This is a genomic window from Solwaraspora sp. WMMD791, assembly GCF_029581195.1.
In the GTDB taxonomy this organism is placed as follows: domain Bacteria; phylum Actinomycetota; class Actinomycetes; order Mycobacteriales; family Micromonosporaceae; genus Micromonospora_E.
Map to the genome: position 1 here is coordinate 2,652,437 of NZ_CP120737.1, position 47,564 is coordinate 2,700,000.

Genomic DNA, 47,564 nt, shown 5'->3' on the forward strand with positions numbered 1-47,564 from the left:
CTGCTGCGCCGCGCGGTGCCGGACGACTTCCGCGACGACGTCGCCGCGTTGCGGGAGATCTCCACCGACTACTTTCTGTCCGACGAGGGCCGCGAGGGCGTCCGGGCCTTCCGGGAAAAGCGTGACCCGTGGTGGGTACCGGGCAGCGTGACGTGGTAACCGCGTAATGCCGTTGGCGCCGGCTCCGCCGTGGCTGGACGGCACATTGCTAACTGGTGTACCAAAGGTCCCAGCAATTCCAACTGGGGGTGACGGTGCGGGCTCGGACGTTGCTGGTCGTGGCCGCGGTGCTGGCGGTGGTCGTTCTGCTCGGTGGCGTGGGTCTGGGCCGGTGGATCGGTGACCTGTCGCTTCCCGGGACGGCGCGGGGTTGCGTCGTCGAACTGCCCGATTCCATGCCGGGGGCCGGTGCGGAGCAGTTGCGCCGGGTGACGCTGGACCCGGAGCAGATGGCGCACGCGGCGACGATCGCGGCGATCGGCGTCCAGCGGGGGTTGCCGCCGCGAGCGGTGGTCGTCGCACTGGCGACCGGGTTCCAGGAGTCGAAGCTGCGCAATCTGACCGGCGGCGACCGGGATTCGGTGGGGCTGTTCCAGCAGCGTCCCAGCCAGGGCTGGGGCACCGTGGAGCAGATCATGGACACCCGGTACGCCACGAACGCCTTCTACGCGGGTCTGGAGCGGGTCCGTGGCTGGCAGGACATGCGGGTGACCGACGCGGCGCAGGCGGTCCAGCGGTCGGCGTTCCCCGAGGCGTACGAGAAGTGGGCCGACGAGTCGCAGGTGCTGACCGCCGCGTTGCTGGGTGAGGCGACGGGGGCGGTGTCCTGCTCGGTCGACCGGGACCCGGTGCTGCGTGGCGTCGCGGCCACGGCGGCGCTCACCGACGGCCTGCGGCTGGACTGGGGCGACCTGGAAACCGTCCTGTCCGCGCTGGAGGCCCCGGGGCTGAGCGTCACGGCGGACGACCAGCAGGCCGGTTGGCGGTACGCCCATTGGCTCGTTTCGCACGCCACTGATCACGGTGTCAAAAGGGTCACCTTCGCTGATCAGGAATGGACTGCCGAAGAGGGTGGTTGGTCGTCGATTTCCGACGGCGGCGGTCAGACGGGACAGGTCGTGGCGGAGGTCTTCGCCTGACGGGCCGACCCGCGAACAGGTTGCATCCCTTAACAGACGGTTAGCGCAAAATCCGGCGTAACACCCATACAGCCACATTATCTAGGCAGAACTTCACTATAAGTAATAACAAAATCACCATTGGTTCATGTCCCGTTCGACAATGGCGCAGCCCGCAGATTCGCCGGCAAGCAGCGCACACAGCACGGAGGTCAGCGGGCTACGATCACCGTTCGCCGGGCCCAATATGGGCTGAATCAACTCGACGGGACGGGACAGCTGTGTTCGATTACGGTGGGCGAACCGGTTACGAAGCAATCAGTGACATCGACCGGAAAGAATTCCACGAGCAAGGTTTCCTGCTGCTGCGCAACGTGCTCACCGAGGACCACCGGGCGGCGCTCGAGGCGGCGGTGGACCGGGTGTACGCCGAGGAGAAGGCGGCCGGTAACACCACCGCCGACGGCACCCTGCACCTGCTCGGCTTCCTGGAGCGCGACGAGCTCTTCGGCGACCTGCTCACCCACCCGATCGCCTTCCCCTACATGTGGGGGCTGGCCGGCTGGAACATCTACACCCACCACAACCACCTGGACGTGACGCCGCCGGCGCTGGAGCCGGAGAAGCCCTACTGGGGGTGGCACCAGGACGGCTACCGGCAGAACTCGGATCCCGAGACCATGGACCCGAACCTGCCCCGGCCGATGTTCTCGCTGAAGGTGGCCTACGTCCTGTCCGACCTGTCGGAGAACGGCCGGGGCGCCACCAAGGTCATCCCCGGCAGCCACCTGTGGAACTCGCTGCCCCGGCCGGACGACCTGACGGTGCAGAACCCGGACCCGGAAGGGACCGTGGAGATCACCGCGAACCCGGGTGACGCGTTCATCTTCGACCGCCGCCAGTGGCACTCCCGGTCGACGAACCTGTCGACGGTCACCCGGAAGATGCTCTTCATCGGGTACACGTACCGCTGGATCCGGCCGCTGGACGACATGCCGCTGGACAAGGACGGACCCTGGTGGGCCAACCGCACCCCGGTGCAGCGCCAACTGCTCGGCGAGGGCACCCACACCGCCAACTACTGGGGCATCAACTGGAACGGCTACATCGACGACGAGATCCCGCTGCGCAAGGAGCTCAAGGAGCGCGGTCTGCTCGACCGCAGCATCCCCTGGCTGCGCTGACCGCCACTACTGATCGCTGACGGCCACCACTGATCGCGCCGGACGCTGATCGGACCAGACGAGAGCGGGCCTGTCGGCGGCGACCGTACCGGAAGATCCGGTTCGGGTGCCGCCGACAGGCCCGCTGCCGGTCCGTCCGACGGTTCGTCGGTGTCTCCGGTCGGTACCGCCCGGTCAGTACCGGCTCACGCTGCGCCGGCCGCTGACGCCGACCACCAGCGCGACACCGACTGCGGCGAGCACCACCTGCAGGAAGAACTCCCGCCAGTCGAACCCGGAGGTGGTGGCGAACCCGGCGGCCCGGGCGATCACGGTGCCCAGCAGCGCGGCGCCGACACCGATCAGCATGGTCAGCCAGATCGGGATGTTCTGCTTGCCGGGGACCACCAGACGGCCGAGCGCGCCGATGATCAGGCCGATGATGAGCGCGGAGAGAATGCCGGCAACGGTCATTTTCCTGCCTCCTTGTCGGAGATGTCGTGTTGTCCTTGGTGACCGTCAAGTTCCCAGCCATCCCGACGGCCAAACCGGTTCATCGTCCGCAGGTGTGCATCTTCGCGCCCATCGGTGCGCCACCGGCCTCATCGCCGCAGCGACGCCGCCACGTCCCGGACCGCCGCGTCCATGGTGGCGAAGGCCAACGGTGGCGGCGCGTCCAGCGGGAACCAGGCGGTGGCGCTCGCCTCGGCGGCGTCCGGCCGTAGCGGTCCGCCGGTGAGCGTGGCGAGGTAGAAGCATTCGAGCACGGTCAGCACCTCGTCCTGGAACTCGTACTCCCCGAGGTAGAGGCCGACCAGGTCGCCGAGCGCGATCTCGGCGCCGAGCTCCTCACGACACTCCCGTACGGCCGCCGCCGCCGGGTGCTCCGCGCCGTCGCAGAACCCACCCGGAGTCTCCCACCAGCCCGCTCGCGGCGGCCGGGCCCGCCGGATGGCCAGAAACCGGCTGCCCGTCGCGTCCAGCACGATCACGTTGGTCGCCGGCCGCGCGTTACGAAACAACTGGTACGCGCAGCGCCCGCAGCGCGTCGGTGGCGGGCCCGCCAGCCGGTTGCCGCACCTCGGGCAGTAGGCGGCGGCCGGACCGTACCCCCGGGCGTCGCCGGAATCGGCCACTGCCGGCGAGGGCACCGGCCGGCTCACCGCTTACCGCCGGACTTCCCGTCCGCGGTGGCACCGTCGGAGGTCGACAGCGCGGCGATGAAGGCCTCCTGCGGCACCTCCACCCGACCGACCATCTTCATCCGCTTCTTGCCTTCCTTCTGCTTCTCCAGCAGCTTGCGCTTGCGGCTGATGTCACCGCCGTAGCACTTGGCGAGCACGTCCTTGCGGATCGCCCGGATCGTCTCGCGGGCGATCACCCGGCTGCCGATCGCCGCCTGGATCGGCACCTCGAACTGCTGGCGCGGGATCAGGCTCCGCAGCTTGGCCGCGATGGTCGTGCCGTACCCGTAGGCCTTGTCCTTGTGCACGATGGCGCTGAAGGCGTCCACCGGTTCGCCGTGCAGCAGGATGTCCACCTTGACCAGGTCGGCCGGCTGCTCCCCGGACGGCTCGTAGTCCAGCGAGGCGTAGCCCTTGGTCCGGCTCTTGAGCTGGTCGAAGAAGTCGAAGATGATCTCGGCGAGCGGCAGCGTGTAGCGCAGTTCCACCCGGTCGGCGGAGAGGTAGTCCATGCCCTGCAGCGAGCCACGTCGCCCCTGGCACAGCTCCATCACCGCGCCGACGAAGTCGTTCGGGGTCAGTACGGTGGCCCGGACCACCGGTTCGTGCACCTCCGCGATCTTGCCGACCGGGTATTCGCTGGGGTTGGTGACGGTGATCGTCGTACCGTCCTCCATCACCACCCGGTAGACCACGTTCGGCGCGGTGGAGATCAGGTCGAGGTTGAACTCGCGCTCCAGCCTCTCCCGGATGATCTCCAGATGCAGCAGCCCGAGGAAGCCACAGCGGAAACCGAAGCCGAGCGCACCGGAGGTCTCCGGCTCGTAGGCCAGCGCCGCGTCGTTGAGCTTGAGCTTGTCCAGTGCCTCCCGCAGCGCCGGATAGTCCGACCCGTCGATCGGGTACAGGCCGGAGTAGACCATCGGCTTGGGGTCCTTGTAACCGCCGAGCGCCTCGCTGGCCGGCCGGCTGTTGATGGTGACCGTGTCGCCGACCCGGGACTGCCGGACGTCCTTGACGCCGGTGATCAGGTACCCGACCTCGCCGACGCCGAGCGCCTGTGCCTTGATCATCTCAGGCGAGATGACCCCGATCTCCAGCAGCTCGTGCACTGCTGCGGTGGACATCATCTTGATCCGGTCCCGGGCCTCGATCCGCCCGTCTATCACCCGGACGTAGGTGACCACGCCCCGGTAGACGTCGTACACCGAGTCGAAGATCATCGCGCGGGCCGGCGCGTCCGCGTCGCCGACCGGCGGAGTGAACTGGCGGACGATCTCGTCGAGCAGGTGCGCGACACCCTCACCGGTCTTGCCGGAGACCCGGATGCAGTCGGCCGGATCCCCGCCGATCAGGTGGGCCAACTCTTCGGCGTACTTGTCCGGCTGCGCCGCCGGCAGGTCGATCTTGTTGAGCACCGGGATGACGTGCAGGTCGTTCTCGAGCGCGAGGTAGAGGTTGGCCAGCGTCTGCGCCTCGATGCCCTGCGCCGCGTCGACCAGCAGCACCGCGCCTTCGCAGGCAGCCAACGACCGGGACACCTCGTAGGTGAAGTCCACGTGACCCGGGGTGTCGATCATGTTCAACACCGCCGACTCGCCCTGGCGCTCACCGGCGCGGACGGTCCACGGCATCCGTACCGCCTGGCTCTTGATCGTGATGCCGCGTTCCCGCTCGATGTCCATCCGGTCCAGATACTGCGCGCGCATCTGCCGGGGATCGACGACCTCGGTGAGCTGCAGCATCCGGTCGGCCAGCGTCGACTTGCCGTGGTCGATGTGCGCGATGATGCAGAAGTTGCGGATACGGCCGGGATCGGTGGCGCCGGGGGCGTTCACGCCGGAGTCGGGCGTCGGTGGCACGGTGGTCCGTTCTGCTCGGCTGAAGAATACGTCGTCTGCACCGACGTCACCGCCGGTCGACTCCTATGTTCCCACGCCCCGATCGACCCGGTGGCGGCCATGCCCACCAGTGGTCCGTGCGCCGCTGCCGGGCCGATGCCGGGCGAGGAGGCAGGATAAAGGGGTGGCTACAGTGCGGTTGCCCGCGATCAACTACGACGCGACAGCGGTCCGACCCACCTGGGCGGACCTACCCGCCGACCTACGGGCGGCGATCTCCGGCCGGCTCGGCAGCCCGGTGGCCTGGGCCACCAGCGCCGGCGGCGGATTCACCCGCGGCTTCGCCGCGGTCTGCACCACGGCGGCCGGCGAGCGGGTGTTCGTCAAGGCGGCGTCGCTGGTGCAGCAGCGCCATCTGAGCGACTGGTACGCCCGCGAGGCGGCGCTGACCGCCGAACTGCCGCCGGCCGTACCCGCTGCCCGGCCCCGGTGGACGTTGACCACCGCCGGCCACTTCGTGCTCTGCCTCGACGCGGTCGACGGGCGGATGCCCGCGCTGCCGTGGGTGCCCGAGGAACTCAACGCCGCGCTGAGCGCCTGGGCGGGTGCCGCCGCAGCGCTACGGCACCCCCCGGAGGGACTCGTCCGGGTCGGCCTGCCCCGGCTGGCCGATCTTGCCCGCGCCGACCTGGCCTGGTGGCAGGAGATCGCGGCAGGCCGGGAAGCGGTCCCGTTGCCGGCCGACGGCGGCGACGCCCACCGGCTGGTCCGGCGGTACCTGGCGGAGCTGGCCGCGATCGAGGCACGCCTGCCCGATCTGGTGGTCGACGACGCGGTGATCCACGGCGACCTGCGGCTGGACAACATCCTGATCGACCGGGCCGGGACGGCCTGGATCTGTGACTGGACGTGGCTGTGCCACGGCCCGGCCTGGTTCGACACGGCGAGTCTGCTGGTCACCGCGTACGCCAGCGGCCTGGACGCGGACGCGGTCTTCGCCGCGCATCCCACCTCGGCCGACGCGCCACCGGGCGGCCTGGACGCCGCGTTGGCCGCGCTGGCCGGCTACTGGCTGACCCGCTCCGCCGCCGGGCCGACCGGCGCGTCGCCGCACGCGCGCACCCATCAGCGGTTCAGCGGCGAGACCGCGCTCAACTGGTTGGCGCACCGGCAGGGCTGGTCGGCCCCCTGACCGTGGGGCGTTTTGGCCGCCGGCCAGGTCAACTGGTAGCCTGACTTTTCGCGCGTGGCGACACGCGCCGCCAGTATGCATCGCCGTCGTTCGCGGCAGGGCCCAGTCGCCCTCCCCCACGCCAGCGGGTGCGTCGGCGGCGACGTACGCCACAGGCGGATTGTCATTTGGTCGTTTTCGATTTCGGATGAGCAGGGCGAGGCTGTCGCGTGGCGAACATCAAGTCCCAGATCAAGCGCAACCGGCAGAACGAGAAGCGTCGGCTGCGCAACAAGTCGGTCAAGTCGGCGCTGAAGACCGCCGTCCGCAAGTTCAACGAGGCCAGCACGAACGGTGACCCCGAGCAGGCCGCGGCGCTGATGCGGGAAGCGAGCCGCAAGCTCGACAAGGCGGTCAGCAAGGGTGTGATCCACAAGAACCAGGCGGCGAACCGCAAGTCGGCGATCGCCAAGCGCCTGCAGTCGCTCGCCTCCTGACGGGCGCGGACACTCCGACATTTCCGCAGCGCGCGGTGTCGATCAGCTGATCGACACCGCGCGCTGTCGTCATGGACGCGCGCTGTCGTCAGCGACGCGCTTATGTCTGGGCGAGCGTGCCGGTTGCCCCGCCACCGCCGCCCAGGTCGAACCCGGAAGGGCTGTCGCGCCGCGCGGCTGTGGTCGCGACCTGACATCGCTCTCGGTCAGTCGCTGCCCTGGGCGCCGGACCGTGGCGTACCTGCGGCCCCCGGCACGACGTCGAGCAGGACCGTCGGTCCGGCCAGCGCCGCACACGCCGCCGGGTCGACGGTCGGCACCGTCTCCAGGTAGACAGTGGGTGCTGCCAGCGCGGCACGGGTAGATGCCGACATCGACCCGGGGTGGGCGCCGGCGAGCCGCCGGATCCGGATCCCCGGTCCGACGACCGGCCGCACCCCGTCGTCGTGCCCAGGCAGGACGGGCCGACCGCCGACCACCGGCCGGGGCGTACGGCCGACCGCCGGTGTCATGTCCCAGCGGAACCGCTCCTGCTCACGCTCGGGGACCAGTTCGGCACTGCGGTGGACGGCGGCGGCGACCACGTCGTTGACCTTGACCATGACCGCCACTGCCACTGCCAGCACGAACATGCCCCACCATGGGATCAGTTCGGCCAGGGCCAGCAGACCGCCGGCGACCAGGCTGCCTTCGAAGAACAGCAGGCAGGTCAGGCCGTTGGGACGAAGGTGACGCAGCCGCAGCACCCGGGCGTAGAGCGGCGGGAAGTCGTCGACATCGTCAAGGTCCGCATCGATCTCAGCGAGATCCGAGCTGGTGTCGGCGAGGTCCGCGTCGATGCTGCCGTCGTCGGCCGGGGTCCGCACGAGCGCCGATGGTCCGGGGTGCGCCAACCGTTGCTGGATTCGGGCCGGCCTCATCGGCGGTCACCGCCGCGCCGCGCCTGCGCGACCGCGACCACGGCCCGTTCCAGGGCGTACCCGCGGTCGTCGGAGCCGCCTTTGACGTCGGCGTTGCACCGGGCTGCTGCGTGCATCGCGTCGACCAACGCCTCCGGGCTCCACCCTCGGCTCTGTCGCTGCGCCCGCTCGATCTTCCAGGCGGGCATACCGAGGCTGCTCGCCAGTTGGTACGAACTCCCCCGGCCGGCCGAGGCGACCCGGGCGACGGTACGGATACCGTCGGCCAGCGCGTCGGCGATCGGCACCGGATCTACTCCGACGTGCAGCGCCCACCGCAGGGCCTCCAACGCGCCGGGTACGTCCCCGATGATCGCCGCGTCCGCGACGGTGAAGCCGCTGACCTCGGCCCGCCCCCGGTAGTACCGGCCCACTGTCGACGCGTCGATCCGCCCGCTGGTGTCCGCCATCAGTTGGGCGCATGCCGCCGACAGTTCCCGCAGGTCGTTGCCGACGGCGGCGAGCAGCGCCTCGGCGGCGTCGTCGGTGCACCGGCCACCGGCACGTCGGAACTCGTCGCGGACGAAGGCGACCCGTTCGCGGTGGCCTTTGAGTTTGGCCGCTGGCACCACGGTGGCCCCGGCGGCACGAAGTCCGTCGGCGAACGCCTTTCCCTTGGCTCCGCCAGCGTGGGTGACCACCAGCGTCACCTCGGGGTCGGGCTGCTTCGCGTATGCCAGCAGGGCGGCGACGAGGTCCTTGCGGGCGTCCTGCCCGCTGCGCAGAACGAGCAGCCGACGTCCGCCGAACAGTGACGGGCTGAGCATCTCGGCGACCTCACCGGCGGCCACCGTACCGGCCTCGTACTCGCGCACGTCGGCGTCGGGGTCAGCTGTGCGGGCGGCCTGGACGGCGTCGGACACCGCCCGGGTGGACAGCAGTTCCTCGTCGCCCAGTACGAGCATGACGGCAGGCGGTGCGGCAAGATTCACGCCCGCCATGTTCGCACGGCCCGTAGCGGCCACAACAACCCCCACTTTGGCTCTGCGTAGCGGTTCGATCACTCTTCGATAATAGGGACATTTATCATCGAGTTACGACCAACTGCCACGGACCGATCGGCGAGTCGGACCCTGGTGCCGTCCACGGGCATCGTGGCTAGCGGCCCGGACTGCCGTCGGTGGCGTCCAGGGACCGGGTCGACACCGCGAGCTGGCCGTCGCGGCGGATCACCGCGAGATCACCGTCCAGATCGGTCCGCAGCACCCGCGCGCCACCGGCCGCCAGCCGGGTGAGCACCCCAGGATCCGGATGGCCGTACCGGTTGCCCACCCCGACCGGCACCACCGCGACGGCCGGATCGACGGCGTCCAGGAAGGCCACCTCCTGCAGCGCCGAGCCGTGATGGGCCACCTTGAGTACGTCGGCCCGCAGCCCCGCCGGACCGAACCGCTCCAGCAACGCGCGCTGCGACTCGTGCTCGGCGTCCCCGGTGAGCATGACCCGCACTCCGCGTACCGTGGCGAGGAGCATCAACGAGTTGTTGTTCGGATCGGACCTGGTCCCGACGAACGGCTCGACCGGCCCGAGGACCACCAGCTCGACCGGCCCGTACCGGTAGGTCCAGCCGGCCGGCACCGCACCGACCGCGACCCCGGCACGTGCCGCCGCAAGTCGCACGGCGTCCCGCCCGGCTGACGGCTCCGGCCAGCCGGTCGTGGCCACCGCACCCACCTGCCGGTGCCGCAGGACACCCGCGACACCGGCCACATGATCGGCGTGGAAGTGGCTGACGACCAGCAACGACACTGACCGGATGCGCAGTCGGCGCAGGCACCGGTCGGCCGCCGCCGGGTCCGGACCGGCGTCGACCACGACGGCGGTACGCGGACCCGCCGGCAGCACCACCACATCGCCCTGACCGACCGCGCAGACCGCCACCACCCAGCCAGCAGGCGGCCAGCCCGGAGCGACGAGCCGCACCGGCAACGCCCCGATCACCGCGCCGACGGCGACGACCGCCAGCAACCGACGGGTGAGTCCGTGCCGTGCCAGCAGCAGTACGGCGACCGACAGCGCCGCCAGCGACAAGGCTCCGGCCGCCCCGTCGGGCCACGGCAACGCGCCCGCTGGTGTGGCCGCGCCGTGCCGGGCCACCAGCACCAACCACCACGCCGGCCAGTGACCCGCCCAGGCCACGAACTCGGCTCCGGCCGGCCAGACGACGGAGAGGACAGCGGCGGCGACACCACAGACCGTCGCCGGCGCGATCGCCGGCACCGCCAACAGATTCGCCGGTACGGCGACGAGGCTCACCGTGCCGGAGAGTCCCGCCACCACCGGTGTGCAGGCGAACTGGGCGGCGGCCGGGATCACCAGGGCGTCGGCCACGCCCTGCGGCACGCCACGTGCCACCAGCGCTTCCCGCCACCGGGGGGCGAGCAGCAACAACCCTCCGGTCGCCAGGACGGACAGGGCGAAGCCCGCGTCGACCGCCAACTGTGGATCGATCATGACCAGCACCGCTACGGTGGTCGCCAGTGCGGGCAGTGCCGCCCGTTGGCGACCGGTCGCCAACGCGAGCAGCGCTATGGCACCCATCAGGCCGGCGCGCACGACGCTCGGCGACGGGCGGGCCAGGATCACGAAGCCGACCAGCGCGACGGTGCAGGCCGCAGCCGCCAGCCCGGGACCGGCCCGGCACCATCTCACCAGCAGCAGCACGAACCCGACGATGATCGCGACGTTGGAGCCGCTCACCGCCACCAGGTGGGTCAGCCCGGTGGCCCGGAAGTCCTCCTCGACGCCGGGGTCGAGTCGGCTGGTGTCCCCGACCACGAGGCCCGGCAGCAGGCCACCCGGCTCGTCGGCCAACTCGGCGCAGGCGCGTTGCAGGCCGGCCCGAAGCGCTCCGGCGGCCCGTTGCGCCAGACTCGGCCGGCCGTGTGGCACCGGCTCCGCATCGGTGGAGAGTACCGCCGCCGTGAGGTCTCCGCCGCGGGGTGGCATCAACCGGCCGTCGACCCGGATCTGCTGACCGGGCAGCAGGCCGGCCCAGCCTCCGCTGGTGCCCAGCACCAACAGCCGGACCCCGATGCCGAACCGGCCAGTGGCGGCGGCCCCCTTCGCCGCGTCGTTTCCCTGGTCCGGCGCGGTCGCCGGCTGCCGCGACCCGGCGTCGGCCGGTCGCACCACGACCAGCCGGGTCGCGACGAGCCAGAGTGCCGGGCCGGCGACCGCGGACCGGATCTGCCGTGGGTCGTCGCGGACGACCAGGTCGACGGTGACCGCAGCGTGCGTGTCGACCAGGCCGGCGAGTGCGCGAGCATCCCGGACCGCGACCTGGGCGGTCGCCGCCGCACTCCCGCAGACGACGCCGATCGCCAGAGCCACCGCGATCCAGCCGAACCTACGGGTCCGGCGCCACCACGCCCGACCGGACCAGCGGCCGTCCGCCCCACCGGGTGGGTCCCCGTACGACCAGCGGCCGTCCGCCCCACCGGGTGGGCGGCGCCGCGCCCGGCTGATGATCGACATCCCGACGACCAGCCCGACCGCGACCGTCACACCGCCGACGATCAGTGCCACGCCACGGCTGACGGATCCGTACACGACCGCGAGCGCGGCCAGCCAGCAGGCCGTGGCGAAACCGGCCAACCGCAGGTCAGGCAGATCGGTCGGGCCGCCCTGGCCGGTGCTCACACGATCACCAGGTCACGCAACTGCTCGAACCGGGCATCGCCGATCCCACTGACCTCGCGCAGATCCGCGACCGTCCCGAACCCGCCGACCCGCTCGCGGTGGTCGACGATGCGCTGGGCGAGCACCGGCCCGACTCCGGGCAGGGTCTCCAACTGCTGCAGGGTGGCGCTGTTCAGGTTGACCTTGCCCCCACCGGCGGAACTGCCCGTGCCACTGTGCCCGCCGCCACCGGGTACGCCGGGGTCGAGGACCACACCGGGCGGTGGGGTCGCGCCGACCGCGACCAGTTCACCGTCGGTGACCTGTCTGGCCAGGTTGAGCCAGGCGAGGTCGGTGCCGGGCAGCGCGCCGCCCGCTGCAGCCAGCGCGTCGGCGACCCGCGCCCCGGCGGGCAGGGTCACCAGGCCGGGCCGGTGGACCCGACCAGTCACGGCGACGACCACCTCGGCCGACACGGTGCCTGTGGCGGGGTCGGTTGTCGCCGCCCCGGTCGGCGGGCCGCCGCTGACCGGATCGTCGCTGATCGGGGCGGTGCTGCCGACCGCCGTCGACAAGGCCGGCGTCACCGGGTCGACCGGTGGCCGGGACCGCCAGGCCAGGAACGCGGCGACGGCCACCACCACGACGGCGACGGCCGCGAGTGCCTTGACTCCCCGGTGACCGGGATCGAAGGCCGCCAGCCGACCCGGCCCGCCCGTCGCAAGCCCGTCGGCGGGAGGCTGCTCCCACTCGGCGGGATCGTCGTCGGCCTCCCCGTCGACACCGTCGACGGGGCCGAGGGAGCCCGTTGGGTCGGTCGACCCGCCGGGACCACCCAGGATCGTGGAGGGCGATGGGGACGGTGAGCGGCTCGCCGGCTGGCGGAGCCGGGCCAGCCGCCGTCGGACTGTGTCGTGGTCGGTCACGCCCCGAAGCTAGGCATCCCGCCCGGCGTGCGGTCGTCGACCGGACGCCACCTGTGGACAACCGCTGCCGCTGTGGACGGGGCGACACGTCGAGCCGCCGTGTGCTACAGCGCGGCCCGCCGTCCCGGCCTGACCAGGCTGCCTAACCAGCGCGCCGGTGCACCACGATCGACATCAGACCGGGTCCGGCGTGCGCGGTCACCACCGCCCCGATCGGCGCCACGTAGCTGTCCCGCAATCGGTCGCCCAGCCGGTCGGTCAACTGGGCGAGCAGCATCGTGGCGCGGTCCGGATCGGCCAGATGGTGTACGGCGACGTCGACCGCCGCCGCGTCCCCGGCTTCCGCCCAGGCCAGATCCACCAACTTCGCCAGCGCCCGGGTGGCGGTACGGACCTTGTCCCGTAGCACGATCCGCCCGTCCTGCATGTGCAGGATCGGCTTCACCGACAGCGCGGTACCCAGTATTGCGGAGGCAGCGGTGATCCGCCCGCCCCGGCGCAGGTGCTCCAGCGTGTCGACGTAGAACAAGGTCCGGGTCCGGGCCGCCGTCTCGACCGCCGTCGACCGTACCGCGTGCAGGTCGCCACCGGCGGCCGCGACGGCGGCCGCGGCCAGGGCGGGAAAGCCCAGCCCCATCCCGGTCGAGCCGCTGTCCACCACGGCCACCCGGTCCGCTCCGACCTCGCGGGCCGCCAGTTCGGCGGCTTCCACGGTGCCGGAGAGTCCGGCGGACAGGTGCACCGACACGATCGCCGACGCCCGACCCGCCGGGCCGTCCGAGCCCGCCGGGGTACGCGGGCCTTCCGGGTCGTCCAGGCCGTCGGTGGCCTGTGGGCCGTCCGGGGCGAGCAGGCGCCGGTACGTCTCGACGAACTGCTCCGGTGCGGGTCGGGAGGTGCTGACCGCCGGTCGACGGACCGACAGCGCCCGGGCCACGTCGGCCGGGGTGAGGTCGAGGCCTTCCTGGTGAGCGACGCCGTCGACGACCACGGTCAACGGCACCACCGTGAGGCTGGGCCGGTCTGCCAGCGTAGCGGGCAGGTAGGCGGTGGAGTCGGTGACGACCGCGATGGGCATTCCGGCACGGTAGCCGATGATCACACTGACCGGCGGGACTGACCGACGCGCGGTCCGCGCCCGGTCACACTGGTGCCGGGATGTCCCGGGTGCTGGTGACCCCGACGTTGTGTGCCCGTAGCTGCCAGCCACGCGCCGGATCGTGCCGCAACTCGGTCCAGTGGCAGTTCTGCAGCGGGGCGACCGTGCGTAACACGTCGGTGCCCCAGCCGAGCAGGTGGCCGCAGCCCTGCCGGGCGGCTCCGCCGTGGGTGGCGACGACGACCGTGCCACCGGGGGCAGCGTCAGCGGCGTCCTGCAACGCTTCGCCGACTCGTTTGCCGAGGTCGTCGAGGCTTTCCACCTCGCAACCGGGTGCCTGGTCGCCGGAGCGCCAGCGGGCGTGCTCGGCGGGGAACCGTTCGGCGATGGTCGCCATGGTGAGCCCTTGCCAGAGACCGTAGTAGCGTTCGCGTAGCCGGCGGTCGGTCCGCACCGGAAGGCCGGTGAGGGCCACCAGCGCCGCCGCGGTGTCGGCGGCGCGCTGCAGGTCACTGGCGACGATCACGTCCGGCCGCAGCGCGGCCAGCAGCGGCGCGGCGGCGACGGCCTGCGCCCGACCGAGGTCGTTGAGGGCGGTGTCGGTCTGGCCCTGCACCCGGTCGCCGGCGTTCCAGTCGGTGTTGCCGTGCCGCCAGACGATCAGCCGGGTCATTCGGCGGCGCCGGCCTCGGCGTCGACCAGGTCCCGGTCGACGAACGGAATCACCGGGCAGTCCTTCCAGAGCCGGTCGAGCGCGTAGAACTCGCGCTCCTCGGAGTGCTGGACGTGCACGACGATGTCGTTGAAGTCGAGCAGGACCCACCGGCCGGCGCGGTCACCTTCGCGGCGGATCGGCTTGGCCTTCTCGGGCAGCCCGACCAGGCTCTCCTCGATGGCGTCGACGATCGCCAGCACCTGGCGCTCGTTGGGCGCCGAGGCGAGCACGAAGGCGTCGGTGATCGCCATCCGGTCGGCCACGTCGATGACGACGATGTCCTGCGCCTTCTTGTCGGCAGCGGCCTGGGCGGCCGTGAGGGCCAGCTCCCGCGCGCGCTCTGAGGCGCTCATCGGATCACCTCGACAACACTCCTTCAGCTAGGCGGCTTTCGCTGCTCTAGCCTCTCACACTCGGCCGAGACGGTAATCGGGATAAAGCGCTCAAACCCACAACAATCCGTATCATTCACTCGAAGATTCCGGTTCGTACAGCCGGCGTTTGGCGATGTACTGCACCACACCGTCCGGCACCAGGTACCACAACGGCTTGCCGGCGGCGACCCGTGCCCGGCACTCGGTCGACGAGATCGCCATCGCCGGCACCTCGACCAGGGTCACCGTGTCGGCCGGCAGATGCGCGTCGGACAACTCGAAGCCCGGCCGGGTCACCCCGATGAAGTGCGCCAGCTCGAACATCGCGTCGGTGTCTTTCCAGGACAGGATCTTCTCCAGGGCGTCCGCCCCGGTGATGAAGAACAGCTGCGCCTTCGGTCCGTACACCGCCTGCAGGTCACGCAGCGTGTCGACGGTGTACGTCGGCCCCGGCCGGTCGATGTCCGCCCGGCTGACCTGGAAACGCGGGTTGGAGGCCGTCGCGATCACCGTCATCAGGTACCGGTCCTCGGCCGGGCTGACCGTCAACCCGGCCTTCTCCCACGGATCCCCGGTCGGAACGAAGACCACCTCGTCGAGCGCGAACCGCTCCGCCACCTCGCTGGCCGCCACCAGATGCCCCTGGTGGATCGGATCGAAGGTGCCGCCCATGATGCCGACCCGACGGGTGCCAACGTCCATCGACGAATCGTATGCCGATGATCTCCACGAACGAGCGGTCGCGTGGCGTAGGCAACACTATCGGGTGCCTGCTCCCGCTTTGTACCGACGGCGGGCGGCCAGCGCGCGGTCCAGGTCGTCGGCCGAGTCGGTCACCACCCGGCGCAGCCCAGGGGTCAGATCGTCGCGGGCGAGCAGTGCGGCGGCCGCCGTACGGGTCCGCTCACTCACCGCGTAGCGGGGGAAGGCCAGCTGCGCCACCCGGTCCGCCACCCACGCCGAACGCGGCCGGCTCGCGGCCGGCATGTCCGCGACGTACCGATCGACGTACGGGGCGGTCAACTCGGCCTGCTCCGGCTGCCAGAACCCTTCGGCGTACGCCTCGACGATCCGGTTCGACAGGCTGACGTCAGCGACGATCGCCTGCCAGACGCGCTCCTTGCCCGCGACGTCCGGCAGCGCCGCCCGGCATTTCGCCGCCCACTGCTCACCGGCCGCGCTGCGGTCGCGCCCCAGCTCGGCGTCGATGTCGGCCATCTCGATCCCGCCGAGCACCGCCAACCGGTACAGCAGCAGCCAGCGCAGTTCGGCGTCGACGGCGATCCCGGCCGGCACGTCGCGCCCCGCCAGCCACCCCCGCAACAGCTCGACGTCCGCGCTCGCGGTGATCGCGCCGCGCGCGGCCGCCAACCGCACCGAACCGTCCTGCGGCGCGGCGGCCAGCAGTCGCAGGCAGGCGGCGGCGAGCCGGGACCGCAGCGCCGGCCGGTCCGCCGGGTGCGCGTACCGGTCGATCAGCGCGCCGCTGAGCCGCAGCACGTCCTCGACGACGACCACCGCGGTCTCCGCCGGCAGGGCCTGCGCGATCAGCTCGGCCAGCGCCGCCACCGGATGCTGCGCGTCGCGGACCGCGTCGAGGACGGCGCTCCACGACACCGCTCGGGCCAGCGGGTCGGCCAGCCCGGGAAGCAGCTCCGGCAGGGCGGCGGCCGAGCGAGGATCGAACCGGACCTTGGCGTACGTCAGATCGCCGTCGTTGGGCAGCAGCAGGTCGGCCGCCGGCTCGCCGACCAGCGCCGGCACCAGGGTCCGGCCCCCGTCGACGTCCGGATCCAGATCGACCATCAGCTGGGCCCGCCGCGTCACCGGCTGGCCGGCGGTCGCACCGGCGTCGAACAGGCCCAGACCGATCCGGTGCGGCCGCAGCACCGGATGGCTGTCCGGCGCGGTCTGCACCAGAGCGACCTCCTGGTAGTTGCCGGACCCGTCGACGATCACCTCCGCCCGGATCGTGTTCACCTGCGCCTGGCGTAGCCACCGTGCCGCCCAGCCGGACAGATCCCGACCACTGGCCCTGGTCAGCGCATCGAGCAGGTCGGCGAGCGTGGCGTTGCCGAACCGGTGCGCGGTGAAATGGGCCCGCAACCCGGTCAGGAACGGCTCGTCGCCCAGCCAGGCCACCAGTTGGCGCAGCACCGAGGCACCCTTGGCGTACGAGATGCCGTCGAAGTTCAGCAGCGCCTGGGCCGCGTCGGCGACCTCGGCAGGTGCCACCGGGTGCGTAGACGGCCGCTGGTCGGCCGCACAACCCCAGGCCTTGCGCACGATGCCGAACGTCGTCCAGGCGTCGGTGAACCGGGTCGCCTCGGCGGTCACCCGCACCCCGAGGTACTCGGCGAACGACTCGTTCAGCCACAGGTCGTCCCACCAACGCATGGTGACCAGGTCGCCGAACCACATGTGGGCCATCTCGTGGGCGATGGTGGTGGCCCGGGTCTCCCGCTGGCTGTCGGTGACCGCCGACCGGAAGACGTAGTCGTCGCGGAAGGTGACCAGCCCCGGGTTCTCCATCGCACCGGCGTTGAACTCGGGCAGGAACGCCTGCCCGTACCCGCCGAACGGGTAGCGCACGTCGAACAGCTCGTGGAACCGGTCCAGGCACTGCCGGGTGACGGTGAAGATCTCCTCGACGTCGGCGTCCAGATGCTCGGCGAGGGAACGCCGGCAGTAGACGGCCAGCGGGATGCCGTCGTGCTCGGCGTGGCGGGCATGGTACGGCCCGGCGATCAGGGTAACGAAGTACGTCGCCAGCGGTGCCGTCGGCGCGAACTCCCAGCGACCGTCGACCGGTTGCCCGGTCGGTTGGCCGTTGGCCGCCACCGTCCACTGCGGCGGCGCGGCGACCCGCAGCCGTACCGGCGCCTTCAGATCGGGCTGGTCGAAGCAGGCGAAGATGCGCGGCGCGTCGTCCAGGAACGACATGGCGTACAGGTACGTCTCGCCGTCGGCGGGGTCCACGAAGCGGTGCAGCCCCTGCCCCGAGTTCGAGTACGCCATCCGGGACTCGACAATCAGCGTGTTGCGCCCGGCCAGCCCGGTCAGCGGAAACCGCTTGTCGTCAAGCGTCGCAGGGTCAAGATCGACGTCGTTGAGCCGTACCCGGGTCAGCGTCACGGGGGCGACCTCGACGAAGGTCGCCGCTCCCGGCGTGGCCTGGAACTCGATCACGCTGGTCGACCCGAACTCGGTGTCGCCGGTGGTCAGATCGAGGTCGATGGTGTACGACTCGACGGTGATCGTCGCGGCGCGTTCGACGGCCTCGGCGCGGGTCAGGCTCGGCATCCGACCATCCTGCCGCACACCCGGGCAACGGCGGCGGCTAGCCTGTGCCGGTAACCGGGCGTGTACCGCCTGACATTTCCGCGTGTTTTTCCGTGCAGAAGGAGTCGAGGATGGCGCAGCACCCCAAGGGCGATTTCGACCTGTCCCGTGCGGTGTGGCAGCGGGCCGAAGGTGACGACTCCGAGGGCGCGGTCGAGATCGCGTTCGTCGACGACCTGATCGGGATGCGCAACTCGGCCGAGCCGGACGGGCCGATCCTGGTCTTCACTCAGGCCGAGTGGGACGCGTTCGTCGCCGGTGCCCAGGACGGCGAGTTCGACCTGGACTGATCGTGCGGTCGCGGCGACCCGGGGCGCACGGTCCACCCCGGGTCGCCGCCACCCCAGCTCAGCGCGTTGATCCCGGCCGCGCGGTGGAAGCCGGGATGTTCGAGTACGTCGGCACTGGTCTCGCCGTGCGGCCCGACCGCCCCGCAGAACAGCGGCTCGACGCTGCCGCTGGCGCCGTTGGTCGAGGCGGCGGTCGGGGTCGACGCGGATGCCGGCATGCTCGCCGAGGCGGCCCGCCGCGCCGACCGGGTGGGCGCGACCAACATCGAGTGGCGTCGGCTACGGGCCGAGGAGTTGCCGGCCGGTCTGGGCACCTTCCGGGCGGCCTGGGTCCACGTCCATGCCACCACGCATCGCGGCGCGGACGGCGACGATCCGCACCCGCGACCGCCGTGGGACCACATCGACGAGCGGGTCGCCGACTACCTCGGGCCGGTGCGCCGGGCCGGGCAGGGGCTGCTCCCTGCGGGGACCCGATCCGGCGAGGAGGACGTCATGCGCCGGCGTGTCGTCCGGTCCCACATCAACTGATCATGGGGTTCACCGACAGCGTGGCGAGTCAGATGTGGCACCAGCCCACCCGGACAGGATTCGCGCTCGCCAGCCGCCCACCGCTGTGCACGTACGTGCACAGCAGGAGAGATGAGCACGTACGTGCGCACCGAGGCGAGTGCGGTGGTCAGTCTGCGCAGCGCAGGACGGCCTGGCCGCGTACCTCGCCGGCGGTGACGTAGCGGATCGCCTCGGCCGCCCGCGCCAGCGGGAACGTGCGGTCCAGCACCGGTCGGACCGCCCCTGACTCGATCATCCCGGTGATGGTGACCAGGTCGTCGCGGCTGTCGGTGTGGATCACCGGTCGGGTGCGGAGCCGGCGCAGCGGCGCCAGCGCCATGCCGCGCAGCCACCGGTCGACGCCCATGAACCACCGGCCGCCGGTGCCGCCGACGTAGACGATGGTGCCGCCGGGGAGCAGTACGCGGGCGCAGTCGGCCAGCGACGGGTTGCCGTACAGGTTGATCAGCACGTCGAAACGGCGGCCGAGGTCGCGCAGCGGTGTGGTGGTGTAGTCGACGACCTCGTCGGCGCCGAGCCCGGCGACCAGGTCCATCTTGCTGGTCCGGCACATGCCGGTGACGTGGGCGCCGGACGCCTTGGCGAACTGGACCGCGTAGGTCCCGACGCCGCCGGACGCTCCGGTGATCAGCACCCGACGGCCCGTGTCACCGGCGGCAGACGGCGAGTCCCCGGTGCCGGCGGGCCGCAGACCGGCGCCGTCGCGGACCGCCTGCAGCGCGGTGAAGGCCGCGATCGGCACCGCCGCCGCCTGTTCCAGGGTGAGGGTGGTCGGAACCGGCACCAGTTGCTTCTCCGGCACCGAGGTGTACTCGGCGAAGGTGCCGGCGGCCCAGCCGTACACCTGGTCGCCGGGCCGCAGGGTGGTCACCGCCGTACCGGTCTCGACGACGGTGCCGGCCAGATCGTAGCCAGGGATCCGGGTCTTCGGTCGCCGCCAGCCGGTGATCGGCCGGGCGACGTACGGCAGCCCTCGGGCCAGGTGCCAGTCGGTGCCGCTGACCGGCGTGGCGTGCACGCGGACCAGCACGTCACGCTCGCCCGGCACCGGCCGGGGAACGTCGCGCAGGACCATCACGTCCTGCGGCGGGCCGTACGCGTCCTGGGTGATCGCTTGCATGGCGGGTCCTCCGAACGGGGTGGCGGACGGGGTGGCCGAGCGGGTGGTCGGTCAGGCGGTTTCGTCGTCGGCGTACTGGAAGACGGCGTCGAGCGGGACCGTGAAGACGCGGGCGATCTGGAACGCCATCTCCAGCGACGGCGAGTACCTGCCCTGCTCGATGGCGATCACCGTCTGCCGGGTGACGCCGAGTCGTTTGGCCAGCTCGGCCTGGGTCATCTCGCCGTTGGCGAAGCGCAGGGCCCGGATCGAGTTGGTCACCCTGGTCGGTTTGCCCACGCGTCACCACCCCCGCCGGTACGCGACGATCTTGACGATCGCGCCGATGGAGGTGGAGACCACGAAGACCGCGTAAATGGCGTTGGCGATCCAGAAGTGGTCCAGCTCGGCCAGGGTGAGCCCGAGCGGCAGCACCATCCCGACCGACAGGATCAGCCCGGAGACGTAGTCACCTTGCCGGTTGATGTCCTTGTCGCGCACGTCGATCTGGTAGGTCTCGCTGGGCGCGGCCATCTCGACCACGATCCGCACGACCATCGCGCCGACGACGGCGATGCCGATCGCCCACAGCATCGTCGACACGTACGGTGCCTCGGTCAGCGGCTGATCACCGGCGCGGCGCACGACAGCGACGACGTAGCCCACGAACGTGCCCAGGGTGGTCACCAGGAACACCCAGGTGCCCTTCTCCTCGTACGACACCGCACGCTCCTCGTGTAAAGGAAGTTTGACATCCCCAAGGTAAAGAAGACCCGACAGGATGTCAATAATCTTTTACACTGCCGGTCTGGCCCAGAGGGCGTCGTCGAGCAGGATGGGCCGCCGGTCCGTCGGCGTCACCAGGTGGACCCCGAGCAGCCGTACCCCGACCCTGCCGCATGTGTCGTACGCGGCGTGGAACCAGACCCGGTCCGGGTCAGTGACCGTGCTCGACCCGGGTCGGGTCAGCACCACCAGCATCGAACCGTCCCCCGCCCGCTGGGCGAGCGCGGTCGCGAAGATCTCGACCGCCTGGCGACAGGCAGCCGGATCCGGGTTCGCCGGCAGATCGTCCACCGGGCAGTGGATCTGCACCCGGTCCGCACCGTCGCAGAGCACGAACCGGACCCCTCGGCGTTTTCGTTCCCATCGCTCGATGGCGGCCGCCAGATGCGCGTCAATGGCCTCGATGCTATCCAGAACCGGCGAATCGCTCATGGCCCGACATCGTCCACCATTGCCCCGACATCGGCCACCCCGTCGCCGGGACGTGCCGTCATGCGGCGGCGGCGGGGAGCCGCTTTTCGAAACAGACGCGGTACGGGCCGGCGGGGTCGTCGCCGCAGGCCGGAATCTGTGCGTACCCCGCCGAGGCGTACAGACGCAGCGCGACCGTGAGGTTGCTCCCCGTCTCCAGTCGGAACACCGTGTGGCCCAGGGCGTACGCCGACTCCTCCAGCGCGGTCAGCAGATGCCGGGCGATCCCCCGGCCCCGGTACGCCGGCCGCACGTACATCCGGGTGATCTCGGCGGTCTGCCCGTCCACCGACCGGACGGCCCCGCAGGCCACCGCGCGCCCGTCCACCACGCAGACCAGGTACCGGGCGTCGTCGTGACCCGGTCGGCCGATCGCCACGACCGGCCGACCGGCATCGGCCGCCTCGGCCAGCTCGCGCTGCTGGGTCGCGACCAGCGCGGCGACCTCCGGGTCGATGGACGGGCGACGCTCGATTAACACTCTGTCACGATAGGCGCGACGCGTTTCCTGGAGGTTTCGTCCAGTTGGCCAGGATCAGGCCCGACTCCGACAACTCGCCGATCAACCGGCCATACAGATACCGTAACGTTCAGTTACTTTCGGGTATGTTCGCTCGCGGACCTGCCGGGTCGCCGGTCACGGCCCCGGCGGTCTCGCCAGCGCCACCGGCCGACGCGCCCGCGACGTCCTCGAAGCGCTGCCGCCGTGCCTTGCGGTCGGCGAGCCGCTGGGCGGCGCCCACCCGCGTCGACGGCTCCTCCAGCCGCACGTCGGTGCCCCGCGAACCCGGTACGTACTCCACCTCGGCGAAGTGCTCAGGCCGCCAGTCGAACTCCCACGAGCCGATCCGGACCAGCGCACCCGGCTCCGCTCCCGCCTTGGCCAACGCCTCCTCCACCCCGAGGCGCGCCAGCCGGTCGGCCAGGTAACCGACGGCCTCGTCGTTGTCGAAGTTGGTCTGCCGTACCCACCGCTCCGGCCGGGTGCCGCGGATCCGGAACTCGCCGTCGGCCAGCGGCTCCACGGTGAATCCGGCGTCGTCGACCGCGGCGGGGCGCAGCACGATCCTCGTCGGCTCCAGCTCCGGCGCGTTCGCCCGGGCGTGCGCGACCATGTCGGCCAGGGCGTAGGTCAGCTCCCGCAGCCCTTCCCGGGTGGCCGTGGAGACCTCGAAGACCGGCAACCCCCGGGCGGCCAGGTCGGCGCGGACCAGCTCGGCCATCGCGCGACCGTCCGGCACGTCGATCTTGTTCAGGATCACCAACCGGGGGCGGTCGGCCAGGCCGCCGTACGCCGCCAGCTCGGCCTCGATCGCGTCGATGTCGGCCATCGGGTCCCGCCCCGGCTCGAGCGTGGCGGTGTCCACCACGTGCGCCAGCACCGCGCACCGCTCGATGTGGCGCAGGAACTCCAGACCGAGTCCCTTGCCCGTCGCCGCGCCGGGGATCAGGCCGGGCACGTCGGCGACGGTGAAGGTGTGTTCGTCGGCGCGGACCACGCCGAGGTTCGGCACCAGGGTGGTGAACGGATAGTCCGCGATCTTGGGTTTGGCCGCCGAGATCACCGAGATCAGCGACGACTTGCCGGCCGAGGGGAACCCGACCAGTCCGACGTCGGCGACGCTCTTGAGCTCCAGTACGACGTCGAGCTGTTCGCCCGGCTCACCGAGCTCGGCGAAGCCGGGGGCCTTGCGTCGGGCGCTGGCCAGTGCGGCGTTGCCCCGACCACCCCGGCCACCCCGGGCGATCTCCAGACTGGTGCCCACGCCGACGAGGTCGGCCAGCACCTCACCGTCGAGGGTCAGCACGCTCGTCCCGTTCGGCACCTTGAGCACCAGGTCGGCACCCTTGGCGCCGTCGCGGTTGCCGCCAGCGCCGCCCTTGCCGTTCTCGGCCTTGGCGTGCTGCCGGAAATGGAAGTCCAGCAAGGTGTGCACCTGCGGATCGACGACGAGGGTGACGCTACCGCCATGCCCGCCGTTACCGCCGTCCGGGCCACCGAACGGCTTGAACTTCTCCCGGTGGATCGAGACGCAGCCGTGCCCGCCGTTGCCGGCCAGTACGTGCAGCACAACCCGGTCGACGAAGGTCGTCACAGCCCTATCCTCTCCTCGATCACGCGGTCTGCGGGAGCAGATCCGCCACCCGCCCCACGCGTCAGCATGACCGGACGTCGTCGCCGACGGCGACGCACACGACAAAGCGGGCCGGGACACCAGGTCCGCAGCCCGCTCGTCGCGTTCTACTCGACACGTCGCCGTCGCGACGCCAGCGGCCGCCGTAGCGGCGCTGTCGGCAGTCGCTACTGCGCCGCCGGCACGATGTTGACCGTCTTGCGGCCACGCTTCGTGCCGAACTGCACCGACCCGGCGGCCAGCGCGAAAAGCGTGTCGTCGCCGCCCCGGCCGACCAGGTCGCCGGGGTGGAACTTGGTGCCACGCTGGCGGATCAGGATCTCACCGGCGCTGACGACCTGACCGCCGAAGCGCTTGACACCGAGGCGCTTGGCTTCCGAGTCGCGACCGTTGCGCGAGCTGGATGCACCCTTTTTGTGTGCCATGTCTGGTGCCTACTTCCCGTTCGAGATGCCGGTCACCTTGACCTGGGTCAGCGGCTGGCGGTGACCCTGGCGCTTGTGGTAGCCGGTCTTGTTCTTGAACTTGTGGATCCGGATCTTCGGACCCTTGGTGTGCGCGGCGATCTCGCCGGTCACCGCGACCTGGGCAAGCGCGGTCGCGTCGGTCACCAGGTCGTCGCCATCGACGAGGAGCACTGCGGGAAGCGCCACCGCGTCGCCGGGGGCACCGGTGAGCTTCTCGACCTCGATCACGTCGCCCTCGGCGACCTTGTACTGCTTGCCGCCGGTCTTGACGATCGCGTACATCGGACGCGGACTCCTGTCGTTTGTCGCTGGCGGATGGTGTTCGTGACGGTTCGTCACCCTCGCGGCGATCCGTACGGACACGGCACCGAGAGTGGCGGACCTTGAGGTCACGGGCACACGGGAACCTGGCGCACCGGGTACGCCACCGGCAAGACTACGCCATGCCGGTGGCGTCCCTCAAATCGGTGCCCCGCTCAGGGGCGGGTACGACGTCGGGTACCGGTTCGGCGCACCCGGCGCCGGCCTCCGGAGGCGTGCTCCCCGGCCGAGACGTCCGATTCCGGGTCGTCCTCGTCCGGATCGCCGGCGAGATCCGGGTCGCCATCCCCAGCGAGGCGGGTCGACGCCGCCCCGTTGCTGACCGGCTCCGCCTCGTCCACCTCGTACCGGGACAGGTCGTAGCCCATGGTCTCGTCCTCGTCCTCCGTCGCGGCCAGGACCGGCTGCGGGCTGACGACACCAGAACCGCCGATGACCCCGGTGATCACCCCGGAGATGACCGGCCCGGTCGACGGGCCGGCCGGTGCGGCGGCAGCCGGCGGCTCCGGCGCCACGGCCTGCTCCGGCGCCACGTTGGTCTGCGGCACCACGGGCGACTGCGGCCCGGTACCCACTGGCGCGGCGGCACCGGGCAACTCGGTCACGTCAGCCGCAGCCTCGGCCACCTCCGGGGCGACCTCGACCACGTCCTCGATGATGTCAGCCGCCGCCTCGGCGACCTCAGGTACGACCTCGGCGGCCTTGCGGGCCCGGCGTCGACCGGCAGCCGTCGTCGGCGCGGCCGGGGCAGCTGGGGCGGCCGGGGCCGCAGCGGCGACCGCCTTGACCTTCTCCCCCGCGCCGCCGCCGGCCGAGCGGGCCTTCTCCGGCACCGGCTCGGTGTGGATGATCAGCCCGCGGCCCTTGCAGCAGTCACAGGTCTCACTGAACGCCTCCAGCAGCCCGGCACCGATGCGCTTGCGGGTCATCTGCACCAACCCGAGTGAGGTGATCTCGGTCACCTGGTGTTTGGTCCGGTCCCGGCCCAGGCATTCGGTCAGCCGGCGCAGCACCAGTTCACGGTTGGACTCCAGCACCATGTCGATGAAGTCGATCACCACGATGCCACCGATGTCGCGCAGCCGCAGCTGACGGACGATCTCCTCGGCGGCTTCCAGGTTGTTACGGGTGACCGTCTCCTCCAGGTTGCCGCCGGCACCGGTGTACTTGCCGGTGTTGACGTCGATCACGGTCATCGCCTCGGTCCGGTCGATCACCAGGTGACCGCCGGAAGGCAGGAAGACCTTGCGGTCCAGACCCTTGAGGATCTGCTCGTCGATCCGCCGGTCGGCGAACACGTCGGCCACCCCGGCGTGCCGGCGCAACCGGGGCAGCAGGTCCGGCGACACGTGCGCGAGATACGACTCGACCATCCCGTACGCGGTGTCGCCCTGTACGACCAGTTCGCGGAAATCCTCGTTGAACAGGTCCCGGACCACCCGGATGACCAGATCCGGCTCCTCGTACAGCAGCGTCGGCGCACCACCGGAGCCGGCCTTGGCCTGGATGTCGTCCCACTGCGCCTGCAACCGCTTGACGTCGCGGGCCAGCTCGTCCTCGCTGGCACCCTCAGCCGCGGTCCGCACGATCACGCCGGCGCCGTCGGGCACCAGCTTCTTCAGGATGTCCCGCAGCCGCTTGCGCTCGGTGTCCGGCAGCTTACGGCTGATTCCCGAGGCGTTGCCGTTCGGTACGTACACCAGGTGCCGCCCGGACAGCGCGATGTGGCTGGTGAGCCGGGCCCCCTTGTGGCCGATCGGGTCCTTGGTGACCTGCACGAGCACCGAGTCACCGGAGCGCAGCGCCTGCTCGATCGAGCGGGCCCGCCCTTCCAGCCCGGTGGCGTCCCAGTTGACCTCGCCGGCGTACAGCACGGCGTTGCGGCCCCGCCCCACGTCGACGAAGGCGGCCTCCATGCTCGGCAGCACGTTCTGCACCCTGCCGAGATACACGTTGCCGGCCATCGTGCCGGACGAGGCCCGGGTCACGTAGTGCTCGACGAGGATGCCGTCCTCCAGCACCGCGATCTGGGTCCGGTCCCCACGCTGGCGGACCACCATGTCCCGGTCGACCGCCTCCCGGCGGGCCAGGAACTCCGACTCGCTCAGGATCGGTGGCCGGGTCCGCCGCTGCTCGCGGCCGTCCCGGCGGCGCTGCCGCTTGGCCTCCAGCCGCGTCGACCCGGTGACGCCCTGCACCTCGTCGACGTTCTTCCGAGGCTCACGGATCTTCACCACCGTCGGTACGCCGTCCTCGGCGCCCGACTCCGCGTCGCCCGATCCGCGACGACGCCGACGGCGCCGCCGACGGGTCAGCGAGTCACCGTCGGCGGTGTCGCTGTCGTCGGCCGCCTCCGCGTCTGCATCCGCCGACGCCGACTCCTCCTCGACGTCGGCGTCATCGTCCGTACCGCCCTTGCCCCGCCCACGGCCCCGCCGGCCCCGGCGACGGCGCCGACGCCCCGCCGGGGTGTCGTCGTCGTCGCCGTCGTCGTCGGTCGCGTCATCAGTTTCGTCGACCGCCACGGCGGCGGCCTCGTCGGGCACCGGCTGCGGCACCGCTTCCTCGCTGTCGGCACCACGGCGGCCACGCCGACGGCGCCGTACCGGCTCGTCGGCCTCGGTGTCGGTGTCGACCGGGACGGCGCTGGCCGTCGTCCCGGCGGCGGCCGGTGCCGGCGCAGTGGTCGCCACCACGGCGGCCCGCCCGACCACAGGCGGTGCGGTCTGCGGGTCCGGGGCCATGAACAGCACCGCGGGCGGGGTGGCGGCGCCGCGCCGCCGGCCACGGGTGGCCGGGGCGGCAACCTCCTCGGCAACCGCCTCGTCGTCGCTCGCCTCCGTCGCCGGGCCGGTCGCCAACGGCTCGGTGGCTGGCGTGGGCGGCCCGGCCGGCTCCACCACCGGCGGTGCCGTCATCCGGGGAGCGGCCGCCGCGCCGGGGGCCGGCTCGCTGGCCTCGACCGCCACCGCCGGCTCAGCGGCCTTCTTGCGCCGGGCCCGGGTCGCCTTCTTCACCGGCTCCACCGGCTCGGCCGGCGCGGGCGTGACGACCTCCCCGGTCGGTTCCGCCGCGACGACCTCACCGACCGGCTCGGCCGCGACCGCCCGGCGACGGCGGGTCCGTGGTGCCGCGGCCGGTTCCGGCGGTGCCTGCCCGCCAGCGTCGGCGGGCGCGTCCGGAGCCGGATCCTCGCCGCCGGCCGCCGGCCCGGCCCCTGTCGGAGCGGCCGGAGCGGCCGGCTCGGCCGCTGCGGCGGCCTTGCTGGTCCGCCGCCGGGTGGTGCGGGCGGGTGCGGATCGGGTCACATCGGCGGTGTCGTCGCCCGGTTCCCCACCGGTACGCTTCCCGCCCTCGGGCTCGTTGTCGAGCATTGGACGTTCTCCAGTTCTGGCCGCCCCGGGCGCGGGTGAGCGCTGCCACGCAGGGTTGCCGCAAAAGGTGTTCCGGCGGTCACACCGCTGGGCTCCCGACCCGGTTGGGCCAAAGACCTGGAGGCAGACCGCCGAAGTCTGGCTTACTGAGCGCCGGCCGGAACACGGCTGGCGTTCACCGATGGCTGTCCGACGCGATCCGCCTCCAACGGATCGACGATCTCCCCCTGCGCGGTCAGTGTTCCCTGTGCTAGCCGGGTCACGCGGGGCGGCACCGGCGGCTCCAGGTCGGCCATGACGCGCAGGCCGGAAAGGACGTCATCGGGTCGTACCGACGGGGTGACCTGCCGGACGACTAGGTCGAGTATCGCACACGGCACCGAGCTGACCTCGGAAGGTAGGCCGTCTGACGGCCGGACACCTGGTCCAGCGGGGGTGGCGGCCCCGGCCGCGACCGTCATACGCAGTACGGCGGCACGGGCGTCGAAGGTACGCCGCCCCTGTTTCGTGAGGCGCTCGACGAGCACCTCCCCGGCGGTGAGGAAGGCGACGACCGCCGCTTCGGCCTGCGCCGACCCGACGCCGGCGAGTTCGATCCGCCAGTGCGAGGCGTCGATCCGGTCGGCCAGGCTGCCGCCGGCCGACTCGACCGCGGCCAGCACGTCGAGCCCGGGTGACAGGGCGGCGTCGAGCGCCACCCGCAGCTCGTCCGGGTCGACGACCCGCTGCAGGCCGATCTCCAGATACTCGGCCTCGCTGGCGACGCCGGTCGGCGCGGCACTGGCGTACGAGATCTTCGGGTGCGGGGTGAACCCCTGAGAGAAGGCGACCGGCACGTTGGCCCGGCGCAACGCACGCTCGAACGCGCGGGCGAAGTCACGGTGCGACGTGAACCGCAGCGGCCCGCGTTTGGCGTACCGGATCCGGATCCGCTGGACGACCGGTGCCTGACCGCCCTCCGGCTGTGGCTTCCTGCTGATCGTGACGCTCCTCGAGAAGGGACAAGGGATGTCCGTCATCCTCGCCCAGCCGGGCGAGGTCCGCCAGTCAGCCCGCTGCCGGGGCCCGGAGACCGGTGTTCACCGGCGTCAGGGGCAGCAGTTTCTGCCCGGTCGGGCCGATCTGGATCTCGGTGTCCATCGACGGGCACACCCCGCAGTCGAAGCAGGGGGTCCACCGGCAGTCGTCCTGCTCGTACTCACTCATCGCGTCCTGCCAGTCCTGCCAAAGCCAGTCCTTGTCCAGCCCGGAGTCCAGGTGGTCCCACGGCAGCACCTCGGTGGCGTCCCGCTCCCGGACCGTGTACCAGTCCAGGTCGACCCCGTACGCCGGCAGCGTCTCGGCGGCCGCGTCGACCCACCGCTGGTACGAGAAGTGCTCGCTCCAGCCGTCGAACCGGCCGCCGGACTCCCAGACCCGGCGAATGACCGCGCCGACCCGCCGGTCGCCCCGCGACAGCAGGCCCTCGATCAGCGACGGTTCGCCGTCGTGGTAGCGCAGACCGATCGCCCGGCCGAGCGCGCGGTCAGCGTTGATCGCCTGCTTGAGCAGGCGCAGCCGATTGTCGATCACCTCCGGGCGCTGCATCGACGCCCACTGGAACGGGGTGTGCGGCTTGGGCACGAACCCGCCGATCGACACGGTGCAGCGGATGTCCTTCGACCCGGTCGCCGCCCGCCCAGCCTTGATCACCTCGTGGGCGAGGCGGGCGATCTGCAGCACGTCCTCGTCGGTCTCGGTGGGCAGCCCGCACATGAAGTAGAGCTTCACCTGACGCCAGCCGTTGGTGTACGCGGTCACCACCGTACGGATCAGGTCCTCCTCGGAGACCATCTTGTTGATGACCCGCCGGATCCGCTCCGAGCCGCCCTCCGGAGCGAAGGTCAGCCCGGTGCGACGGCCGTTGCGGGACAACTCCTGGGCCAGGTCGATGTTGAACGCGTCGACCCGGGTCGACGGCAACGACAGCGACACGTTCGTGCCGGCGTACTGCTCGGCCAGGCCGGAGCACATGTCACCGATCTCCGAGTGGTCGGCCGAGGAGAGCGAGAGCAGACCGACCTCGTGGAAACCGGAATACGCCAGCCCGTCGGCGACCATCTGGCCGACCGTGGTGATGGAGCGTTCCCGCACCGGACGGGTGATCATGCCGGCCTGGCAGAACCGGCAGCCGCGCGTACAGCCGCGGAAGATCTCCACCGCGTAGCGTTCGTGGACGGTCTCGGCCAGCGGCACGATCGGCTTCTTCGGGTACGGCCACGCGTCGAGGTCCATCGTGGTGCGCTTGTGCACCCGGAACGGCACGTCCGCCCGGTTCGGCACGACCCGCTGGATCCGCCCGTCCGGCAGGTAGTCCACGTCGTAGAAGCGCGGCACGTAGACGCTCTCCGTGCGGGCCAGCCGCAGCAGCAGCTCGTCGCGCCCGCCGGGCGACCCGTCGGCCTTCCACCGCCGGACGATCGCGGTGATCTCCAGGACGGCTTCCTCGCCGTCGCCGAGCACCGCCGCGTCGATGAAGTCGGCGATCGGCTCCGGGTTGAACGCCGCGTGTCCGCCGGCCAGCACCACCGGGTGCGCGTCGGTACGGTCGGCGGCCAGCAGCGGGATGCCCGCCAGGTCGATCGCGGTCAGCAGGTTCGTGTAGCCCAGCTCGGTGGCGAAGGAGACGCCGAACACGTCGAAGTCGGCGACCGGCCGGTGCGCATCGACGGTGAACTGCGGCACCTCGTGCTCACGCATCAGCCGTTCCAGGTCCGGCCAGACCGCGTACGTCCGCTCGGCCAGCACGTCCGGCTGCTCGTTGAGCACCTCGTAGAGGATCTGCACACCCTGATTGGGCAGGCCCACCTCGTAGGCGTCGGGATACATCAGCGCCCAGCGCACCACTGCGGCGTCCCAGTCCTTGGTCACCGCGCCCAGTTCGCCGCCGACGTACTGGATCGGCTTGCTGACCTGAGGCAGCAACGGCTCCAACCGGGGCCAGACCGACCGGGCAGGCGTCGGGGCCGCACCCGTGGTCGCCGTCGGGGCGGAGACCGCCGTGACACCCATCGAACCTCCTCCAAACCGCATCGGACGCCGGATCAACCACCCAGGGTACGCGTACCCGCTGCGGCACCGACCGGGCAACCGCAGGACCGGGGTCGGGCGGTACGCCAGTGCCGGCGTTCGCCACGCGGTACTAACCTCGAACGGGTCCGAGAGGAGATGCAACTGCGATGCGGCCGCCGCAACCGGACGAGGATCCCCGTACGGACCAGACGCCCGAGGTCGGCAGTCCACCGACCACGCCGTTGCCCGACAGTGTCCGCGCCGACGGCACCACCGGCGACGGCACCACCACCGATCGACCGACCGACGGCCGCACCGCCGTCGACCGCACCGCCGTCGAGCGCACCCGGGGCGACGAACCGCCGACGTCGCCCGCGCCGTGGCGTGGCGCGGCGCAGGTCCCGCCGCCCCGACCGAAGCAGCGCTGGTGGCAGCGCGACCAGGCCCCGGCCGGCCCGCCACCGCCCCGGGATCCGACGCTGCTCCTACCGGCGGGTGAACTGCCGTCCGACGACCCGGAGACCCGGACCCCGGTGGACCCGTGGGCCGGTGCCGACCCGTGGCCGGTCACCCATCCCGGCGGTACGCCTGACGACTGGGCGGCGACCGGCCACCCGCCACCGAACCACCAGCAGCCGCCCGCTCCCCAGCAGCCGCCGAGTCACCCGCAGCCGCCGAGTCACCCGCAGGCCGAGCAGCAGCAGCCCCGCCCGCCGCAGGCACCGCCGCCGCAGGTCCGGCAGACACCACCGCCCCCACCGCAGGTGGCAGCGCCTGCGCCGTACACCGTGCCGCCGACCGGGCAACTGGCACGTCCCGCGCCGCGTCCGGCCCCGGCCGCCCGACCAGCCCCACCAGCCCCGCCACCACCTCCGGCACCGAAGGGTCCGCCACCGGCCGCCCGCCGGCCCCGGCGCCGTCGCCGCTGGCCGACGACGATGTCACTGTTGACGCTGCTGACGGTGGCCTGCTGCTGCGGCTGCCCCGCCTACTACGGCAAACCGCTGTGGGACCAGTATCCGGCCAGCCCCGCCCTACCCGGGCAGTTCGCCGACCTGCGGCTGAGCGACGACGGCGACAGCCAGGAGACGGTGGCCCGGCTGGAAGGCGAGATGCGCAGCGCCCATCTGCTGGCCGAGGAGACCTTCGCCGGGGTCTATCGGGACGGCAACGGAAAGCAGGTGGTGCTCTACGGCATCACCGGCTTCCGGATGACACCGGGCAGTGACCTCGACGACGAACTCGGCCGGATCGCCGACGAGTACCAACTGGGCACGGTCACCGTGTTCGACACCGACGACCGGGGCAGCCACCTCAACTGCGGCACGGGGCAGGTCGACGGCACCGACGTGGTGGTCTGTGTGTGGGCGGACCACGGCAGCCTCGGTACGGCGCTGTTCACCCGCCGCTCCGTCGAGGAGAGCGCCGAGCTGACCTACCGGCTGCGCGGCGACGCGATCAGCCGGCAGTGATCAACCGGCAGTGATCAACCGGCCGCCGCAGCACCGCCGGGAGCGGCCCGTGGCGGCGCGTAGCGGGGTACGTACTCCTGGCCGGTGAGTCGCTGGATCTCGCTCATCACCTCGTCGGTGATCCGGCGCATCTCGGACCGGTCGTCGCCCCGGCCGGTGAAGTCCAGCGGCTTACCGAACCGGAAGGTGATCCGGCCCGGCTTGAGCTTCGGCCAGAGCTGGCCGATCGGTTGGATCTCGTCGGTGCCGGAGATCCCCACCGGCACCACCGGCACCCCGGCGGCCAGGGCCAGCCGGGCCACCCCGGTCCGGCCCCGGTAGAGCCGGCCGTCGGGCGAGCGGGTCCCCTCCGGGAAGACCGCCACCTGCCGGCCGGCCCGCAGCAACGGGATCGCACCGTCGAACGCGCTCAACGCCGCCCGGCCGCCGCCGCGCTCCACCCGGATCGCGCCGAGGCCGGTCACCAGCCCCTTGGTCAGCAGCCCACGGAATCCCGTGCCGTCGAAGTACTCGGCCTTGGCCCAGAACGCCACGTGCCGGGGCAGTACCGCACCGAGGAAGTACTCGTCAGCGACGGACAGGTGGTTCGCGGCCAGGATCACCCCACCGGCCTTCGGGACGTTCTCCCAGCCTTCCACCTTGGGCCGCCAGCCCAGCAGCAGCGCGGGTCCGACAGTGAGCTTGCCGATCGAATACAGCGGCGGCACGGATCCTCCGGCGACGGGACAGGCGTGGGGTGGGTCGGACAGACACGGTAGCGGACGGGGTCACCACCCGCCCGGTCAGACCCGCTCCACCCGCACCGACACCGGCTCGCCGTCGCCGACCTCGCCGACGAACCCCGCCGACGGCGCGGCACCCTCGGCGGCCACCGGAGCGACCGTGACCTCGTCGGCGAGCACCTCGCCGGTGACGAAGTCGCGGTACGCCCGTACCGCCTCGGCGACGTCGTCGCTGGCCGCGACCGCGACCCGGATCCGGTCGGTGATCCGCAGGTCGGCGTCGCGCCGGGCCTGCTGGATCACCCGGACCAGGTCCCGGGCCAGGCCTTCGGCGGCCAGCTCCGGGGTGACCGTGATGTCCAGCACCACCACCCCCTGCCCGGCCGGCAACGGTGCCGAACTGTCCGGGTCGGCGGCGACCAGCTTCAGCTCGTACTCCCCCTCGGCCAGCCGGACCCCGGCGGCGACCGGCGCTCCGTCGTCGCCCAGCTCCCAGTCACCGGCCTTCACCGCCCTGATCACCGTCTGGACCTGGCCGCCCACCCGGGGTCCGAGGACCCGGGGCACCACGGTCAGCACCTGCTGGCAGTACGTCTGCACATCGTCGGTGAACTCGACCGCCTTGACGTTGACCTCATCGGCGACCAGGTCGGCGAACGGCCGCAGCCGCTCCGCCGCCGAGGTGGCCACGGTCAACGCCGGCAACGGCAGCCGCACCCGCAGGCCCCGTGCCTTGCGCAGCGACAGACCGGCCGAGCAGACCTCGCGGACCGCGTCCATCGCCGCCACCAGGTCGTGGTCGGCGGGGAACTCGGCCGCCGTCGGCCAGTCGGTCAGGTGCACCGACCGTTGCCCGGTCAGCCCACGCCAGATCTCCTCGCTGGTCAGCGGCGCCAGCGGCGCGACCACACGGGCCACGGTCTCCAGCACCGTGTAGAGCGTGTCGAAGGCGTCGGCGTCGCCGGACCAGAACCGGTCCCGGGACCGCCGTACGTACCAGTTGGTCAACGCGTCCAGATAGGTCCGCACGCTGGCGCAGGCACCGGAGATGTCGTAGCCGTCCATCTGCCGGGTGACCTCGTCGACCAGTTCACCGGTCTTGGCCAGCACGTACCGATCGAGCAGGTGGGTGCTGTCGGTCCGCCGGGTCGCGGTGTGGTCCTCCGCGTTGGCGTACAACGCGAAGAAGTACCAGACGTTCCACAGCGGCAGCAGCACCTGGCGGACCGCGTCGCGCACACCGCTCTCCACCACCGCCATGTCACCGCCACGCAGCACCGGCGACGCCATGAGCATCCAGCGCATCGCGTCCGAGCCGTAGGTGTCGAACACCTCGTACACGTCCGGGTAGTTGCGCAGGCTCTTGCTCATCTTGCGTCCGTCGGCGCCGAGCAGGATGCCGTGGCTGACGCAGGTACGGAACGCCGGCCGGTCGAACAGCGCCGTCGCCAGGACGTGCATGGTGTAGAACCAGCCCCGGGTCTGCCCGATGTACTCGACGATGAAGTCCCCCGGGTAGTGGTGCTCGAACCAGTCCCGGTTCTCGAACGGGTAGTGCACCTGGGCGAACGGCATCGACCCGGACTCGAACCAGCAGTCCAGTACCTCCGGCACCCGGCGCATCGTCGACCGGCCGGTCGGGTCGTCCGGGTTGGGCCGGGTCAGCTCGTCGATGGTGGGCCGGTGCAGGTCGGCCGGGCGCACGCCGAAGTCACGCTCCAGCTCCTCCAGCGAACCGTAGACGTCGATCCGGGGGTAGGCCGGGTCGTCGGACTTCCACACCGGGATCGGCGAGCCCCAGAACCGGTTACGGCTGATCGACCAGTCCCGGGCACCGGCCAGCCACTTGCCGAACGAGCCGTCCTTGACGTGCGCCGGCGACCACTCGATCTGCTGGTTCAGCTCCACCATCCGGTCCCGGAAGGTGGACACGGCCACGAACCACGACGACACCGCCTTGTAGACCAGCGGCGTGTCGCAGCGCCAGCAGTGCGGGTACGAGTGGGTGTAGGTGTCGTGGCGCACCAGCACACCCCGCTCCCGCAGCTCGCGGATGATCGGCTTGTTCGTGTCGAACACCTGCTCGCCGGCGTACGGCGGGACCAGCGCGGTGAACCGGGTGTGGTCGTCGACGGTGACGATCGTCGGGATGCCGGCGGCGGTGCAGACGTTCTGGTCGTCCTCACCGAACGCCGGGGCCATGTGCACCACCCCGGTACCGTCCTCGGTGGTGACGAAGTCCGCGCCGAGCACCTGGTAGGCATTCGGGCCGGCCTGGTCGACCAGGAAATCGAACAGCGGAGTGTAGCGGCGGCCGACCAGGTCGGCCCCGCGTACCGTGCCGACCCGCTCGAAACCCTCCAGCTCCTTGGCGTACGCCTCGACCCGCGCCGCCCCGAGCAGGTACCGCTGCCCGTCACGCTGCAGCACCGCGTACTCGATGTCCGGGCCGACGGCGAGGGCCAGGTTCGACGGCAGCGTCCACGGCGTGGTGGTCCACACCCCGATCCGCTCCGCAGGCCCGCCGGGCTGCGCCGGGGCCAGCTCGAACCAGACGGTGACGCTGGGGTCCTGGCGGTCGCGGTAGACGTCGTCCATCCGGGTCTCGGTGTTGCTCAGCGGCGTCTCGCACCGCCAGCAGTACGCCAGCACCCGGAAGCCCTCGTAGATCAGGCCCTTGTCGTGCAGGGCCTTGAAGGCCCACATGACGCTCTCCATGTAGTCCAGGTCGAGCGTCTTGTAGTCGTTTGCGAAGTCGACCCAGCGGGCCTGGCGGGTGACGTAGCGCTCCCAGTCCTGGGTGTAGGTCAGCACCGAGCTGCGGCACACCTCGTTGAAGCGTTCCATGCCCAGCTCGACGATCTCCGCCTTGGTGGAGATGCCGAGCTGGCGTTCGGCTTCGACCTCGGCGGGCAGCCCGTGGCAGTCCCACCCGAACCGCCGTTCGACCCGCCGACCCCGCATCGTCTGGTAGCGCGGCACCACGTCCTTGACGTAGCCGGTGAACAGGTGGCCGTAGTGCGGCAGCCCGTTGGCGAACGGCGGGCCGTCGTAGAAGACGTACTCGTTGGCACCGTTCGGGCCTGGGTCGCGCTGGTCGACGCTGGCCTCGAAGGTCTTGTCCGCCGCCCAGTACTCCAGGACCCGGCGTTCCACCGCCGGCAGGTCCGGGCTGGCCGGCACGCCGGTCGCGGCCCGGTCGCCGCTGCCGTCGGACGCCCCGGTGACGGGGCCGCTCATCGGGTACGCCATGGTGGTCGTTCTCCTCGCGCAGCTCACTGTCGTCGTGGTCTGCGAGGACGAACCCGCCGGGAAGGCGTCCGGCCGCCGGCCGGACGCCGCCCACGATGGGCCGCGGTACCACCTCGCTTGACGGTCGAGTGATCGACCGCCCGCTCGTCGGCCGGCTGTGACGGGCCGGACCCGCCCGGTTCTACTGCGGCCGCCGGATCGACGGCCGGTTCTTCCGGGGGCTCGCCGGTGATGGCCGGGTCGTCGCCTGATGACACCAAGCGTAGCGGACCGCGCCAGCCGTTTCCGCCGCCCCCGCCCCCCGTGGCGGGGTACGGTTCAGCGGTCGGCCGCCGGCAGGGTGGTCGACCAGAGCGAGGCACCGTCACGGTCGCGCAGGTGCACGGTCAGCGCCCCCGACGCCCCGTCGATGTGCACCTCACCGAAGTGCTGGAAACCTTCCGCCGGGGAGGTGTTGGCGCGCGGCGGGGCGTGCACGAACACCGCCTGCGGGCCGAAGGTGCCGTCCAGGGTGTTCGGGCCGAACCCGCCGGCGTGCGCCGGCCCGGAGACGAACTCCCAGAACGGACTGAAGTCGCCGACCGCGGCCCGCGCCGGGTCGTAGTGGTGCGCGGCCGTGTAGTGCACGTCGGCGGTGAGGAACACGATGCCGGTGACCCCGGCCCGGTGTGCCGCGCCGAGGATCTCGGCGAACTCCAGTTCCCGGCCGGCCGGCGCGCCGTCGTCGCCCTGCGCGATCCCTTCCTGGGCAGCGGCGCCGTCCGGCACGATCAGCCCCAGTGGCAGGTCGTTGGCGATGACCTTCCAGGTCGCGGTGGACCGCTTCAGCTCCCGGATCAGCCAGGCCCGCTGCTGCGCGCCGAGCAGCCCACGACGCGGGTCGGCGTAGGTGTTGCCGTCGTTGGGGTCCTTGTAGGTGCGCATGTCCAGCAGGAACACGTCCAGCAGCGGCCCGTGCGACACCACCCGGTACAGCGGACCGTCGCCCGGCGTGGGCAGCCACTCGTGGAACGCCTGTGCGGCGCGGGCGGCGAGCACGTCGACCCGGGTCTCGGTGTACCGGGCATCGGTGAGGATCTCCCCCGGGTACCAGTTGTTGGTGACCTCGTGGTCGTCCCACTGGTTGAGCTGCGGCACCTGTGCGGCGAACGCCCGCAGGTGCCGGTCCAGCAGGTTGTAGGCGAACTGGCCACGGAACTCGGTGAGCGTCTCGGCGACCTTGGACTTCTCCGGAGTGACCAGGTTGCGCCACACCCGTCCGTCGGGCAGGGTGACCGTCTCGGCGAGCGGGTTGTCGGCGTACACGGTGTCGCCGCTGCACAGGAAGAAGTCCGGCGCGCACCGGCTCATCGCCTCGAAGATCCGCATGCCGCCGAACTCGTCGCTGATCCCCCAGCCCTGGCCGGCGATGTCACCGGTCCACACGAACCGCACGTCGGCGCGGTGGCGTCGGCCCGGCCGGGTGGGTGGGCCGGTCACCAGGGAACCGGTCAGTGGTTCGCTGGCAAGTCCCGGCCGGTCCAGGCTCGTGACCCGTACCCGGTAGTGCAGTCGCTCGCCCGCCGGTAGCCCGCGCAGCCGCAGTTTGCCGGTGAAGTCGCCACCGGCGTCCAGCACCGGGCCGGGAACCAGCCGGGCGTCCCGCAGGTCGGGTCGGCGGCCGATCTCCACGACGAGCCGGCCCGGCCGGTCGGCGCGGGTCCAGATGACCGACTGCCCGGGGCCGACGACGCCGCTCTGCACGCCGTGGGTCAGCACCGGCCGGCCGCTGGGCCGCCAGGCCGGCGCACCCGGTCGGCCGGCACCGGCGGCCGCGCCGGGCCCGCCGAGCAGCGCGCCGCCGGCGAGTCCGGCGCCGACGGCCAGGCCGGCCCGCAGCGCGGTACGACGATCAACGAAGTCCATCGAAGCTCCTCCTGGGGCAAACTGATGTGGCCCCTGAGATCTATCGATGGAACATAACGGCAGACACCGGATGAGATGGCCGCCGGACGACGCCGACACGAACGCCCGACCGGACCTGCGGACCTGCCCGGCTCGGCCACGACCGGTCAGGCCAGGTCGGCGAACCAGAGTTTGATCTCCCGGGCCGCGCTCTCCGGGGAGTCCGAGGCGTGCACCAGGTTCTCCCGGTTGGACAGCGCCAGGTCGCCACGGATGGTGCCGGCCGCCGCCTTCCGGCCGTCGGTCGACCCGATGAGCCCCCGGACGACGTCGATCGCCTGGTCCCCGGCGAGCACCAGAGCGACCAGCGGACCCCCGGTCATGAACTCCTTCAGCGGCGGGTAGAACGGCTTGTCCACATGGTCGGCGTAGTGGGCGTCGGCCAGCTCCTCGTCCATTTCCCGCAGCGTCAGGGTCACCACCCGCAGACCCTTGCGCTCGAACCGGCCGAGGATCTCACCGACCAGGCCGCGTCGGACCGCGTCCGGCTTGATCAGGACAAGGGTACGTTGCACCTCGGTGGGGCTGGACACGCTGACTCCTCCTCGACGGACCGCGACGGCGGGCCACGGCGACGCCGCCCGGTGCGGGACCTGGCGCTGTCAGCCTAGTGGGTGGCGGGTACGCCCCGGCCGGCTTGCCCACAATGCCGCCGCCCGGGCGCCAGGCGGCACAGCCGACACCGGCGGTACGCCCACTGACGGCGCGCCACGACGCAGGCGGATCGGGCGGGTCGACGGACGGCGCGGCATGATGGAGACTCTTCCATCCGCGCCGCGCCCGGCCTAGCCTGGCCATAACGCAGGGAGGTCTACTGTGGCGAACGGCCGTCGACCGGTTTCCACCGCCCGCAAACTCGTCGCGGCGGTGCTCGGCACCCTCGCCACGTTCATCATCCTGTTCGGTGCCGGCATGACGAGCTGGGCGATCGCCGCGCTCGGCGTGGCGCTGCTGGTGCTCGCCATCAGCCTGGTGCTGATCACCGCCTTTCCGGGCGCGGAACGGGCCTGGGTCGCCGGGATCGCCCACGTCCGCAGCGTCTCCGAACCACCGGCGTCGTCCACCTACGGCCGCTGCGAGCTGCAGATCCTGGTCGACGCTCCCGGGGTGCCGCCGCGCTCGGTCAAGATCCGCGATCCGCGGGTGCCGGTGGCCAAGTGGCCCGATCCCGGCGCCACCTTGCCGATCATGGTGGCGATCGACGACCAACGGCATGTACGGATCATGTGGGACGACGTCCTCACCCACGCGGAGGCCGCCGCCCAACCCACCGATCTGCCGCCGGAGTTCGACGAGCCCGAGTTCGACCTCGTCGGCGACGACCTGGTGACCGACGACGACCTGCTCGACGGCGACGACCAGCCGCCCTGGGCCCGGCCGGGTCACGACGACGACGACGACCGTTTCGCCGACCCCGACGATCTACCCGTCGCCGAGGCACCGCTGCGGGACGCCGACGACCGCAGGCCGCCCGAGAGCAGACGGGACCCGGCGGAGAACCCGCGGCCGGACTTCACCCGGCCCGACTTCGACCCGGACGTCGAGGCACCCACCCCCCGACCAGGAGAACCCCGACCCGGTGACACCGTCGTGGTGAGCCAGACACCCGGCGGCCCGATCGTGCTGGAAGGCACCCTGGTCGACCCGCCGCCGGTGCCGCTGCCCCGACGCCCCAGGCCCACACCGCACGGCGCTGCCGGCCCGGAGCAGACACCGACGGCCGGCAGCGGCGCCACGGCGGCCACCGATCCGGCACGCGCCGACACCCGGCCGGAAACCACCGTCGGTACGGCCGCCACCGGCACCGCCCTGGCCGATCCACCGACCGACCCGGACCTGACCGGCGACATCGACATCGACGGGCCCGACACACCACCGGCCGACCCCGACGACGACCCCGGTCCGATCCACGGCGTCGGACTCACCCTGCTCGTCGCCGACCTGGACCGTTCGGTCGCCTTCTACCGCGACGTGCTCGGTTTCTTCGAGATCGACGGCGGCGACGGCAACGCGGTGCTCGCCTCCGGGCAGACCCGACTCGTGCTGCGGTCGATCCCCGAGGTCGCCCCGGTCAACCGCCGACTCATGCACCTCAACCTCGAAGTCGACGACCTGCAGCGGGTCCATGACGAACTCAAGTCCAAAGGCGTACGGTTCACCTACGCACCACGCGCGGTCAACCGTGGTGCCCGGCTGGAGCTGTGGGCCGCAGCGTTCCGTGACCCGGACGGCCACGGCATCGCCATCATCGAATGGCGGGAACGCCAGCGCGGGTCAGCTGAGGATGACCCGACGGACGTGCCAGACGTACGCCCAGACGGCGGCGAACACCAGGCCCACCCCCAGCAGTGACCAGTGCAGCAGGCCGGCCAGCAGCACCGCCGCCTGCAGCACGGTCCCGGCATGCCAGGCCCACCCGTACCGCAGCAGACCGGCGACGACGACCGCCGCCACCGCCAGGGCCGCGCTGACCGCCATCGCCGCCGCGCCGACACCGTCGCCCAGCATCCGGATCGGTTGGATCGCCAGCACCAGGACCAGTGCCTCCAGCCCGAGGGTCGCCGCCCCCAGCCCCCGGGCGGCCGCCGCCGGATTACGCAACCCCGACCGGCGCGTCATCGGGTCAGCAGCCGGCGGGCGTCGGCGACGGTCACCACCGAACCGGTGATCAGTACGCCGACCCCGCTGAGCTCACCGTCGACATCCTCCTCGGCGAGCACCACCGCCGCCTCGATCGCGTCGGGCATGTCCGCCGCCACCCGCACCCGGTCCACTCCGAACGCCTCCACGGCGAGACCAGCCAGCTGCCCCACCGGCATCGCCCTCGGAGACGAATTGCCGGTCACCACCACCGCGTCGGCGACCGGCTCCAACAGGTCGAGCAGGGCCTCGGCGTCCTTGTCGGCGAGCACCGCGAGCACCACGACCAGCCGGCGGAACGCGAACTCCTCCTGCAGGGCGGTGACCGTCGCCGCCATCCCGTGCGGGTTGTGCGCCCCGTCGAGCAGGATCGTCGGCGCACTGCGGACCCGTTCCAGCCGCCCCGGCGACGACACCGCCGCGAAGCCCTGCCGGACCGGCTCCGTGTCGAGCATCCGGCCCGGACCGGCACCGAGGAACGCCTCGACGGCCGCCAACGCCAGCGCCGCGTTCTGTGCCTGGTGGGCACCGTGCAACGGCAGGAAGATCTCGTCGTAGCGCCCGCCGAGCCCCTGCAGCGACAGCATCTGCCCGCCGACGGCGACCGCTCGGTGCGCGACGCCGAACTCGCCACCCTCCCGGGCGATGGTGGCCCCCACCTCGGCGCACCGCTGCAGGATCGGCTCCGCTGCCTCCGCCGGCTGCACCGCCGTCACCACCGTCGCACCGGCGTGCACGATCCCGGACTTCGCCAACGCGATGTCGGTCACGGTGTCGCCGAGCCACTCGGTATGGTCCAGGCCGATCGGGGTGATCACGCAGACGCCGGCGGAGAGCACGTTGGTGGCGTCCTCCGCGCCGCCGAGACCGACCTCGACGACAGCGACGTCGACCGGGGCGTCGGCGAACGTCGCGAACGCCAACGCCGTCGTCATGTCGAAGTAGGTCAACGGCTCCGGCGCCTGCTTGTCGACCAGCTCGGCCAGCGGGGCGACCTCCCGGTACGTGGCGACGAACCGGTCCTCGCTGACCGGCTCACCGTCCAGGCTGATCCGCTCCCGCACCGTCTCCAGGTGCGGGCTGGTGTACCGGCCGGTGTGCAGCCCGAACGCCCGCAGCAGCGAGTCGATCATCCGGGCGGTCGAGGTCTTGCCGTTGGTCCCGGTCAGGTGGATCGACGGGTACGCCCGCTGGGGGCTGCCCAGCAGGTCCAGCAGCTGCCCGATCCGGTCCAGGTCGAACACCATCCGGGTGAAGCCCCGGCCGTCGAGGGCCTGCTCGACCGCCGCGAACTCGCTGCCCGTACGGCCCGGCCGGGCCACGTCGTCGCCGGAGCGCTCCGGGCGCCGCGCCGTCATGACTGCCCGCCGTCACCAGCGGGCAACGCGGCGAGCGCGCCCGCTATCCGGGCCAGCTCCGCCTCGGCCACCGCCAACCGGGCGCGGATCTTCTCCACCACCGGTGCCGGCGCCTTGTCCACGAACGCGCTGTTGCCCAGCTTGGCCCGGCATTGCTGGGCCTCCCGCTCGGCGGCGGCGCGGTCCTTTTCCAACCGGGCCCGTTCGGCGGCCACGTCGATCGCCCCCCGGGTGTCGAACTCGACGGTGATCTGTGCGGTGACGGCCAGCTTCGCGGTCGCCGAGAAGTCCGCCGCCGGAGCGTCCAACCGGGTCAACGACCGGATCAGCGGCTCGTGCCCGCCGACGCCGGCGTCGGCCAGACCAGTGAGCCGGGCGCTGACCCGCTGGGTCGGCCGCAACCCCTGGTCGGAGCGGAACCGGCGCACCTCGGTCACCACCCGCTGCACCGCAGCCAACTCCGCCTCGGCCGCCGGGTCGTGCCAGGACCGGTCAGCGACCGGCCAGGTGGCGACCATCACGCTGCCGGCCTGGTCGGCGGCCCGCGACAACGCCAGCCACAGTTCGTCGGTCACGAACGGGATCACCGGGTGGAGCAGCCGCAGCAACTGGTCCAGCACGTGGCCCAGGACGCGGCGGGTCCGCTCGGCCGCCGGACCACCCGCCGCCAGCACCGGCTTGCTCAACTCGAGGTACCAGTCACAGACGTCGTCCCACGCGAAGTGGTACAGCGTGTCGCAGACCTTCGCCAACTCGTACGCCTCGAACTGCTCGTCCACCTGGGTGACCACCTGCTGCAACCGGGACAGAATCCACCGGTCGGTCATCCCCAGGTCGGCCCCGGCCGGCAACTGCCCGGTCAGATGCGCGCCGTTGAGCAGCGCGAACCGGGTGGCGTTCCACAGCTTGTTGCAGAAGTTCCGGGAACCCTGGCACCACTCCTCGCTGACCGGCACGTCGGCGCCCGGGTTGGCGCCCCGGACCAGGGTGAACCGGGTGGCGTCGGCACCGAAGCGTTCGATCCAGTCCAGCGGGTCGACCACGTTGCCGTACGACTTGGACATCTTCTTGCCGTACTGGTCGCGGACCATGCCGTGCAGGGCCACCACGTCGAAGGGCTGACGGCCGTCCATCGCGTACAGCCCGAACATCATCATCCGGGCCACCCAGAAGAAGAGGATGTCGTAGCCGGTCACCAGGACACTGGTCGGATAGAAGGTCCGCAGGTCGTCGGTCTGCTCCGGCCAGCCCAGCGTGGAGAACGGCCACAGCGCGCTGGAGAACCAGGTGTCGAGTACGTCCTCGTCCTGGCGCCAGCCCTCGCCGGTGGGCGGCTGCTCGTCCGGGCCGACGCAGACGACCTCGCCGGCCGGCCCGTACCAGACCGGGATCCGGTGGCCCCACCACAGCTGACGGGAGATGCACCAGTCGTGCATGTTGTCGACCCAGGCGAAATAGCGCCGGGCAAGCTCCGGCGGCTCCACCCTGGTCCGACCGTCGCGAACCGCGTCGCCGGCCGCTCTGGCCAGCGGACCGGTGTCGACGAACCACTGCAGCGACAGCCTCGGCTCGACCGTGGTCCGACACCGGGAGCAGTGCCCGACCGCGTGCACGTACGGCCGCTTCTCTGCCACGATGCGCCCGTCGGCGCGCAACGCGGCGACGATCGCCGGACGCGCCTCGAACCGGTCCAGCCCCTGGAACGGCCCCGCCGCGGTGACCACACCCCGCTCGTCGAGGATCGTCAGGCTGGGCAACTGGTGACGCTGACCGATCTCGAAGTCGTTGGGATCGTGCGCCGGAGTGACCTTCACCGCGCCGGTGCCGAACGCCGGGTCGACGTGCGCGTCGGCGACGATCGGGATCCGCCGGCCGGTCAACGGCAGTTCGACCTCGGTGCCGACCAGATGCCGGTAACGCTCGTCGTCCGGGTGCACGGCGACGGCGGTGTCGCCGAGCATCGTCTCGACCCGGGTGGTGGCCACCACGATCGACGCGTCGCCGTCGCCGTACCGGATGGAGACCAGCTCTCCCTCGTCGTCGCTGTGCTCCACCTCGATGTCGGACAACGCGGTGAGGCACCGGGGGCACCAGTTGATGATGCGTTCCGCCCGGTAGATGAGCCCGTCGTCGTAGAGCCGCTTGAAGATCGTCTGCACCGCACGGGACAGGCCCTCGTCCATGGTGAACCGCTCGCGGCCCCAGTCGACCGAGTCACCGAGCCGGCGCATCTGCCCGAGGATCGCCCCGCCGGACTCCGCCTTCCACTGCCAGACCCGCTCCACGAAACGTTCCCGGCCCAGGTCGTGCCGGGACAGCCCGTCGGCGGCCAGTTGGCGCTCGACGACGTTCTGCGTGGCGATCCCGGCGTGGTCCATGCCGGGCAGCCAGAGCACCTCGAAACCCTGCATGCGCTTCCGCCGGGTCAAGGTGTCCTGGATCGAGTGGTCCAGGGCGTGGCCGACATGCAGCGAGCCGGTGACGTTCGGCGGCGGGAGCACGATCGTGAACGGCGGTCTACCGCTGGTCGCGTCAGCCGTGAAATAGCCTTCGGCTACCCACCGCGCGTACCGTCGCTGTTCCACCTCACCAGGCTGGTACTGCGCCGGCAGGTCAGAGGCGTCGCTGGGGTGAGTCTGCGGAGTTTCGGTCACCCATCGAGTTTACGGAGCCGCCACACCCGAATTGACCCAGGCCCGTGCAGGCCGCCCCGGTGACGTACGGTGGCGCAATGGTCGACGACATCTTCGGCGGCCGGCGGGCGCACCAGGACCCCGTGCCGCTGGACGTCACCCCACCGGCACGCGACGCCGCCGGCGACGGTCCCGGCGACGGCTCCGACCGCCAACCACGGACCGGCCGTACCCGGCGGATCGTGATCGGTGCGGTGGTGGCCACCGGCCTGCTCGGCGCGGGCCTGTTCGGCTCCGCCACGCTGCGCATCCTGCAGCAGAAGGACGCCACCCTGGTGCCGACGCCGGAGGCCGCCGGACTGGTCCGCGACAACAGCACGTCGGCCCGCGACACCGCCGAGTACCTGCACAGCGCGTTCGCCGCCGGCATCGACCTGGACCGCAGCTCCGCCGTCGTCTACCGTGACCCGGCCGATCCGGACCGCAGCGTGCTGTTCTTCGGCGGCACCACGACGCTCTGGTCGCCGGAGCGGGACCTGGACACTCTCATCGGCCTGGTCGGCGACGAGGAGGGCGCCGTCTCCGGTCTGCGCGGCGTGCCCGCCGGCCGGTACGGCGGAGTGATGAAGTGTGGCAGTACGCCGGCCGACGCCGAGGAGATGCCGGTCTGCGGTTGGGCCGACCACGGCAGCATCGCCGTGGCGCTGTTCCCTGGCCGGACCGTGGACGAGGCTGCTGACCTGCTGCAGCGGCTACGGGACGACATCCAGCAGCGCGACTGAGAGTTCGGAACTTTCGGCAGCCGCTGCGGGCGCAGGCCAGGCAGTGTGGCGGCGCGAAGCAGACAACGCGGCCCTAGAAACACTTCAGGGCCACCCGATACGGGTGGCCCTAAAGTATGAAGATGTCCGGCGGTGACCTACTCTCCCACACCCTCACGAGTGCAGTACCATCGGCGCTGGAGAGCTTAGCTACCGGGTTCGGAATGTAACCGGGCGTTTCCCCTCCGCCATAACCGCCGTAACCCTAACAACAAACCAAACACACCCAACAGGGAATGCCCGTTTGCCCAGAATCACACAGTGGACGCGTACACCTTCGAAGTCAAGTCCTCGGCCTATTAGTACCGGTCAACTGAACCAGTTACCTGGCTTACATCTCCGGCCTATCAACCCAGTCATCTACTGGGAGCCTTACCCCATCAAGTGGGTGGGACACCTCATCTTGAAGCGAGCTTCCCGCTTAGATGCTTTCAGCGGTTATCCCTTCCGAACGTAGCCAACCAGCCGTGCCCCTGGCGGGACAACTGGCACACCAGAGGTTCGTCCGTCCCGGTCCTCTCGTACTAGGGACAGCCCTTCTCAAGTATCCTACGCGCGCGGCGGATAGGGACCGAACTGTCTCACGACGTTCTAAACCCAGCTCGCGTACCGCTTTAATGGGCGAACAGCCCAACCCTTGGGACCTGCTACAGCCCCAGGATGCGACGAGCCGACATCGAGGTGCCAAACCATCCCGTCGATATGGACTCTTGGGGAAGATCAGCCTGTTATCCCCGGGGTACCTTTTATCCGTTGAGCGACACCGCTTCCACACGCAAGTGCCGGATCACTAGTCCCGACTTTCGTCCCTGCTCGACCTGTCAGTCTCACAGTCAAGCTCCCTTGTGCACTTACACTCAACACCTGATTGCCAACCAGGATGAGGGAACCTTTGGGCGCCTCCGTTACTCTTTAGGAGGCAACCGCCCCAGTTAAACTACCCACCAGACACTGTCCCTGAACCGGATCACGGTCCGAAGTTAGAAACCCAAATCAACCAGAGTGGTATTTCAACAATGACTCCACCGATACTGGCGTACCAGCTTCACAGTCTCCCACCTATCCTACACAAGCTAATTCGAGTGCCAATGTCAAGCTATAGTAAAGGTCCCGGGGTCTTTCCGTCCTGCCGCGCGTAACGAGCATCTTTACTCGTACTGCAATTTCGCCGGGCCTGTGGTTGAGACAGTAGGAAAGTCGTTACGCCATTCGTGCAGGTCGGAACTTACCCGACAAGGAATTTCGCTACCTTAGGATGGTTATAGTTACCACCGCCGTTTACTGGCGCTTAAGTTCTCAGCTTCGCCCCGAAGAGCTAACCGGTCCCCTTAACGTTCCAGCACCGGGCAGGCGTCAGTCCATATACATCGAATTACTTCTTCGCATGGACCTGTGTTTTTAGTAAACAGTCGCTTTCCCCTGGTCTCTGCGGCCATACAACGCTCCACCCGCAAGGGGCTTCACGTCTCCGGCCCCCCTTCTCCCTAAGTTACGGGGGCAATTTGCCGAGTTCCTTAACCACAGTTCGCCCGATCGCCTCGGTATTCTCTACCTGACCACCTGTGTCGGTTTGGGGTACGGGCCGCTAGAAGCTCGCTAGAGGCTTTTCTCGGCAGCATAGGATCACTGACTTCACCTGAATCGGCTCGGCATCACGTCTCAGCCTCATGCACCACGGATTTACCTATGGCACGGCCTACACGCTTACCCCGGCACAACCACCGGCCGGGATCAGCTACCTTCCTGCGTCACCCCATCGCTTGACTACTACCCGCCAGGTTCCCGCGCTCCCTCAGATCAGTCCGAAAACCTCACCAAGTTCGGGCAGTTAGCACAACGAGGTTCATCATGGGCGCTCCTTCGCGGGTACGGGAATATCAACCCGTTGTCCATCGACTACGCCTCTCGGCCTCGCCTTAGGTCCCGACTCACCCAGGGCGGATTAGCCTGGCCCTGGAACCCTTGGTCATCCGGCGGAAGGGTTTCTCACCCTTCTTTCGCTACTCATGCCTGCATTCTCACTCGTGCCGCGTCCACAGCTGGGTCACCCCGCTGCTTCACCCCCGGCACGACGCTCCCCTACCCATCCACACACCTGCACCAACCCCCGAAAGGATCAGCGAAGTACACGCGTGAATGCCACAG

Annotated in this window: 40 protein-coding genes and 2 rRNA genes (2 of these 42 running past the window's edge); 10 read left to right on the forward strand and 32 right to left on the reverse strand. The window is 71.0% G+C overall.

The features are described 5' to 3' along the window. The 3 genes from O7623_RS11685 to O7623_RS11695 form a co-directional block, all read left to right on the forward strand. Positions 1-159 carry the 3' portion of an enoyl-CoA hydratase-related protein gene (locus tag O7623_RS11685; protein ID WP_282228638.1) on the forward strand. It extends 651 nt beyond the left edge of the window, so 159 of the gene's 810 nt are visible here — the last part of the coding sequence; its start codon lies off the left edge, out of view; its stop codon occupies positions 157-159. 95 nt (positions 160-254) lie between these two features. After that, a complete protein-coding gene (locus tag O7623_RS11690) occupies positions 255-1,139 on the forward strand; it encodes a hypothetical protein (RefSeq protein WP_282229388.1) in 885 nt (294 codons plus the stop codon). Between the two features lie 260 nt (positions 1,140-1,399). Further along, positions 1,400-2,302 carry a phytanoyl-CoA dioxygenase family protein gene (locus tag O7623_RS11695; RefSeq protein ID WP_282228639.1) on the forward strand — a complete coding sequence of 301 codons (903 nt, stop codon included), beginning with the start codon at positions 1,400-1,402 and terminating at the stop codon, positions 2,300-2,302. 174 nt (positions 2,303-2,476) lie between these two features. Here O7623_RS11695 and O7623_RS11700 read toward each other — a convergent pair whose 3' ends face one another. From O7623_RS11700 to lepA, 3 genes are all read right to left on the reverse strand, one after another. Beyond that, positions 2,477-2,755 (reverse strand): GlsB/YeaQ/YmgE family stress response membrane protein, encoded by a 279-nt coding sequence (locus O7623_RS11700; protein WP_282228640.1) that lies wholly within the window; start codon positions 2,753-2,755, stop codon positions 2,477-2,479. Positions 2,756-2,883: 128 nt separating this feature from the next. After that, the gene (locus O7623_RS11705) at positions 2,884-3,432 is read right to left on the reverse strand and encodes an NUDIX hydrolase (RefSeq protein WP_282228641.1); all 549 of its coding nucleotides are present in this window, start codon (positions 3,430-3,432) and stop codon (positions 2,884-2,886) included. An 8-nt stretch (positions 3,433-3,440) separates the two neighbouring features. After that, complete coding sequence (gene lepA / locus O7623_RS11710; protein ID WP_282228642.1) at positions 3,441-5,327, reverse strand: translation elongation factor 4; 1,887 nt, start codon at positions 5,325-5,327, stop codon at positions 3,441-3,443. Between the two features lie 163 nt (positions 5,328-5,490). On the opposite strand from lepA, the gene O7623_RS11715 reads away from it, so the two are divergent. Together O7623_RS11715 and rpsT are read left to right on the forward strand one after the other, a co-directional pair. Then, positions 5,491-6,498, forward strand: a complete 1,008-nt coding sequence (locus tag O7623_RS11715; protein ID WP_282228643.1) for a phosphotransferase — start codon at positions 5,491-5,493, stop codon at positions 6,496-6,498. 209 nt (positions 6,499-6,707) lie between these two features. After that, positions 6,708-6,974 carry a 30S ribosomal protein S20 gene (gene rpsT, locus O7623_RS11720; protein WP_282228644.1) on the forward strand — a complete coding sequence of 89 codons (267 nt, stop codon included), beginning with the start codon at positions 6,708-6,710 and terminating at the stop codon, positions 6,972-6,974. Positions 6,975-7,180: 206 nt separating this feature from the next. Here the strand turns inward: rpsT and O7623_RS11725 are convergent, their stop codons facing one another. From O7623_RS11725 to pepN, 9 genes are all read right to left on the reverse strand, one after another. After that, positions 7,181-7,894 (reverse strand): hypothetical protein, encoded by a 714-nt coding sequence (locus O7623_RS11725; protein WP_282228645.1) that lies wholly within the window; start codon positions 7,892-7,894, stop codon positions 7,181-7,183. Further along, the gene (gene holA, locus O7623_RS11730; protein ID WP_282228646.1) at positions 7,891-8,874 is read right to left on the reverse strand and encodes a DNA polymerase III subunit delta; all 984 of its coding nucleotides are present in this window, start codon (positions 8,872-8,874) and stop codon (positions 7,891-7,893) included. The genes O7623_RS11725 and holA overlap by 4 nt, the downstream gene beginning before the upstream one ends. Positions 8,875-9,031: 157 nt before the next feature. Further along, positions 9,032-11,575: a ComEC/Rec2 family competence protein gene (locus O7623_RS11735; RefSeq protein WP_282228647.1), complete on the reverse strand. Its 2,544-nt coding sequence runs from the start codon at positions 11,573-11,575 to the stop codon at positions 9,032-9,034. Beyond that, complete coding sequence (locus tag O7623_RS11740; RefSeq protein ID WP_282228648.1) at positions 11,572-12,480, reverse strand: ComEA family DNA-binding protein; 909 nt, start codon at positions 12,478-12,480, stop codon at positions 11,572-11,574. Before O7623_RS11740 ends, O7623_RS11735 begins: the two co-directional genes overlap by 4 nt. 142 nt (positions 12,481-12,622) lie before the next feature. Further along, positions 12,623-13,558 carry a DegV family protein gene (locus O7623_RS11745; protein ID WP_282228649.1) on the reverse strand — a complete coding sequence of 312 codons (936 nt, stop codon included), beginning with the start codon at positions 13,556-13,558 and terminating at the stop codon, positions 12,623-12,625. Between the two features lie 64 nt (positions 13,559-13,622). Then, the gene (locus O7623_RS11750; RefSeq protein WP_282228650.1) at positions 13,623-14,252 is read right to left on the reverse strand and encodes a histidine phosphatase family protein; all 630 of its coding nucleotides are present in this window, start codon (positions 14,250-14,252) and stop codon (positions 13,623-13,625) included. Further along, positions 14,249-14,647, reverse strand: coding sequence for a ribosome silencing factor (rsfS, locus tag O7623_RS11755; protein WP_282228651.1), 399 nt, complete (start codon positions 14,645-14,647; stop codon positions 14,249-14,251). Before rsfS ends, O7623_RS11750 begins: the two co-directional genes overlap by 4 nt. Positions 14,648-14,758: 111 nt before the next feature. Beyond that, positions 14,759-15,370, reverse strand: a complete 612-nt coding sequence (gene nadD / locus O7623_RS11760) for a nicotinate-nucleotide adenylyltransferase (protein ID WP_282228652.1) — start codon at positions 15,368-15,370, stop codon at positions 14,759-14,761. Positions 15,371-15,427: 57 nt separating this feature from the next. Continuing rightward, a complete protein-coding gene (pepN, locus tag O7623_RS11765) occupies positions 15,428-17,971 on the reverse strand; it encodes an aminopeptidase N (RefSeq protein WP_282228653.1) in 2,544 nt (847 codons plus the stop codon). Positions 17,972-18,081: 110 nt separating this feature from the next. Here pepN and O7623_RS11770 point away from each other — a divergent pair, with 110 nt between their 5' ends. Together O7623_RS11770 and O7623_RS11775 are read left to right on the forward strand one after the other, a co-directional pair. Then, entirely contained in the window at positions 18,082-18,300 is a 219-nt protein-coding gene (locus tag O7623_RS11770) for a DUF397 domain-containing protein (RefSeq protein WP_278114053.1), read from the forward strand. Positions 18,301-18,366: 66 nt separating this feature from the next. After that, a complete protein-coding gene (locus tag O7623_RS11775) occupies positions 18,367-18,831 on the forward strand; it encodes a class I SAM-dependent methyltransferase (protein WP_282229712.1) in 465 nt (154 codons plus the stop codon). Between the two features lie 148 nt (positions 18,832-18,979). On the opposite strand, the gene O7623_RS11780 is transcribed toward O7623_RS11775, so the two are convergent. The 11 genes from O7623_RS11780 to O7623_RS11830 all read right to left on the reverse strand — a co-directional run bounded on the left by O7623_RS11780 (position 18,980) and on the right by O7623_RS11830 (position 30,577). Continuing rightward, complete coding sequence (locus O7623_RS11780; RefSeq protein WP_282228654.1) at positions 18,980-19,993, reverse strand: NAD(P)-dependent alcohol dehydrogenase; 1,014 nt, start codon at positions 19,991-19,993, stop codon at positions 18,980-18,982. A gap of 51 nt (positions 19,994-20,044) precedes the next feature. Next, positions 20,045-20,272, reverse strand: coding sequence for a helix-turn-helix transcriptional regulator (locus tag O7623_RS11785; RefSeq protein ID WP_348775140.1), 228 nt, complete (start codon positions 20,270-20,272; stop codon positions 20,045-20,047). A gap of 3 nt (positions 20,273-20,275) precedes the next feature. Beyond that, positions 20,276-20,695 (reverse strand): hypothetical protein, encoded by a 420-nt coding sequence (locus O7623_RS11790; RefSeq protein WP_282228655.1) that lies wholly within the window; start codon positions 20,693-20,695, stop codon positions 20,276-20,278. 72 nt (positions 20,696-20,767) lie between these two features. Next, a complete protein-coding gene (locus O7623_RS11795; protein WP_282228656.1) occupies positions 20,768-21,190 on the reverse strand; it encodes a hypothetical protein in 423 nt (140 codons plus the stop codon). Between the two features lie 58 nt (positions 21,191-21,248). After that, positions 21,249-21,710, reverse strand: a complete 462-nt coding sequence (locus O7623_RS11800; protein ID WP_282228657.1) for a GNAT family N-acetyltransferase — start codon at positions 21,708-21,710, stop codon at positions 21,249-21,251. Positions 21,711-21,819: 109 nt separating this feature from the next. Then, a complete protein-coding gene (obgE, locus tag O7623_RS11805; protein ID WP_282228658.1) occupies positions 21,820-23,325 on the reverse strand; it encodes a GTPase ObgE in 1,506 nt (501 codons plus the stop codon). A 206-nt stretch (positions 23,326-23,531) separates the two neighbouring features. Beyond that, the gene (rpmA, locus tag O7623_RS11810; RefSeq protein WP_278114042.1) at positions 23,532-23,789 is read right to left on the reverse strand and encodes a 50S ribosomal protein L27; all 258 of its coding nucleotides are present in this window, start codon (positions 23,787-23,789) and stop codon (positions 23,532-23,534) included. A gap of 9 nt (positions 23,790-23,798) precedes the next feature. Further along, entirely contained in the window at positions 23,799-24,113 is a 315-nt protein-coding gene (gene rplU / locus O7623_RS11815) for a 50S ribosomal protein L21 (protein WP_282228659.1), read from the reverse strand. A 194-nt stretch (positions 24,114-24,307) separates the two neighbouring features. After that, positions 24,308-27,526 (reverse strand): Rne/Rng family ribonuclease, encoded by a 3,219-nt coding sequence (locus O7623_RS11820; RefSeq protein WP_282228660.1) that lies wholly within the window; start codon positions 27,524-27,526, stop codon positions 24,308-24,310. A gap of 143 nt (positions 27,527-27,669) precedes the next feature. Then, the gene (locus O7623_RS11825; RefSeq protein WP_282228661.1) at positions 27,670-28,545 is read right to left on the reverse strand and encodes a TIGR03936 family radical SAM-associated protein; all 876 of its coding nucleotides are present in this window, start codon (positions 28,543-28,545) and stop codon (positions 27,670-27,672) included. Positions 28,546-28,573: 28 nt separating this feature from the next. After that, entirely contained in the window at positions 28,574-30,577 is a 2,004-nt protein-coding gene (locus O7623_RS11830; RefSeq protein WP_282228662.1) for a TIGR03960 family B12-binding radical SAM protein, read from the reverse strand. 167 nt (positions 30,578-30,744) lie between these two features. Here O7623_RS11830 and O7623_RS11835 point away from each other — a divergent pair, with 167 nt between their 5' ends. Beyond that, a complete protein-coding gene (locus O7623_RS11835) occupies positions 30,745-32,049 on the forward strand; it encodes a hypothetical protein (RefSeq protein WP_282228663.1) in 1,305 nt (434 codons plus the stop codon). 14 nt (positions 32,050-32,063) lie between these two features. Here O7623_RS11835 and O7623_RS11840 read toward each other — a convergent pair whose 3' ends face one another. The 4 genes from O7623_RS11840 to ndk form a co-directional block, all read right to left on the reverse strand. Further along, entirely contained in the window at positions 32,064-32,756 is a 693-nt protein-coding gene (locus O7623_RS11840) for a lysophospholipid acyltransferase family protein (protein WP_282228664.1), read from the reverse strand. 75 nt (positions 32,757-32,831) lie between these two features. After that, positions 32,832-36,011 (reverse strand): isoleucine--tRNA ligase, encoded by a 3,180-nt coding sequence (ileS, locus tag O7623_RS11845; protein WP_282229390.1) that lies wholly within the window; start codon positions 36,009-36,011, stop codon positions 32,832-32,834. 330 nt (positions 36,012-36,341) lie between these two features. Continuing rightward, a complete protein-coding gene (locus O7623_RS11850) occupies positions 36,342-37,928 on the reverse strand; it encodes an alkaline phosphatase D family protein (RefSeq protein ID WP_282228665.1) in 1,587 nt (528 codons plus the stop codon). Between the two features lie 146 nt (positions 37,929-38,074). Further along, positions 38,075-38,500 carry a nucleoside-diphosphate kinase gene (gene ndk, locus O7623_RS11855; RefSeq protein ID WP_282228666.1) on the reverse strand — a complete coding sequence of 142 codons (426 nt, stop codon included), beginning with the start codon at positions 38,498-38,500 and terminating at the stop codon, positions 38,075-38,077. Between the two features lie 283 nt (positions 38,501-38,783). Here ndk and O7623_RS11860 point away from each other — a divergent pair, with 283 nt between their 5' ends. Beyond that, on the forward strand, positions 38,784-40,319 hold the full coding sequence (locus O7623_RS11860; RefSeq protein WP_282228667.1) for a VOC family protein: 1,536 nt from the start codon (positions 38,784-38,786) through the stop codon (positions 40,317-40,319). On the opposite strand, the gene O7623_RS11865 is transcribed toward O7623_RS11860, so the two are convergent. The 3 genes from O7623_RS11865 to O7623_RS11875 are packed head-to-tail and all read right to left on the reverse strand — an operon-like array spanning position 40,242 to position 44,619. Further along, positions 40,242-40,586, reverse strand: coding sequence for a DUF4233 domain-containing protein (locus O7623_RS11865; protein ID WP_282228668.1), 345 nt, complete (start codon positions 40,584-40,586; stop codon positions 40,242-40,244). The genes O7623_RS11860 and O7623_RS11865 overlap by 78 nt on opposite strands. Next, positions 40,583-41,965: a folylpolyglutamate synthase/dihydrofolate synthase family protein gene (locus tag O7623_RS11870; RefSeq protein WP_282228669.1), complete on the reverse strand. Its 1,383-nt coding sequence runs from the start codon at positions 41,963-41,965 to the stop codon at positions 40,583-40,585. The genes O7623_RS11865 and O7623_RS11870 overlap by 4 nt, the downstream gene beginning before the upstream one ends. After that, the gene (locus O7623_RS11875) at positions 41,962-44,619 is read right to left on the reverse strand and encodes a valine--tRNA ligase (RefSeq protein ID WP_282228670.1); all 2,658 of its coding nucleotides are present in this window, start codon (positions 44,617-44,619) and stop codon (positions 41,962-41,964) included. Before O7623_RS11875 ends, O7623_RS11870 begins: the two co-directional genes overlap by 4 nt. 77 nt (positions 44,620-44,696) lie before the next feature. Here O7623_RS11875 and O7623_RS11880 point away from each other — a divergent pair, with 77 nt between their 5' ends. Beyond that, the gene (locus O7623_RS11880; protein ID WP_282228671.1) at positions 44,697-45,380 is read left to right on the forward strand and encodes a hypothetical protein; all 684 of its coding nucleotides are present in this window, start codon (positions 44,697-44,699) and stop codon (positions 45,378-45,380) included. Between the two features lie 124 nt (positions 45,381-45,504). Here O7623_RS11880 and rrf read toward each other — a convergent pair. Next, positions 45,505-45,621: ribosomal RNA gene (rrf, locus tag O7623_RS11885) — 5S ribosomal RNA — on the reverse strand. A gap of 77 nt (positions 45,622-45,698) precedes the next feature. After that, positions 45,699-47,564, reverse strand: a 23S ribosomal RNA gene (locus O7623_RS11890) (it continues 1,239 nt past the right edge of the window).

Coding starts and splice junctions, on each gene's coding strand:
- O7623_RS11880 (WP_282228671.1), top strand. CDS start 44,697: ATGGTCGACGACATCTTCGGCGGCCGGCGGGCGCACCAGGACCCCGTG.
- rplU (WP_282228659.1), bottom strand. CDS start 24,113: ATGTACGCGATCGTCAAGACCGGCGGCAAGCAGTACAAGGTCGCCGAG.
- holA (WP_282228646.1), bottom strand. CDS start 8,874: ATGGCGGGCGTGAATCTTGCCGCACCGCCTGCCGTCATGCTCGTACTG.
- O7623_RS11700 (WP_282228640.1), bottom strand. CDS start 2,755: ATGACCGTTGCCGGCATTCTCTCCGCGCTCATCATCGGCCTGATCATC.
- O7623_RS11870 (WP_282228669.1), bottom strand. CDS start 41,965: ATGACGGCGCGGCGCCCGGAGCGCTCCGGCGACGACGTGGCCCGGCCG.
- O7623_RS11830 (WP_282228662.1), bottom strand. CDS start 30,577: ATGGGTGTCACGGCGGTCTCCGCCCCGACGGCGACCACGGGTGCGGCC.
- rpmA (WP_278114042.1), bottom strand. CDS start 23,789: ATGGCACACAAAAAGGGTGCATCCAGCTCGCGCAACGGTCGCGACTCG.
- O7623_RS11825 (WP_282228661.1), bottom strand. CDS start 28,545: ATGACGGACATCCCTTGTCCCTTCTCGAGGAGCGTCACGATCAGCAGG.
- O7623_RS11835 (WP_282228663.1), top strand. CDS start 30,745: ATGCGGCCGCCGCAACCGGACGAGGATCCCCGTACGGACCAGACGCCC.
- O7623_RS11820 (WP_282228660.1), bottom strand. CDS start 27,526: ATGCTCGACAACGAGCCCGAGGGCGGGAAGCGTACCGGTGGGGAACCG.
- ileS (WP_282229390.1), bottom strand. CDS start 36,011: ATGAGCGGCCCCGTCACCGGGGCGTCCGACGGCAGCGGCGACCGGGCC.
- O7623_RS11850 (WP_282228665.1), bottom strand. CDS start 37,928: ATGGACTTCGTTGATCGTCGTACCGCGCTGCGGGCCGGCCTGGCCGTC.
- rsfS (WP_282228651.1), bottom strand. CDS start 14,647: ATGAGCGCCTCAGAGCGCGCGCGGGAGCTGGCCCTCACGGCCGCCCAG.
- pepN (WP_282228653.1), bottom strand. CDS start 17,971: ATGCCGAGCCTGACCCGCGCCGAGGCCGTCGAACGCGCCGCGACGATC.
- O7623_RS11770 (WP_278114053.1), top strand. CDS start 18,082: ATGGCGCAGCACCCCAAGGGCGATTTCGACCTGTCCCGTGCGGTGTGG.
- O7623_RS11725 (WP_282228645.1), bottom strand. CDS start 7,894: ATGAGGCCGGCCCGAATCCAGCAACGGTTGGCGCACCCCGGACCATCG.
- O7623_RS11795 (WP_282228656.1), bottom strand. CDS start 21,190: ATGAGCGATTCGCCGGTTCTGGATAGCATCGAGGCCATTGACGCGCAT.
- O7623_RS11750 (WP_282228650.1), bottom strand. CDS start 14,252: ATGACCCGGCTGATCGTCTGGCGGCACGGCAACACCGACTGGAACGCC.
- O7623_RS11865 (WP_282228668.1), bottom strand. CDS start 40,586: ATGACGCGCCGGTCGGGGTTGCGTAATCCGGCGGCGGCCGCCCGGGGG.
- nadD (WP_282228652.1), bottom strand. CDS start 15,370: ATGGACGTTGGCACCCGTCGGGTCGGCATCATGGGCGGCACCTTCGAT.
- O7623_RS11745 (WP_282228649.1), bottom strand. CDS start 13,558: ATGCCCATCGCGGTCGTCACCGACTCCACCGCCTACCTGCCCGCTACG.
- O7623_RS11780 (WP_282228654.1), bottom strand. CDS start 19,993: ATGCAAGCGATCACCCAGGACGCGTACGGCCCGCCGCAGGACGTGATG.